Source organism: Arthrobacter sp. Hor0625, assembly GCF_052567525.1.
The window spans coordinates 1,361,348-1,416,040 of the sequence record NZ_CP199586.1 but is presented as its reverse complement, the minus strand read 5'-3'; the positions used below and the strand labels follow the sequence as shown (position 1 = coordinate 1,416,040).

The 54,693-nt window shown below is 70.2% G+C and carries 58 protein-coding genes (2 of these 58 only partly in view); 23 read left to right on the top strand and 35 right to left on the bottom strand.

What is annotated here, in order from left to right:
- The 4 genes from ACTWLI_RS06480 to ACTWLI_RS06465 all read right to left on the bottom strand — a co-directional run.
- Positions 1-752, bottom strand: the start of a protein-coding gene (locus ACTWLI_RS06480; RefSeq protein ID WP_445155829.1) for a dihydrolipoamide acetyltransferase family protein. 799 nt of this gene lie to the left of the window's left edge; the window shows 752 of its 1,551 coding nt (coding positions 1-752); it begins with the start codon at positions 750-752; the stop codon falls past the left edge of the window.
- 11 nt (positions 753-763) lie between these two features.
- Positions 764-1,744, bottom strand: a complete 981-nt coding sequence (locus ACTWLI_RS06475) for an alpha-ketoacid dehydrogenase subunit beta (protein WP_445155828.1) — start codon at positions 1,742-1,744, stop codon at positions 764-766.
- Complete coding sequence (gene pdhA / locus ACTWLI_RS06470; RefSeq protein WP_445155827.1) at positions 1,741-2,997, bottom strand: pyruvate dehydrogenase (acetyl-transferring) E1 component subunit alpha; 1,257 nt, start codon at positions 2,995-2,997, stop codon at positions 1,741-1,743. The genes ACTWLI_RS06475 and pdhA overlap by 4 nt, the downstream gene beginning before the upstream one ends.
- 145 nt (positions 2,998-3,142) lie before the next feature.
- Positions 3,143-4,261, bottom strand: coding sequence for a histidinol-phosphate transaminase (locus ACTWLI_RS06465; RefSeq protein ID WP_445155826.1), 1,119 nt, complete (start codon positions 4,259-4,261; stop codon positions 3,143-3,145).
- Between the two features lie 59 nt (positions 4,262-4,320).
- Here ACTWLI_RS06465 and ACTWLI_RS06460 point away from each other — a divergent pair, with 59 nt between their 5' ends.
- The gene (locus ACTWLI_RS06460; protein ID WP_445155825.1) at positions 4,321-4,749 is read left to right on the top strand and encodes a phage holin family protein; all 429 of its coding nucleotides are present in this window, start codon (positions 4,321-4,323) and stop codon (positions 4,747-4,749) included.
- Here ACTWLI_RS06460 and ACTWLI_RS06455 read toward each other — a convergent pair.
- Both ACTWLI_RS06455 and ACTWLI_RS06450 read right to left on the bottom strand, forming a co-directional pair.
- Positions 4,746-6,218 carry a hypothetical protein gene (locus tag ACTWLI_RS06455; RefSeq protein ID WP_445155824.1) on the bottom strand — a complete coding sequence of 491 codons (1,473 nt, stop codon included), beginning with the start codon at positions 6,216-6,218 and terminating at the stop codon, positions 4,746-4,748. The genes ACTWLI_RS06460 and ACTWLI_RS06455 overlap by 4 nt on opposite strands.
- The gene (locus ACTWLI_RS06450) at positions 6,218-6,514 is read right to left on the bottom strand and encodes a hypothetical protein (protein WP_445155823.1); all 297 of its coding nucleotides are present in this window, start codon (positions 6,512-6,514) and stop codon (positions 6,218-6,220) included. Before ACTWLI_RS06450 ends, ACTWLI_RS06455 begins: the two co-directional genes overlap by 1 nt.
- Before the next feature lie 160 nt (positions 6,515-6,674).
- On the opposite strand from ACTWLI_RS06450, the gene purB reads away from it, so the two are divergent.
- From purB to ACTWLI_RS06435, 3 genes are all read left to right on the top strand, one after another.
- Positions 6,675-8,117 carry an adenylosuccinate lyase gene (gene purB, locus ACTWLI_RS06445; protein WP_445155822.1) on the top strand — a complete coding sequence of 481 codons (1,443 nt, stop codon included), beginning with the start codon at positions 6,675-6,677 and terminating at the stop codon, positions 8,115-8,117.
- 199 nt (positions 8,118-8,316) lie between these two features.
- Positions 8,317-9,114 (top strand): endonuclease/exonuclease/phosphatase family protein, encoded by a 798-nt coding sequence (locus ACTWLI_RS06440; protein ID WP_445155821.1) that lies wholly within the window; start codon positions 8,317-8,319, stop codon positions 9,112-9,114.
- 51 nt (positions 9,115-9,165) lie between these two features.
- The gene (locus ACTWLI_RS06435; RefSeq protein WP_445155820.1) at positions 9,166-9,840 is read left to right on the top strand and encodes a histidine phosphatase family protein; all 675 of its coding nucleotides are present in this window, start codon (positions 9,166-9,168) and stop codon (positions 9,838-9,840) included.
- Between the two features lie 39 nt (positions 9,841-9,879).
- Here the strand turns inward: ACTWLI_RS06435 and ACTWLI_RS06430 are convergent, their stop codons facing one another.
- The 4 genes from ACTWLI_RS06430 to ACTWLI_RS06415 form a co-directional block, all read right to left on the bottom strand.
- Positions 9,880-10,272 carry a nuclear transport factor 2 family protein gene (locus tag ACTWLI_RS06430; protein WP_445155819.1) on the bottom strand — a complete coding sequence of 131 codons (393 nt, stop codon included), beginning with the start codon at positions 10,270-10,272 and terminating at the stop codon, positions 9,880-9,882.
- Positions 10,273-10,402: 130 nt separating this feature from the next.
- Positions 10,403-11,593 carry a 4-hydroxybenzoate 3-monooxygenase gene (locus ACTWLI_RS06425; RefSeq protein ID WP_445155818.1) on the bottom strand — a complete coding sequence of 397 codons (1,191 nt, stop codon included), beginning with the start codon at positions 11,591-11,593 and terminating at the stop codon, positions 10,403-10,405.
- Between the two features lie 103 nt (positions 11,594-11,696).
- Complete coding sequence (locus ACTWLI_RS06420) at positions 11,697-12,476, bottom strand: IclR family transcriptional regulator (protein WP_445155817.1); 780 nt, start codon at positions 12,474-12,476, stop codon at positions 11,697-11,699.
- A 66-nt stretch (positions 12,477-12,542) separates the two neighbouring features.
- Entirely contained in the window at positions 12,543-13,607 is a 1,065-nt protein-coding gene (locus tag ACTWLI_RS06415) for an FUSC family protein (RefSeq protein ID WP_445155816.1), read from the bottom strand.
- 184 nt (positions 13,608-13,791) lie between these two features.
- Between ACTWLI_RS06415 and mscL the strand changes: the two genes are divergently transcribed.
- On the top strand, positions 13,792-14,319 hold the full coding sequence (gene mscL / locus ACTWLI_RS06410) for a large conductance mechanosensitive channel protein MscL (protein ID WP_445155815.1): 528 nt from the start codon (positions 13,792-13,794) through the stop codon (positions 14,317-14,319).
- Between the two features lie 71 nt (positions 14,320-14,390).
- On the opposite strand, the gene ACTWLI_RS06405 is transcribed toward mscL, so the two are convergent.
- Entirely contained in the window at positions 14,391-15,344 is a 954-nt protein-coding gene (locus ACTWLI_RS06405; protein WP_445155814.1) for a diacylglycerol/lipid kinase family protein, read from the bottom strand.
- A gap of 208 nt (positions 15,345-15,552) precedes the next feature.
- On the opposite strand from ACTWLI_RS06405, the gene ACTWLI_RS06400 reads away from it, so the two are divergent.
- Both ACTWLI_RS06400 and ACTWLI_RS06395 read left to right on the top strand, forming a co-directional pair.
- Positions 15,553-15,786 carry a hypothetical protein gene (locus ACTWLI_RS06400; RefSeq protein ID WP_445155813.1) on the top strand — a complete coding sequence of 78 codons (234 nt, stop codon included), beginning with the start codon at positions 15,553-15,555 and terminating at the stop codon, positions 15,784-15,786.
- Positions 15,787-15,900: 114 nt separating this feature from the next.
- Positions 15,901-16,542: a hypothetical protein gene (locus tag ACTWLI_RS06395; RefSeq protein WP_445155812.1), complete on the top strand. Its 642-nt coding sequence runs from the start codon at positions 15,901-15,903 to the stop codon at positions 16,540-16,542.
- On the opposite strand, the gene ACTWLI_RS06390 is transcribed toward ACTWLI_RS06395, so the two are convergent.
- From ACTWLI_RS06390 to ACTWLI_RS06335, 12 genes are all read right to left on the bottom strand, one after another.
- Positions 16,511-17,329, bottom strand: a complete 819-nt coding sequence (locus tag ACTWLI_RS06390) for an IclR family transcriptional regulator domain-containing protein (RefSeq protein WP_445155811.1) — start codon at positions 17,327-17,329, stop codon at positions 16,511-16,513. The two genes, ACTWLI_RS06395 and ACTWLI_RS06390, sit on opposite strands and share 32 nt — an antisense overlap.
- 105 nt (positions 17,330-17,434) lie before the next feature.
- Positions 17,435-18,103, bottom strand: a complete 669-nt coding sequence (locus ACTWLI_RS06385) for a 3-oxoacid CoA-transferase subunit B (RefSeq protein ID WP_445155810.1) — start codon at positions 18,101-18,103, stop codon at positions 17,435-17,437.
- Positions 18,103-18,762, bottom strand: coding sequence for a 3-oxoacid CoA-transferase subunit A (locus tag ACTWLI_RS06380; protein WP_445155809.1), 660 nt, complete (start codon positions 18,760-18,762; stop codon positions 18,103-18,105). Before ACTWLI_RS06380 ends, ACTWLI_RS06385 begins: the two co-directional genes overlap by 1 nt.
- A 3-nt stretch (positions 18,763-18,765) precedes the next feature.
- The gene (locus ACTWLI_RS06375) at positions 18,766-19,989 is read right to left on the bottom strand and encodes a thiolase family protein (RefSeq protein WP_445155808.1); all 1,224 of its coding nucleotides are present in this window, start codon (positions 19,987-19,989) and stop codon (positions 18,766-18,768) included.
- 77 nt (positions 19,990-20,066) lie between these two features.
- Positions 20,067-20,552 carry a 4-carboxymuconolactone decarboxylase gene (gene pcaC / locus ACTWLI_RS06370; protein ID WP_445155807.1) on the bottom strand — a complete coding sequence of 162 codons (486 nt, stop codon included), beginning with the start codon at positions 20,550-20,552 and terminating at the stop codon, positions 20,067-20,069.
- The gene (locus ACTWLI_RS06365; protein ID WP_445155806.1) at positions 20,549-21,367 is read right to left on the bottom strand and encodes an alpha/beta fold hydrolase; all 819 of its coding nucleotides are present in this window, start codon (positions 21,365-21,367) and stop codon (positions 20,549-20,551) included. The genes pcaC and ACTWLI_RS06365 overlap by 4 nt, the downstream gene beginning before the upstream one ends.
- Positions 21,360-22,850, bottom strand: coding sequence for a lyase family protein (locus tag ACTWLI_RS06360; RefSeq protein ID WP_445155805.1), 1,491 nt, complete (start codon positions 22,848-22,850; stop codon positions 21,360-21,362). Before ACTWLI_RS06360 ends, ACTWLI_RS06365 begins: the two co-directional genes overlap by 8 nt.
- Entirely contained in the window at positions 22,847-23,413 is a 567-nt protein-coding gene (gene pcaG, locus ACTWLI_RS06355) for a protocatechuate 3,4-dioxygenase subunit alpha (protein ID WP_445155804.1), read from the bottom strand. The genes ACTWLI_RS06360 and pcaG overlap by 4 nt, the downstream gene beginning before the upstream one ends.
- Entirely contained in the window at positions 23,406-24,314 is a 909-nt protein-coding gene (pcaH, locus tag ACTWLI_RS06350) for a protocatechuate 3,4-dioxygenase subunit beta (protein ID WP_445155803.1), read from the bottom strand. Before pcaH ends, pcaG begins: the two co-directional genes overlap by 8 nt.
- Before the next feature lie 38 nt (positions 24,315-24,352).
- A complete protein-coding gene (locus ACTWLI_RS06345; RefSeq protein ID WP_445155802.1) occupies positions 24,353-26,287 on the bottom strand; it encodes a TIM barrel protein in 1,935 nt (644 codons plus the stop codon).
- Positions 26,287-27,168 (bottom strand): shikimate dehydrogenase, encoded by an 882-nt coding sequence (locus ACTWLI_RS06340; RefSeq protein ID WP_445155801.1) that lies wholly within the window; start codon positions 27,166-27,168, stop codon positions 26,287-26,289. Before ACTWLI_RS06340 ends, ACTWLI_RS06345 begins: the two co-directional genes overlap by 1 nt.
- A gap of 151 nt (positions 27,169-27,319) precedes the next feature.
- Positions 27,320-28,195: an IclR family transcriptional regulator gene (locus ACTWLI_RS06335; RefSeq protein ID WP_445155800.1), complete on the bottom strand. Its 876-nt coding sequence runs from the start codon at positions 28,193-28,195 to the stop codon at positions 27,320-27,322.
- A gap of 227 nt (positions 28,196-28,422) precedes the next feature.
- On the opposite strand from ACTWLI_RS06335, the gene ACTWLI_RS06330 reads away from it, so the two are divergent.
- Positions 28,423-29,742 (top strand): MFS transporter, encoded by a 1,320-nt coding sequence (locus ACTWLI_RS06330; protein ID WP_445155799.1) that lies wholly within the window; start codon positions 28,423-28,425, stop codon positions 29,740-29,742.
- Positions 29,743-29,921: 179 nt separating this feature from the next.
- Here ACTWLI_RS06330 and ACTWLI_RS06325 read toward each other — a convergent pair whose 3' ends face one another.
- On the bottom strand, positions 29,922-30,998 hold the full coding sequence (locus tag ACTWLI_RS06325; protein WP_445155798.1) for an ATP-dependent DNA ligase: 1,077 nt from the start codon (positions 30,996-30,998) through the stop codon (positions 29,922-29,924).
- A gap of 165 nt (positions 30,999-31,163) precedes the next feature.
- Here ACTWLI_RS06325 and ACTWLI_RS06320 point away from each other — a divergent pair, with 165 nt between their 5' ends.
- A complete protein-coding gene (locus ACTWLI_RS06320; RefSeq protein WP_445155797.1) occupies positions 31,164-31,397 on the top strand; it encodes a hypothetical protein in 234 nt (77 codons plus the stop codon).
- A gap of 19 nt (positions 31,398-31,416) precedes the next feature.
- Here ACTWLI_RS06320 and ACTWLI_RS06315 read toward each other — a convergent pair whose 3' ends face one another.
- Complete coding sequence (locus ACTWLI_RS06315) at positions 31,417-32,229, bottom strand: DUF1932 domain-containing protein (protein ID WP_445155796.1); 813 nt, start codon at positions 32,227-32,229, stop codon at positions 31,417-31,419.
- 56 nt (positions 32,230-32,285) lie between these two features.
- Between ACTWLI_RS06315 and ACTWLI_RS06310 the strand changes: the two genes are divergently transcribed.
- The gene (locus ACTWLI_RS06310; RefSeq protein WP_445155795.1) at positions 32,286-32,972 is read left to right on the top strand and encodes a GntR family transcriptional regulator; all 687 of its coding nucleotides are present in this window, start codon (positions 32,286-32,288) and stop codon (positions 32,970-32,972) included.
- 40 nt (positions 32,973-33,012) lie between these two features.
- On the opposite strand, the gene ligM (ACTWLI_RS06305) is transcribed toward ACTWLI_RS06310, so the two are convergent.
- Positions 33,013-34,428 (bottom strand): vanillate/3-O-methylgallate O-demethylase, encoded by a 1,416-nt coding sequence (ligM, locus tag ACTWLI_RS06305; RefSeq protein ID WP_445155794.1) that lies wholly within the window; start codon positions 34,426-34,428, stop codon positions 33,013-33,015.
- Between the two features lie 221 nt (positions 34,429-34,649).
- On the opposite strand from ligM (ACTWLI_RS06305), the gene ACTWLI_RS06300 reads away from it, so the two are divergent.
- The 9 genes from ACTWLI_RS06300 (at position 34,650) to ACTWLI_RS06260 (ending at position 43,921) form a co-directional block, all read left to right on the top strand.
- A complete protein-coding gene (locus tag ACTWLI_RS06300) occupies positions 34,650-35,381 on the top strand; it encodes a PIG-L deacetylase family protein (protein ID WP_445155793.1) in 732 nt (243 codons plus the stop codon).
- The gene (locus ACTWLI_RS06295) at positions 35,378-36,088 is read left to right on the top strand and encodes a 4-carboxy-4-hydroxy-2-oxoadipate aldolase/oxaloacetate decarboxylase (RefSeq protein WP_445155792.1); all 711 of its coding nucleotides are present in this window, start codon (positions 35,378-35,380) and stop codon (positions 36,086-36,088) included. The genes ACTWLI_RS06300 and ACTWLI_RS06295 overlap by 4 nt, the downstream gene beginning before the upstream one ends.
- A complete protein-coding gene (locus tag ACTWLI_RS06290) occupies positions 36,075-37,154 on the top strand; it encodes a 4-oxalomesaconate tautomerase (protein WP_445155791.1) in 1,080 nt (359 codons plus the stop codon). The genes ACTWLI_RS06295 and ACTWLI_RS06290 overlap by 14 nt, the downstream gene beginning before the upstream one ends.
- A gap of 26 nt (positions 37,155-37,180) precedes the next feature.
- Positions 37,181-38,170, top strand: coding sequence for a VOC family protein (locus ACTWLI_RS06285; protein WP_445155790.1), 990 nt, complete (start codon positions 37,181-37,183; stop codon positions 38,168-38,170).
- Positions 38,171-38,251: 81 nt separating this feature from the next.
- Positions 38,252-39,745 (top strand): aldehyde dehydrogenase family protein, encoded by a 1,494-nt coding sequence (locus ACTWLI_RS06280; RefSeq protein ID WP_445155789.1) that lies wholly within the window; start codon positions 38,252-38,254, stop codon positions 39,743-39,745.
- Between the two features lie 153 nt (positions 39,746-39,898).
- Positions 39,899-40,795: a methylenetetrahydrofolate reductase gene (locus ACTWLI_RS06275; protein WP_445155788.1), complete on the top strand. Its 897-nt coding sequence runs from the start codon at positions 39,899-39,901 to the stop codon at positions 40,793-40,795.
- A 7-nt stretch (positions 40,796-40,802) separates the two neighbouring features.
- Positions 40,803-41,675: a formyltetrahydrofolate deformylase gene (gene purU / locus ACTWLI_RS06270; RefSeq protein WP_445155787.1), complete on the top strand. Its 873-nt coding sequence runs from the start codon at positions 40,803-40,805 to the stop codon at positions 41,673-41,675.
- Between the two features lie 78 nt (positions 41,676-41,753).
- Entirely contained in the window at positions 41,754-43,166 is a 1,413-nt protein-coding gene (gene ligM / locus ACTWLI_RS06265; RefSeq protein WP_445155786.1) for a vanillate/3-O-methylgallate O-demethylase, read from the top strand.
- Positions 43,167-43,261: 95 nt separating this feature from the next.
- On the top strand, positions 43,262-43,921 hold the full coding sequence (locus ACTWLI_RS06260) for a helix-turn-helix transcriptional regulator (protein ID WP_445155785.1): 660 nt from the start codon (positions 43,262-43,264) through the stop codon (positions 43,919-43,921).
- 28 nt (positions 43,922-43,949) lie between these two features.
- On the opposite strand, the gene ACTWLI_RS06255 is transcribed toward ACTWLI_RS06260, so the two are convergent.
- The 9 genes from ACTWLI_RS06255 to ACTWLI_RS06215 form a co-directional block, all read right to left on the bottom strand.
- A complete protein-coding gene (locus ACTWLI_RS06255) occupies positions 43,950-45,206 on the bottom strand; it encodes an ABC transporter substrate-binding protein (RefSeq protein ID WP_445155784.1) in 1,257 nt (418 codons plus the stop codon).
- Positions 45,203-46,276, bottom strand: a complete 1,074-nt coding sequence (locus ACTWLI_RS06250) for a branched-chain amino acid ABC transporter permease (protein WP_445155783.1) — start codon at positions 46,274-46,276, stop codon at positions 45,203-45,205. Before ACTWLI_RS06250 ends, ACTWLI_RS06255 begins: the two co-directional genes overlap by 4 nt.
- Complete coding sequence (locus ACTWLI_RS06245) at positions 46,276-47,157, bottom strand: branched-chain amino acid ABC transporter permease (RefSeq protein WP_445155782.1); 882 nt, start codon at positions 47,155-47,157, stop codon at positions 46,276-46,278. Before ACTWLI_RS06245 ends, ACTWLI_RS06250 begins: the two co-directional genes overlap by 1 nt.
- Before the next feature lie 2 nt (positions 47,158-47,159).
- A complete protein-coding gene (locus ACTWLI_RS06240) occupies positions 47,160-47,870 on the bottom strand; it encodes an ABC transporter ATP-binding protein (protein WP_445155781.1) in 711 nt (236 codons plus the stop codon).
- Positions 47,857-48,639: an ABC transporter ATP-binding protein gene (locus ACTWLI_RS06235; protein WP_445155780.1), complete on the bottom strand. Its 783-nt coding sequence runs from the start codon at positions 48,637-48,639 to the stop codon at positions 47,857-47,859. The genes ACTWLI_RS06240 and ACTWLI_RS06235 overlap by 14 nt, the downstream gene beginning before the upstream one ends.
- Positions 48,640-48,760: 121 nt before the next feature.
- Entirely contained in the window at positions 48,761-50,113 is a 1,353-nt protein-coding gene (locus ACTWLI_RS06230; protein ID WP_445155779.1) for an aminomethyl transferase family protein, read from the bottom strand.
- A gap of 26 nt (positions 50,114-50,139) precedes the next feature.
- Complete coding sequence (locus ACTWLI_RS06225) at positions 50,140-50,427, bottom strand: MoaD/ThiS family protein (protein WP_445155778.1); 288 nt, start codon at positions 50,425-50,427, stop codon at positions 50,140-50,142.
- 9 nt (positions 50,428-50,436) lie between these two features.
- Positions 50,437-51,579, bottom strand: coding sequence for a WD40/YVTN/BNR-like repeat-containing protein (locus ACTWLI_RS06220; RefSeq protein WP_445155777.1), 1,143 nt, complete (start codon positions 51,577-51,579; stop codon positions 50,437-50,439).
- 51 nt (positions 51,580-51,630) lie between these two features.
- Positions 51,631-51,831 carry a hypothetical protein gene (locus ACTWLI_RS06215; RefSeq protein WP_445155776.1) on the bottom strand — a complete coding sequence of 67 codons (201 nt, stop codon included), beginning with the start codon at positions 51,829-51,831 and terminating at the stop codon, positions 51,631-51,633.
- 185 nt (positions 51,832-52,016) lie between these two features.
- Between ACTWLI_RS06215 and ACTWLI_RS06210 the strand changes: the two genes are divergently transcribed.
- The 4 genes from ACTWLI_RS06210 to ACTWLI_RS06195 form a co-directional block, all read left to right on the top strand.
- Positions 52,017-52,523: a universal stress protein gene (locus ACTWLI_RS06210; RefSeq protein ID WP_445155775.1), complete on the top strand. Its 507-nt coding sequence runs from the start codon at positions 52,017-52,019 to the stop codon at positions 52,521-52,523.
- 223 nt (positions 52,524-52,746) lie between these two features.
- Positions 52,747-53,085 (top strand): metal-sensitive transcriptional regulator, encoded by a 339-nt coding sequence (locus ACTWLI_RS06205; protein ID WP_445155774.1) that lies wholly within the window; start codon positions 52,747-52,749, stop codon positions 53,083-53,085.
- Between the two features lie 70 nt (positions 53,086-53,155).
- Positions 53,156-53,386 (top strand): heavy-metal-associated domain-containing protein, encoded by a 231-nt coding sequence (locus tag ACTWLI_RS06200; protein WP_445155773.1) that lies wholly within the window; start codon positions 53,156-53,158, stop codon positions 53,384-53,386.
- A 133-nt stretch (positions 53,387-53,519) separates the two neighbouring features.
- Positions 53,520-54,693 carry the 5' portion of a heavy metal translocating P-type ATPase gene (locus ACTWLI_RS06195; protein WP_445156133.1) on the top strand. It continues 1,034 nt past the right edge of the window, so 1,174 of the gene's 2,208 nt are visible here — the first part of the coding sequence; it begins with the start codon at positions 53,520-53,522; the stop codon falls past the right edge of the window.

Here is a 54,693-nt window from a genome sequence, read left to right as displayed (position 1 = left end):
CGGGTGACCTCGCCGCGGGCGCCGGTGGGGACGACGTCGGCCAGGTCGATGCCGAGATCCCGGGCGATTTTGCGGACCGGCGGCTTGGCCAACACCCGGTTGACGAGTCCGCTGATGGCGCCGCCCAGGGTGGGGCGCTGGTCCAGGGTCCCCTCGGGGGTCCCGGCCGGAGCCGGCGCAGGCCTCTCCGCGCGGGCGACCGCGTCCGGATCGATCCAGATGTCGTGGCTTTCGACCGGTTCGGCCGACGGCGCGACGCTGGCCGCCGCGGCCGGTGCAGCGGGGGCGGAGACCCGGCGCCGGCGCTTGACGGCGTCGGCCTTGGGTCCGGACCCGACCAGCGGGCCACCGGCCGGGGGCCCGCCAGCCTCAACAGGCTCGGCAGTGCCCGGCTCAAGCTTCCCGTACATGGGCGCCGGTTCCGGCGCGGCCGGTTCCCCTGCCTCCGGCTGCGCTGCTTGCGGCGCAGGGGTGGCTGCCGGCGCGGCGGCGGGAGCCGGGGCCCCGGGGCCCGCGTCGGAGACGCTGATGATCGGTGTCCCGACGTCGACCGTCACTCCCTCGGGCACCAGCAGTTCGGTGACGGTTCCGGCGTAGGGCGAGGGAAGCTCGACGAGGGATTTGGCCGTCTCGATTTCGCAGAGCACGTCGTTGACCGCCACGGTGTCGCCGGCCTTGACCTTCCAGGAGACGATTTCAGCCTCGGTAAGGCCTTCGCCCACGTCGGGAAGGTTGAACTTGTTCACGGTCATGGGGCTCCCCGTCAGTAAGCGAGGGCGCGTTCCAGCGCCTCAAGAATGCGGTCGATGTCCGGCAGGTAGTCTTCCTCCACCTTGGCCACCGGATAGGGCATGTGGAAGCCGCCGACGCGGATGACCGGGGACTCGAGCGAGTGGAAGGCCCGCTCGCTGACCCGCGCCGCGATCTCTCCGCCGATCCCGCCGAAGGTCGGGGCCTCGTGCGCCACGATGAGCCGCCCGGTCTTCTGCACCGAAGCGGTCACGGTGTCGAAGTCGATCGGCGAAATCGAGCGCAGGTCGATCACCTCGACGCTGTGGCCGTCCTCCGCCGCCGCGGCAGCAGCGGCCAGGGCGACCGGAACCAGCGGGCCGTAGGCCACAACGGTGGCGTCCGTTCCGGCCCGCAGCACGTGGGCCTTGAACGGGTCCGCGGAGGCGCCCGGCGATGCGGTGTCCACGTCGCCCTTGAGCCAGTAGCGGCGCTTCGGTTCGAAGACGATCACCGGGTCCAGGCACTCGACGGCCTGCTGGATCATCCAGTAGGCGTCGTGCGGGTTCGACGGCGTGATGATCCGGAGCCCGGCCGTGTGGGCGAACAGCGCCTCGGGCGACTCTGAGTGGTGTTCGATCGACCCGATGCCGCCGCCGTACGGGATGCGGATGACGACCGGGACGGTGAGGTTGCCGTTGCTGCGCGAATGCATCTTGGCCAGCTGCGTGGTGATCTGGTTGAAGCCCGGAAAGACGAAACCGTCGAACTGGATCTCGCAGACCGGCCGGTAGCCGCTGAGCGCAAGGCCGATCGCGGTGCCGATGATCCCGGACTCGGCCAGCGGGGTATCCACCACGCGGTCCGCCCCGAATTCGCCGATCAGTCCGTCGGTGACGCGGTAGACGCCGCCCAGCGGGCCGATGTCCTCACCCATCAGCAGGGTGCGGGAATCGTTGGTGAGCGTCGCCCGCAGGCCCTCGTTGATGGCCCTGGCAATGGTCATCGTGGTCATCGCCGCACTGCTCCGTCCGTGTCGTGCTGTCCCGCGTCGGCCCCCTGGCCGGCGTCCGGCTCGAAGCCTGCGCTGTACTCCTCGAACCACGCCAACTCCTCGGCCACCAGCGGGTGCGCCTCGGCGTAGGTGTTGGCGAAGGCTGTCCGGATATCCGGGGAGCCGAGGTCGTGGATGGTCCGGCGCACATAGGCTGCGAGGTCGTCGCCGTCGGCCTTGACCTGGTCGAAGAAGGCGTCGTCGGCGAGTCCCTCGGCGCGGAGGTATTTCTCCAGCCGCTCCAGGGGGTCTTTCGCCCGCCACTGCGCTTCCTCGTCCGAGCCGCGGTATTTCGTGGGATCGTCCGCGGTGGTGTGGGCCCCCACGCGGTAGGTGAAGGCCTCGATCAGGACGGGGCTCTTGCCCTCCCGGGCCCGCTCGAGGGCCCATTCCGTGACGGCATGCACGGCAATGACGTCATTGCCGTCGACCCGGATGCCCGGAAAGCCGTAGCCCTTGGCCCGGTTGGACAGCGGGATGCGGGTCTGGACCGCGGTGGGCACGGAGATTGCCCAGTGGTTGTTCTGGCAGAAGAACACCACGGGGGCGTTGAACGAGGACGCAAAGACCATCGACTCGTGGACGTCGCCCTCGGAGCTGGCCCCGTCGCCGAAGTACACCATGACGGCGGCCTTGGGCTGCCGTGCGGCGTCCGGCCCGGCCGCCGCGGCGCGCTTCTGGTCGCGCTGGATGCCCATGGCGTAGCCGACGGCGTGCGGCGTCTGGGCGGCCAGGACGAGGGTGTAGAGGTGGAAGTTGGTGTCCTTGGGGTTCCAGCCGCCATTGGACACGCCGCGGAACTGGCGCAGCAACTCGGCCAGGTCCACGTCGCGGGTCAGCGCGACTCCGTGTTCCCGGTAGGTGGGGAAGATGTAGTCCTGCGGCTGGCTGGCCCGGCCGGATCCGATCTGGGCCGCCTCCTGGCCGGTGAGCGGGACCCACAGGGCCAGCTGGCCCTGGCGCTGCAGCGCTGTTGCCTCGACGTCGAAGCGGCGGATCTTGGCCATGTCGGCGTAGAAGCCGCGCAGCTTGCCGGCGTCGAGGCGCTCCGCGTAGGCGGAGAACACCGGGTCCGTGCCCAGGGTGCCGTCGGGGCGCAGCAGTTGCACCATGGGCACGTCGGGATCCCCCAGCACGGCCTCGGCCTGCGCCTCGAGCTGGTCGTCCACGCCGGTTCCGTCGAACTCGGTAGCGGGCAGATGTGTAGCGCCCATACCGTCTCCTTGCCTGCGCATCCGAATGCGCCGCCATCGCTGGGATATATGCCGACTCCGGAATACATTCCGGTGCGGGCATATCTTTGGCTTACTCGTCCTTACTTTAGCCGCAGCGTCCGCCGGGCGGGCGTCGTGTTAAGCGCTAGGAACGCCGGGGCGGTTTTGTATACATCGCACACAACTCGAGGAAGCGCGTATTGGCCTCGGGTTCGCCGATGCTAACCCGCACTCCCTCGTCGCCGAAGGCGCGGACCGACAGCGCACGCTCGCCCGCCAGCGCAGCAAATTCCGCAGTGTCCGCGCCCAGGTTGAGCCAGACGAAGTTGCCCTGGGCGTCCGGGACGGCCCAGCCCAGCTCCCGCAGCCCGGAGGTCACGCGGTCCCGTTCGTCGACCAGGCTTTGTACCCTTTCTACAACCTGGTCGAAGTGCTCCAGCGAGGCCACCGCCGCCGCTTCGGCGATCTGGGAGACCGCGAACGGCGTCGCCGTGACGCGCAGGTGCTGGGTCAGATCGGGCTGGGACACGCTGTAACCCACGCGGAGGCCGGCGAGGCCGTGTGCTTTGGAGAACGTCCGGAGCACGACCACGTTCGGGTATTTGCGGTACATCGCGATGCCGTCGACGGCGTTGTCGGCACGGACGAACTCCTGGTAGGCCTCGTCGATCACCACCACGATGTCCGAGGGCACGGTCTCGAGGAATCGTTCCGTTTCCTCGGTGGTGAGGATCGGGCCGGTGGGATTGTTCGGTGTGCACAGCAGGATCACCTTGGTGCGGGCCGTCACCGCGGCGGCCATGGCGTCCAGGTCGTGCCGGCCGTCGGCGGTCAGCGGGATCTGCACGCTCTGGGCGCCGGCGAGGCCGACGCTGATGGGGTAGGCCTCGAAGGAGCGCCAGGCGTAGATCACTTCGTCGGCTTTGCCGTCGTCGTTCTGGCCGGCAAAGGTGGCCAGCAGCTGGTTGAGCGCTCCCAGGCTGCCGCCGCCGGTGACGATGTCCTCGGCCGGGACGTCAAGGAAGCCGGCGAGCGCGCCGCGCAGCTTGCTGCTCAGGGGGTCCGGGTACCGGTTGATGTCGGTCTGGGCGGCAATTGCCTGCTGCACTGCAGGAATCGGCGGCAGCGGATTCTCGTTGGAGGAGAGCTTGTAGCTCGTGAGCCCCTCGACGGGAGCCGGCGGCTTGCCGGCGGCATAGCGCGGAAGGAGATCTACGACCGGACGCGGGCGGATCCCCCCGGCCGGGATGTCTGATGAAGTCATGACTCTTAGCCTACTTCGCCCTCCTGCCGGCGGGCCGGGGGATGTGACAGCATGGGGCCATGCGCTCACTCTTCGTGCGGGTCATCGTCAACGCCCTTGCCTTGTGGATCGCCAGCTGGATCCTTCCCGGCCTGGACATCTCCACCTCGGCCACCACCGGGGCCGTCGCCGACAGCGGTGTCACGCAGGGCACCGACACGATCGGGATCATCCTGGCGTATCTGTTCATCGGCCTGATCTTCGGTCTGGTGAATGCGCTGGTCAAGCCGCTGGTCAGCCTGCTGTCGCTGCCGCTCACGATCCTGACGCTGGGGCTGTTCACCGTGGTCATCAACGCCGCCATGCTGTTCCTCACCTCCTGGTTGAGCTCCTACACCCCGGTGCACTTCACGATCGACTCGTTCTTCTGGACCGCGGTGTTCGCGGCCATCATCATCACCCTGGTCTCGCTGGTGGCCGGACGGCTGCCCGGCGGCCGGCGCCCCTAACCGGCCCCGCCGCCCCGGTCTCGGGACTCGCGGCCGGCTGCGTGCGGGGTTCGGTCCGGGGCGGTGTCCGGGGCGGTGTAACCGGGCAGGGGACCGGGCGCCGTGGGCACGCCCTGGGCCGGCACGGGGTCGCGCCGGAGCGAAAACCTGGTCACCGCCATGGTCCCGCCCGTCCCGACCACGGCCCCCAGCGCGGCGGTCGAGGCCCGCAGCGAGGGGTCGGCGCTGGCTGCGACCGCCTCTGCGCCCGCTGCGTAATTCTCGAGCCGGTGGCCGGGGCCCAGCCCCAGCTCCTGCGGCGGCGGCAGGACGAGTTCATTGGTCAGGGTCACCGTCACCCGGTCCCTGGTGTCGGGGTTGGGCCGCCCGTCAGCCCCCGGCACCCAGTCGTGTTCGTGCTCCAGGTGCAGGCTGGCGATCCCGGGGCCGGGGGTGATGCCGCCGACCGGGGAACCGGCGGTGAGGACGAACTTCAGGTCGAACTCGGCCAGAAACGCCTTGTCCCGGGCCAGGTTCATGGCGTGGATACCGCCCTGGCTGTACCCGACGGCGGCGAGTTGCTCGCCGGCCCGGGCGCCGGCCTCCCGCAGCGCCTGGCGCACCGCCGCGCACGTTTCGCGGGAGTCGTACCCGAGCCCCTCGGCGATCCCTGCCGCGTCGAACGGGTTGGTGCCCGACGGCAGGCCGCCCAGCTGGGTTCCGGGCAGAATGACCACCCAGGCCCGTTGCGCGCCGCTGTCGACGCGGATGACTTCGATGTCGCCGCTGTTCCGGCCGACTGCGCCGGCCCGCCGGAGCAGGCCGGCGGCTGTCAGGTCGACGTCCGCCGCGGCGGTGTCGCTGCCGGCGACCCGCACCGGACGGGGCGCGAGGTGGCCCATTCCGGGCACCGCGGTCAGGTCCCGGATGGTGCGCCGGACGTCCCCGGACCCGGCCAGCGCCGCCGCGGCGGCGCCCGCGGGCCGGGTCAGGCCCAGCAGCAGGGCCAGGCCGCCGGCGGCCGCGGCCGTGTGGCCCTCGGCCTGGTCACGGACCCCCGGCAGCTCGAAGAGCCGCAGCCCGGCGCCGAACTCCGGGCCGCTGATCCCGATCCGGAGCAGCAGGGCGTTCCGGGCCTCGGTGAATTCGTACTCCCGGTGGCTGGCCCGGACCTGGCCCGCGATGCGCTCCAGTTCGGCCCGCACCCGGCCCACGGCCCGCCCGGCCTCCCCCACCGCGATGATGGCGCCGCTGCCGCTGTTGTACGCGTCGGACTGGTAGTCGAAGAGCGCCCGCCGGACTGCGTCGGCCTCCGCTTCCAGCGCATACAGCCGGTGCACCGTCCCGTCCAGGGCGGCCGCACCGGCGAGCAGCTCCTCGAACTGGAAGCTCAGGCCGCCGAGGCCGCCGCGGATCCGCAGCATTCCGTCCGGTGCCGGCGGCGAGGGCCGCGGAACCTCACCGGAGCCGGACGGGGTGACCTCGGTCATCAGTACCCCGGCGTGCCGGAGGACAACGCCACCGAACCGGCGTGCCGGAGGACCGCCGCGGCAGCGTCCTGGAGCCCGTCCCGGCAGCGCCGCAGCGCTGCCGCCTGCAGCGCCAGGGTGATCCGGTACGCGCGGCCGGCCGGGGATTGCCACGCCTGGAGCTCCTGGCGTGCCAGCCCGGCGAGCACGGCGTCCGCCTCCCGTGCGCAGGCCTCGACCCTGGCCGCCAGCTGCTGCACCTCGTAGCTGCGCGAGGCGCAGGCAGCCGCCTCCGCCGCCGTCAACGTCCCGCCCATGGCCCGGGCTCCTTTCCTCTGCCGTGGTGTGCCGCCTTCGAGGGTAGGGACCCGGGACCGGCCCCCGGAACCGGCCGCGGCGGCTATGTGGAAAAGGGCGGCCCCGTCACAAGGACCTGCCCGCTTAAGGCCCGGTGGCTCTTCGTGAAAGAATCGGACCATGCCTGAAACTGCTGCCACAGCTGAGACCCGCACGCCGTCCGGACGCCTGGCCCTCGCCGCATCCGACCACCAGATCGCGCTCGGCCCGCTTGACGGCCGCTACCAGCCCGCGGTGGCGCCGCTGGTGGACTACCTGTCCGAGGCCGCCCTCAACCGCGACCGGGTCGCCGTCGAGGTTGAATGGCTGATCCACCTGACCAGCAACAGCGTGCTGCCCGGCGCGGGCCCGCTTAGCGCCGCGCAGCAGGAGCAGCTGCGCGCGATCGTCACCGAGTTCGACGCGGCCTCGGTCGCCGAACTGGCCGAGATCGAAGCCGTGACCGTCCATGACGTCAAGGCCGTGGAGTACTACATCGGCCGCCGCCTGCCGGGCATCGGGATCGAGAACCTCACCGCCATGGTGCACTTCGGCTGCACCTCCGAGGACATCAACAACCTTTCCTACGCCCTGGGCGTCAAGGGCGCCGTGGAAAACGTCTGGCTGCCCGCCGCCCGCGAGCTGGTCGCCCAGATCGGCGCCATGGCCGAAGCGAACCGCGCTGTGCCGATGCTCTCGCGCACCCACGGCCAGCCGGCCACGCCCACGACCCTGGGCAAGGAACTCGCCGTGAGCGCCCACCGCCTGACCCGGCAGCTGGACCGCATCGCCCGGACCGAGTACCTGGGCAAGATCAACGGGGCCACCGGCACGTACGCCGCGCATGCAGCCTCCGTGCCGGGCGCGGACTGGGAGCAGGTTGCCCGGAGCTTCGTCGAGGGTCTGGGCCTGGACTGGAACCCGCTGACCACCCAGATCGAGAGCCATGACTGGCAGGCGGAGCTGTACGCCGACGTCGCCCGCTTCAACCGCATCCTGCACAACGTGTGCACGGACATCTGGAGCTACATCTCGATCGGCTACTTCGCACAGATCCCGGTGGCCGGTGCCACCGGCTCCTCCACGATGCCGCACAAGGTCAACCCCATCCGCTTCGAAAACGCCGAGGCCAACCTGGAGATCTCCTCCGGGCTGCTGGACGTCCTCGGCTCCACCCTGGTCACCTCCCGCTGGCAGCGCGACCTGACCGACTCCTCCTCGCAGCGGAACATCGGCGTGGCGTTCGGCCACTCGCTGCTCGCCATCTCCAACGTGGCCAAGGGCCTGGACCGGCTGGCGGTTGCCGAGGACGTGCTCGCCAAGGACCTGGACACGAACTGGGAGGTCCTTGGCGAGGCGATCCAGATGGTCATGCGTGCCGAGGCCGTTGCCGGCGTCGAGGGGATGGAGAACCCCTACGAGCGGCTCAAGGACCTCACCCGGGGCCAGCGGGTCGACGCCGCGCGGATGCAGGAGTTCGTCAAGGGCCTGGGCCTGTCCGCGGACGCCGAGGCGCGGCTGCTGGCCCTGACGCCGGGCAAGTACACCGGCATCGCGGACAAGCTGGTCGACCACCTGCGGTAGCTGCCGCAGCCCGCGTGCCGCCGGCGGTCCGACCGCCAGCGGTCGACGTCGGCGGTCGACGCCGGCGGTCGACGCCGGCCGTCACGGCTACCGGCTTTGCCGTGAGTTAACCTTCCGGCGGGCACCCGTTTACGTGCCCGTCAGCGGTCCGCCAGCTTCAACGCCGAGGCTGGAGAAGTTACCGACACGAGGAGATCCCTTGCCGAGCGACAGTCCGTTGCGCGTCATGAGTTTCAACATCCGCTGCGACATCCCCGGGACCCTGCCCGGCCAGGCCGACTACTGGCCCGAACGCGCCCCCGCCCTGCGGGCGGTGCTGGCCGACGAACTGCCCGACGTCCTGGGCATCCAGGAAGGCCTGGCCCACCAGCTCGCGGTCATCGGGGAAGCGCTGCCCGGGCGCTACCGGATGATCGGGCACGGGCGCGACGGCGGCAGCCGGGGCGAGCATTCGTGCATCTACTTCGATTCCCACCGGCTTGCCCTGGAAGAGTGGGACCAGTTCTGGCTCTCGGATACGCCCGCCGTGCCGGGCTCGGCGACCTGGGGCAATGAGGTGACCCGCATCGCCACCTGGGGCAAGTTCCGGGACCTGCGCACCGGGCGGCAGCTGATGGTGGTCAACACGCACTTCGACCACGAATCCGAATACGCCCAGCTGCGCAGTGCCGGGGCGATCATCGGGCACACCGAACCGGGGCTGCCGACGGTGCTGATGGGTGATTTCAATGCCGTGGCCGGCGCCTCCGACACGTACAGCGCCCTGGTCGACAGCGGCGTCTTCCGTGACAGCTGGACCTCGGCGGAGCAGCAGCTGACCCCGGCGTTCGGGACCTTTTTGAACTACAAGGACCCGGTCATCGGGGAACGGCGTATCGACTGGATCGCCGTGACCCCGGGCATCACGGTGGCCGACGCGGCCATCAACACCTTCCGGCTGCACGACCGCTACCCGAGCGACCACGCCCCGATCCAGGCGTCTTTGCTGGTTGCGTAACGTTTCGCCCCGCCCCCGGACCCGCAGCCCGCGGCCGGTAAGATCACAGCCATGAGGCTCTTGCTGATCCGTCACGGCCAGACGCCGGGCAACGTCCTGGGGCAGCTGGACACGGCGCATCCGGGCCCGGGCCTGACCGGCCTTGGCGAACGGCAGGCCGCCGCGCTGGCGCGGTCGCTGGCCAACGAGGAGATCGGGCTGCTCTACGCCTCGACCCTGCTCCGCACCCAGCTCACCGCCGCGCCGCTGGCCGCCAGCCGCGGCCTGGCGGTCGAGGTGCTGGCCGGGTTGCGCGAAATCGAGGCCGGGGCGCTGGAGAAGCTCACCGACCGGGAGTCCCACCTGCGCTACCTGGGCACCGTGTTCGCCTGGACAGCCGGTGAACTGGACCGGCGGATGCCCGCCGGGCCGAGCGGGCACGACTTCTTCGAACGCTACGACGCCTCGATTGCGCAGATCGCCGGCGCCGCGGCCGCCCGCGCGGGCGACGACGCCGCCGTCGCCGTCGTCAGCCACGGCGCAGCCATCCGGGTGTGGACCGGGCTGCGGGCGCAGAACGTCGACGCGGAGTTCGCCGCGCGGCACGTGCTGGCCAACACCGGCATCGTGGCGCTGGAAGGCGAGCCCGACGCCGGCTGGCGGCTGATCCACTGGGATGACAGCCCGGTGGGCGGACTGGCGCTGGCGGACCCGACGGCGGACGACCCTACCGGCCGTCCTGCCTGAGCCCGCCGGGACCCGGGCCCGCGCCCGTCGCGTAAGCGGCTAGGTCCAGAAGTCGTCCGACTTTGCGGTGTCCTCGAAGTACTCCCGCCCCTCCGTGACCTTGCCGTCCCGGACGACAAAGGCGATGACCGAGCCCATGTCCAGGGTCTTGCCGTTGCCTTCCGCGACGGTTTGCTGGATCGCGACCGTGTGGCCCTCCCCGCCAACGATGTCCTGGACCTTGGCTTGGAAATTTCCCTGCGTGCGCGCTCCCAGTTCGCCGAAATACGCCAGGATGGCGTCGCGGCCCTGTTTCGTCCCCGATAGCACGCCGCTTCCTGCCACGTGCCAGACTGCGTCCTCCGCGAAAATTTCGCTCAGAGTCGCCATATCCCCTGCGTTGAAGGCCTCGTATCCACGCCGGACCAGTTCAACATTCTCTGCGCTTCCCATGATCGGACACCTCTCTGTCGTCCTTGTCGGGTCATGCTGGGACGGTTTAAGGCTAGTCCCGGCCCGGGGGGCTGTCGATGGAAATATGTCCGGCCGCGGGAGCCGGCGGAACGGCCGCTAGAGGCCGGTCCTAGCGGCCGGCGGGCCAGCCGGTGTAGGCCTCCGCAAGGTAGGCCCGGCCGTGGCGCGAGGACACCACGGAGTTGAGCTCGCCCAGCTGGCGGGCACGGGAGAAGTCGTCGGCGTCGGCCGGGGTGTGCAGCATCGAGGTCATCCAGTAGGAGAAGTGCTGGGCCTTCCAGACGCGGTCCAGGGCGCGGTCGCTGTACACATCAAGGAACCTGGTGGATCCGGTCTTGTAGAAGCTGTCCAGGCCCTCGAAGAGCACCCGCACGTCCTGGATCGCGAGGTTCAGGCCCTTGGCGCCGGTCGGCGGGACGGTGTGCGCCGCATCGCCGGCCAAAAACAGCTTCCCGTGCCGCATCGGGGTGTGGACGAAGCTGCGGAACTTCAGGACGGTCTTGTCGATGACCGGACCTTCCTTGAGTTCGAAGCCGTTGCCGTTGACCCGGCTGCGGAACGCCTCCCAGATCCGCTCGTCATCCCAGTTGTTGACGTCTTCACCGGGGTCGCACTGGAAATACATGCGCTGCACCGTCTCGGTCCGCTGGCTGATCAAGGCGAATCCGTTCGCGGAGTTGGCATAGATCAGCTCCTCGGAGCTGCGCGGCGCCTCGGCCAGGATGCCGAACCAGGCGAACGGGTATTCGTGGAAGTACCATTTGCGGTCCGCCTCCGGGATCTGGATGCGGCAGTGGCTGCGCGACCCGTCCGCGCCGGCGATGAAATCGGCCCGCAGCTCGTATTCGGTGCCGTCCGCATCCGTGAACCACACGGTCGGCGAGTCGTCGATGCCGTGGATGCTGGTGTCCGTGACGCTGTAGCGGACGTCGCCGCCGTCGGCCTCCCGGCGGGCGGCAAGATCCAGGAACACGTCCGTCTGGGGGTAGAGCCAGACGGATTCGCCCACGAGGTCTTGGAAGTCGATGCGGTGGCTTTCCCCGTTGAACCGCAGCTCGATGCCGTCGTGCCGGTCGCCGTCGCGGAGCACCCGGTCGGAGACGCCGCCGTCGACCAGGAGGTTGACGGTGCCGTGCTCGAGGATGCCGGCCCGGACGGTTTCGGAGATCTCCTTCCGGCTGCGCAGTTCAACGACTGTGGAATCGATGCCCTCCTTGGCCAGCAGGTGGGAGAGCATGAGCCCGGCGGGGCCGCCGCCGACGATCGCAACCTGGGTGGTGATGACTTTTCGGCCTGCCATGGGTTCCTCGCTTCGTTGCGGTGCCGGACCGGATGCCGGGGGCGCCCGGGGCCCGGGTCGGGCTGTTCTGGCTACCAGTGTGCAGCCGGCAGGGTGATCCGTGTTACATCTCTTCCGTTGAACGGAACGAGGCGGCGCCCCGGGTGTCGCCCAGCCGCCGGCCGATCCCGCGGGCTGCGGTCTGCAGCGCCGGAACGAGTGCCTGGAGCCGCACCTCCTGCAGCGGAACCACGACGCCGAGCGCCGCAACGGTCCGCTTCCGGCCATCACGGACCGGCACCGCGATCCCCCAGGTGTCCGGATCCACCACCCCGGCGAGCTCGGCGAAGCCCTGCCGGGAGGTGTCCGCCAGGAGCACCCTGACGTCCGCGGGCCGGAGGCGGCCGGCCGGATCCTCGAAGCCGCGCAGGTAGGCCGCCTGCACTGGAGCCGGCTGGTGCGCCATCAGCGCCAGCCCGGCCGAGGAAAGGTGCACGGGCATCCGGCCGGCAACCTTGGCGCGGTTGGCCACCGACCCCCGGCGGGACAGCCGCTCCACGAACAGGGCGTCCCAGCCGTCCAGCACGGCCAGGTTCACATTCTGGTTCAGCACCTGCTGGATGTCCTCCATGAAGGGCATCGCCGCCTGCCGCAGGGCCAGGGTGGGCGAGTTGCGGTTCACCAGCTCCCACAGCCGCAGCCCCAGCCGGACAGATCCGCCGTTGCCCAGCTCCAGCAACCCGTGCCCGGCCAGTTGCCGGGCCAGCCGGTGTGCGGTGGTCAACGGCAGGCCGGCCCGGTCGGCGAGCTCGGAGAGCTGCAGGGCCGCAGAGCCCTCGGGGAAAGCCGCGATCAGGCGCACCACGCGGTCCACGACGGAGTCCCCGCTGGCGGAGTTGGCCATGGCGTCACTTTCGTTGAATGGATTCTGGATCCACTGTACGCCGCCGGTGCGGGCCGGACAGGCCAGCTACAGGGCCGCGGGGCGGGAGCGCAGCCGGCGCCACACGGCCGGCGCCAGGACCACGGCGACGCCGACCGCGGCGCCGATGACGGTCTCCAGGAACCGGTCGCGCAGGAGGATGCCCGCGGGGGCCGGAGCCACCAGCAGGGTCGAGACCAGCGCCAGCGGTGTGACGAAGACCTGGGCCAGCATGTACTGCCGGGCGATGAACATTTCGGCTCCGAACTGGCAGGCGGCGATCACCAGCACCGTCTGCCAGGGGGCCGGCTCCAGCATCAGGATCAGGGCCAGCAGCACAAGCCCGAGCGCGGTGCCGATGATGCGCTGCAGGCCGCGGCTGATGCGGTGCCGGGTGGTGTGCCCTACGAGCGGGACGACGGCGGCCACCATGGCCCAGTAATTATGGCCGAAGCCCAGCCGCTCCCCGGCCAGCGTCGCCAGGCTGCCGGCCAGGCCGGCCGCAACGAGGTAACCGACCGCCTCAAGCCGTGCGGCGCGGCGCTCCGGGGAGGTCAGCCGTACCGGCCGCGGCCAGGACCACGGCTGGCGCCGGCCGCGGACCACGCGGGAGGACAGGCCGACCAGCAGGGCGAACGCGACCGTCACGACGGCCGTCAGCATGCCCTGCCAGAGCGGGGGCTGGTGCGGAATGGAGGCGATCGCGGCGAAGGCGAAGATGTGGAACAGCGACCCCGCCGGGCGGAGCCGCCACCAGGCGACCACCAGGGAGCAGCCGCCAGCCACCAGCGTGGTGGCGAGGACCTGAAGCCAGACCGTGCCGGCCGCGCTGAGCGAGAAGGCCGCACCGGCCCGTGCCGTCAGGGCACCGAGCAGGATCACGGCGAGCATGAGCGTTCCCGCGCGCAACTGCAGGATTAGCCGCCGGCCGTGGGGCTCGTTGCGGCCGTAGATGCCGGCGAACGCGCCGAAGGACGCAAATATAGCTAGGTCGAGGCGGCCCAGCAGCACGAGGGTGATGAGCGGGACGAAGACCCCGACGGCGCAGCGCAGCGCCGCCTGGTGATCCTTGTTGGCTGGAGCCATGGTGAGCATCTCGGCTAGCAGCTTCACAGACGGAACCGGCCTCCCTTTTGCAGTCGATTGAAAACGACGGCGGCTCTGGCATCCCCCTCAGACTACGCCCGGGACGCCCGGAACCGGGGGCTGGATTCCATTGGCCGGAATCAGCGGGCCGCCGTCGAAGTGGTAGCGTCGAGCGGTTGAACCAGCTAGTCGGCACCTCCGGAGGACCCCCATGCTCAAAGGATTCAAGGACTTCATCCTGCGCGGCAACGTGATCGAACTGTCCATCGCCGTCGTCGTCGGCACGGCGTTCACCGCCCTCGTCACGGCCTTTACGACGAACATCGTGAACCCGGTTATCGCGGCCGCCGGCGGTGTCCACACGGAGGGGCTCGGCTTCCACATCTGGCCCGGCAACGACAAGACCTTCGTCAACTTCGGGGCCGTGCTGACCGCCTTCGTGACGTTCCTGATCACCGCGGCCGTGGTGTATTTCATCTTCGTGGCGCCGATGAACCGAATCAACAGGATGGTCAAGCACCGACTGGCGACACCGGAACCGGAGGAGGAGCCCATCTCACCGGACACCGCGCTGCTGGCGGAGATCCGGGACCTGCTGGCCGGGCTGTCCGGCGCCGGCCAGCCGTCCGGGGACGGCGCAGCCGACGACGGCGGCCGGCACGCCGCCGTCGGGGCCCCCGACGGTGAAGTTCCAGCCGGTGAACTCGCCCGCAGCGGCGCGCCTTCTCCCCGAAGGTGAGGAAGCGTCACGCCTAACCCCGCCAAACGTGAGGAAGCGTCAGCCCGGGGGCAGGCTCCGGCCGTGGGCGGCTAGGACAGCTTGGGAGGCATTGTCATCCGGATGGTCAGCGCCTCGTGTTCCACGGCGACCTTAAGGTGTTTGGCCTTGCCGATGTGGTCGCCGTCAAGCTGGAATTCCAGCTCGTGCTCGAGGCTGATTTCCGCGCTCTTGCCAGCGAAATACTCGACCGACTTGTTCCTGCCGTTCGTCCGGCCGAACATTCCGGCCAGCACGCTGAACCAGCCCAGCTTGCCCTTCGGGGCCAGGAGCAGGACGTCGAGGATGTCGTCATCCAGCCTGGCATCCGGGAAAACCTCCACCCCGCCGGTGATCTTGCCGCAGTTGCCCACCATTACGCTGCGGACCCGGCGTCGGACCGGGTGCTGGCCGTCAATGCTGATATGTGCCTTGACCGGCTTGCCGGGCAGATGCCGGATGCCGGCTTCCACGTAAGCGAGCCAGCCCACGCGGTCCTTGAGTTCGTCCACGGTGTTGGCCATGATGGCAGCGTCGTAGCCAAGGCCCGCCATGACCAGGAAGAGCTGCTCGTCCTCGCTGTGGTCCAGGGTCGCCTTCACCACATCCACCTTGACGTCGGCGCCGTTGAGAATGTCGTAGCTGGCCGACACGGGGTCGGTGATGTCGACGTTCATATTGCGGGCCAGCAGGTTCCCGGTGCCCATCGGGACCAGGCCCATGGGTGTTCCGGTGCCGGCCAGGACCTCGGCGACGCACCGGACGGTGCCGTCGCCGCCGGCGGCGATCACGACGTCGACGCCCGCCTCAAGCGCCTCGCGCGCCTGGCCCAGGCCGGTGTCCTCGGCGGTGGTTTCCAGCCAGAGCGGCTCGCTCCAGCCCTGCGTTTCGCAGAGGCGGTAGAACGCGGCTTTGAAGTCCTCGCCGGAGGACTTCATGGGGTTAACGATCACGGCGGCGCGCTTGGGCTGGACGGTGGTGTCCTGCGCGGCATTGGTCTGTGGCATGGCGTCCTTCGGGCGGTTGGGCGGGATGGATCCCGCAGGGAAATCCTATAGGTGCAGGGAACGATTAACCGGTTCCGCCGGCGGTGGCCTTGGACTCCCTGCACCGGGCATCACTACACTGGCCGTGTCCGGGACCACAGTGTTCCGGCCGGCCGGCAGCCTCCGGCTCACTGGGGAAGCCGTGTCCACTACGCCGAAAGGGAGGCACATGAGTGAAGCAGGGGAACACTACTCCGCCGAAGCCGAAGCATCGAGCAGGGATCCGCACGACTGGGGCCGCGCCATGGCGCTGGCCCTCACCCGGCTGGCAGAGCAGCTGGCCGACGAGGACAGTGAAGACATCCACGCGGTCCTGGTGGACCGTCCCTTGAACCTGGAAATCCGGGACGAGGAGGACGGCGTCTGCATCACGGTGTCGACGCGGGGCGGTTCCGCGGGCTGAGCGGCCGCGGACACAAAGCGCGCCGTTCAGCGCGGTCCCGCCGCCCTGTGACAGACTAGGCGGGATTTACCGGTCTCCACGGGGGCCGGACCACTCATCTCATTTGGGGGAATGATGACGGAGCGCGCCGACTTTGACGCGGGAAAATACACCGGGTCCTTTGGCGGCTCCCCGGGCGGCGCGTACGGGGGTCCCGGGCAGCGCTGGCCGGACGGCGCGCCCTGGCCGGACTCGCCCGAGCCTCGCCACGCTCCGCCGCCGTTCCGGCCCATCCCCGGCCCCGAGACCCTGGAGCGGACGGTGCGGGGTACCGTGTTCGCTCTCGCGGCGGTCCCGGTTGCCGCCGCCCTGTGGCTGGTCCTCTGGCTTCTGGGGCTTCCGGCGCCGGTCATCGCCCTGCTGGCCGTGCCGGTGGCGGCGCGGCTCTACACGGCCGGCAGCACCGCGGGCCGCGGGGCCGCCCTGTCGGGGCGCGGCGCCCGGGTGGCGGCCGGCGTCACCGCCGTGGCGGTGCTCGCCTCGCTGGCGGGCCGGGTCGTGCTGGAGCAGGCCACGGACCTGGGTGTCTGGCCGCCGGGGTTGTTGTTCGAGCCCGCGGCCGGCGACCTGGCGGCGTGGCTGGCCCTGCACCCGGGGATGCTCGCCGATCTGGGCTCGGAGGCCGGGTGGGCGCTGCTCTTCGGCGCGCTGGGGTGCGGCGTGGCGCTGCGCCGGCAGCCGGCGGTCAGCGGCCGGCGGCGAGGTCCGCGGAGATAAGCCGGGCGGTGCTGATGGCGGCTTCCCGGACCGACTCAAGGTACGCCGCCGGGTCCGGCTGCGCGGCGACGGCCTGCGCCTGCAGGGAGACGTTGATGGCGGCCACCACGTTGTTCGGTCCGTCATAAATCGGCGCGGCCACGGACATCAGCCCGAGCTCGAGCTCCTGGTCCAGCAGGCACCAGCCCTGGGCGCGGACGGTATCCAGTTCCGCCAGCAGCTTGTCGCGGCTGCCGATGGCACGGGGCGTGAGCGGCTTGATCTCGGCTGCGGCCAGGTAGGCCTGGAGCTCCGCGGGCGGCAGGGCGGCCAGCAGGACCCGGCCCATGGAGGTGGCGTAGGCCGGGAACCTGGTGCCCACGGTAATCCCGACGGTCATGATCCGCCGCGCGGCCACGCGGGCGATGTAGGCGATGTCGGTGCCCTCCAGCACGGCGGCCGACGTCGACTCCCCCAGCTTCAGCGAGAGCTCCTCAAGGTAGGGCTGGGCGATCTGCGGCAGCGACAACCCGGACAGGTAGGCGTAGCCGAGCTGGAGCACCTTGGCGGTGAGGGCGAAGACCTTCCCGTCGGTTCGGACGTAGCCGAGCTCGACGAGCGTGTGCAGGAACCGCCGCGCCGTGGCACGGGTCAGGTCCGTCCGCGCGGCGACCTCGGTCAGCGTCATCCGCGGATGGTCGGCGTCGAAGGATCGGATCACCGCCAGGCCGCGGGCCAGCGACTGCACGTACTGGTCGCTCGCCGCCGGCACCCCGCCGGGCACGGTGCCCTGTACTGCCTCGGTCATGTCACGCCTCTCGATCACGCATCACTTTATACGCGCGAACGTACACTTCAGGCCCCGAAATGGTGCTCAGGTGGGGCCTCAAGTGTACGTTCGCGCTTTGGTGGGTCAGGTTGCGGGCTCGAGCGGCACCGGCACGAGGCCGCGCAGTTCCTCCAGGGTGCAGCCGAAAGTCTCGCGGACCCGGACGCCGTCGGGGCCGGTGAGGAACACGGCCTTGTCCGTGTAGACCCGGGTGACGCAGCCGATCCCGGTCAACGGGTAGGTGCACGCCTCCACGAGCTTGGACACGCCGTCGCGGGTCAGCAGCGTCATCATCACGAAGACGTCCTTGGCGCCCGTGGCCAGGTCCATGGCGCCGCCGACGGCGGGAATCGCGTCCGGCGCGCCGGTGTGCCAGTTGGCCAGGTCACCGGTCGCGGAGACCTGGAAGGCGCCCAGCACGCAGATGTCCAGGTGTCCGCCGCGCATGATCGCGAAGGAGTCCGCGTGGTGGAAGTAGGACGCTCCGGGCAGCTCGGTCACCGGGATCTTGCCCGCGTTGATGAGGTCGCCGTCGATCTGGTCACCCACGGCTACGGGCCCCATCCCGAGCATGCCGTTCTCGGTGTGGAGCGTGATGTTCTGCTCCGGCTCCAGGTAGTTGGAGACCAGCGTGGGCTGGCCGATGCCAAGGTTCACGAACGAGCCGGCTTTGATGTCCCGGGCCACCAGGCGGGCCAGGTCGTCACGGCCCAGCGGCGTCTCGGAGGTCTGGATGTTGGTCTGGGTGCTCATCAGGCCACCTTCACGATGCTGTTGACGTAGATTCCGGGGGTCACGACGGTTTCCGGGTCCAGGCCGCCGGTCGGCAGCAGCTCGGAGACCTGGGCGATCGTGTGCTTCGCGGCGGCGGCCATGATCGGGCCGAAGTTCCGCGCCGTCTTGCGGTAGACCAGGTTGCCCTTGCCGTCGGCCTTGAGCGCCTTGATCAGGGCGACGTCGGCGTGGATGGGGGTTTCGAACACCTGCCATTTGCCGTCCAGGAAGCGGGTTTCCTTGCCCTCGGCCAGCATGGTGCCGTAGCCGGTGGGGGTGAAGAACCCGCCGATGCCCGCGCCGGCGGCCCGGATCCGTTCGGCCAGGTTGCCCTGCGGGACCAGCTCCAGCTCGATCTCCCCGGCACGGAACTTGGCGTCGAAGTGCCAGGAGTCGGACTGCCGCGGGAAGGAGCAGATCATCTTCTTCACCCGCCCCTCCTTGATCAGCAGCGCCAGGCCCTGGTCGCCCTGGCCGGCGTTGTTGTTCACCACGGTCAGGTCGGTCGCGCCGCACTCCAGCAGCGCGTCGATCAGTTCGAACGGCTGCCCGGCGTTGCCGAAGCCGCCGATCATGACGGTGGAGCCGTCCCGGATCCCGGCGACGGCCTCGCCGACGGTGTCAATGAAATTCAGCATGGGTTAGACCTTCTCAGCGGGTGCGGCCGGGGTATCCCGGCGGGCGGTGACGTTTTCGAGGACGACGGCGAGGCCCTGGCCGACTCCGATGCAGATCGCGGCGACGCCCCAGCGTTCGCCGGAGGCCTGCAGGGACCGGGCCAGGGTGCCGAGGATCCGCCCGCCGGAGGCGCCCAGCGGGTGGCCCATGGCGATGGCGCCGCCGTGCCGGTTCACGATCGTCGGGTCGATGCCCCAGGCGTTGATGCAGGCCAGTGACTGCGCGGCAAACGCTTCGTTGAGTTCGACGGCGCCCACCTGGTCCCAGCCGATGCCGGCCTTCGCGAGGGCCTTGTTCGCGGCCTCAACCGGGGCGTAGCCGAAGAACTGCGGGTCGTTGGCGTGGGCGCCGCGGCCGGCGATCCGGGCCAGCGGGTCCAGGCCCAGAATGCCGGCGGCATCCTCGCTGCCCAGCCACGCCGCGGACGCGCCGTCCGAGAGCGGGGAGGCGTTGCCGGCGGTGACAGTGCCGTTGGCGGACCGGAAGACGGTCTTCAGTCCGGCGAGCTTCTCCGCCGAGGAGCCGGGCCGGATGCCTTCGTCGCGGACCAGGTCGGTGCCCGGGACCGGGGTGACGAGGGTGTCGTAGAACCCCTCGTCCCAGGCCGCGGCGGCCAGGTTGTGCGAGTTCGCGGCGAACTCGTCCTGCGCCGCGCGGTCCACCCCGTACTTCTCGGCCAGCCGTTCGGTCGCCTCGCCCAGGGACACGGTCCACTCCGGCCGCATGGCCTTGTTGACCAGCCTCCAGCCGAGCGTCGTGGAGACCAGGGACATGTCCCCGGCGGGGTACGGCTTCTCCGTCTTCGGCAGCACCCACGGCGCCCGGGACATCGATTCGACCCCGCCTACCAGCACGACGTCGGCGTCGCCGGTGTTGATCTGCCGCGAGGCGATGATCGCCGCGTCCAGGGAGGAGCCGCAGAGCCGGTTGACGGAGGTTCCGGGCACCGAGACCGGCAGCCCCGCCAGCAGGGTGCCCATCCGGGCCACGTTGCGGTTTTCCTCGCCGGCGCCATTGGCGTTGCCGAAGACCACCTCATCGATCCGGGCCGCGTCGAGCCCGGGGGCGCGCCGGACGGCTTCGCCGATCACATGCGCGGCAAGGTCGTCCGGGCGGACGGCGGCCAGGCCGCCGCCAAACTTGCCGAACGGGGTGCGTACGGCGTCGTACACGAAGGCGTGCTTCATGGTGTCCTCTAACTTCTGTGGGTCCGGCCGCCAGGCGGCCGCTGCCGCCGGGTGTCACGGGCGGCGGCCTCTGCGGGCTAGTGGGGTGGGGCGGGGGCGGTGCCGTCGGGTCCGGCGGTGTCCCGGTCGGCGGCGTCCAGGTCGGTGTTGTCCATGGAACGGAAGACCTGCTGGGCGGTTTTGAACGCGGTGTTGGCCGAGGGAACGCCGCAGTAGATGGCGGTCTGCAGCAGGATTTCCTTGATCTCGTCCCGGCTCAGCCCATTGGTGAGGGCGGCGCGCACGTGCATGGCGAGCTCCTCCCAGTGCCCGTGCGCCACCATCGCGGTGATGGTGACCGCCGAGCGCATCTGCCGGCTGATGCCGGGCCGGGTCCAGATCCCGCCCCAGGCGATCCGGGTGATCATGTCCTGGAAGTCCTCGGTGAAGGCGTCCTTGTTGGCGTTGGCGCGGTCCACGTGCGCGGCGCCGAGCACCTCGCGCCGGACCTTCATGCCGCCGTCGTAAATCTCCCGGCTGGTGGCGTCCGGCTGGACGACTCCGTGCCGTTCCGCGCCGGTCATTCGCCGGCTCCGCGGGATTCGGCCCAGCCGACCAGGCTGCGCAGCAGTCCGGCCACGTGCCCGGGGGCCTCGAAGGGTGCCAGGTGGGCCACGCCTTCCAGGGTCACGGCGTTGGCGGTGCCGCCGCCGGCGGTGATCCCGGCGACGATTTCCTCGGCGAGCGCCGGGGTGGCAACGGTGTCCAGCGCACCGGCCAGGGCCTGGGTGGGGACCCGGATGCTGCCGAGGTCGTTCCGCACGTCGAAGCCGGCGAGCGCCTCGCAGCAGAAGGCGTAGCTGAACCGGTCGGCGTCGCGCAGGGCGTGCAGCAGGCGGCTGCTGCGGTCGGGTTCTCGTTCCATGAATCCGGGCGGGAACCAGCGCTGCGCCGAGCCCTCGATCATTACCCCGGTGCCCTGGGCCCGCACGGTTTCGGCCCGGTCCAGCCAGCCGTCGGGCGTGCCGATCCTGGCGCCGCTGCACTGCACGGACAGGCTCTTGAGCCGGTCGCCGTGCTTGATGCCCAGCTGCAGCCCGGTGGCCCCGCCCAGGGAGACGCCGGCGTAGTGGAAGCGGGCGCCGGGGGCGATCGAATCGACGAGCTCCACGACGGCGTCCGCCAGTTCGGCGACGGTGAAGGGTTCCGCGGCGGCCGGCGAGATGCCGTGGCCGGGGAGGTCCCAGGCGACGACGTCGTACTCGTCGCCCAGCAGGGCGCCGGCCTGGCTCCACACCAGGGTGGAGGTGCCGAGCGACGGCCCGGCCACCAGGAGCGGCCGGTCGCCCAGCTCGCGCTGGGGTGAGAGCAGGACAGCCTTGAGGGTCGGTCTAGCCACGGGTGGCGCCTTTCTCTTCGGTCGGAATGGTGGGTTCGGCGGGTTCGGGGCGCGGCGGCGCGCCGCCGTGCGTGAACGCGGGCCACGCGGCCAGGATGCGGCGGCTGATCTCGGCGGCCTGGCCGAGGTAGTTCGCCGGATCGAGCAGCTCTTCGAGCCGCTCGTCGGAGAGCAGCGCAGCGGGCACGGCGGCCCGCAGCAGCTTCCGGTAGGTCGGCGCCTGCTCCACGGCGGGCGCCTGCAGGGTCCGGTCCACGACGTCCTGGAGCCGCTCGCGCCCCTCGGAACCCAACAGGGGCCCGACGGCGGCGCTCACCGCCTCGGAGAGCAGCAGCGGACCGGACAGGTCCAGGTTCCGCCGCATCGCGGCGGGGAAGACCTGCAGCCCGGCGGCCAGTTCCCGCAGCTGCCCGGCGGCGCCCAGGGCCAGGCCGAGCAGGGTGCGGAGTGCCGGCCACTCGGTGTGCCAGGCGCCGTCCGCGCGTTCGTCGTTGAAGGTGGCCGCCGCCAGGTGCAGCTGCGCGGCCAGGCCCGGGGCCTGCAGCGCGGCGCTGCGGACCAGCACGGACAGCACCGGATTCTGCTTTTGCGGCATGGCCGAGGAACCGCCGCGGCCCGCGGAGCGCGGCTCGGCGACCTCGGCGACCTCGGGACGGCTGAGGAAGAGGACGTCGGCGGCGATCTTGCCGGCGGCGTCGGCGACGGCCGCCAGTGCGTCGCCGAGCGCGGTGACCGCGAGCCGGTTGGTGTGCCACGGCGCCGGGACGGCGGCCAGGCCCAGCCGGGCGGCGAGCCGGTCGGCCAGGTCGAACGGTGACAGGGCCGTCCCGTCCGTCAGGACGGTGCCGGCCGCGAGGGTGCCGGCGGCTCCCCCGGTCTGCACCGGGAGCGCCAGTTCCTCGAGCCGCTGGCCGGCCGCGGCGAGCCCGGAGAACCACTGCGCCGCCTTAAGGCCGAAGCTGAACGGCAGGGAATGCTGGGTCAGGCTGCGGCCCACGCACAGGGTGTCCCGGTGCCGCTCCGCGAGGCCGGCCAGCGCCGCCGTCGTGGCCTTGAGCTCGGCGAGCAGCTCCCGGACCGCGCCGGCAGCCAGCAGCATCAGGGCCGAGTCGAGCACATCCTGGCTGGTCAGCGAGGTGTGCACGGCCTTGACGGCGCCGACGCCGGCGGTGTCGAGGTCCGTAACCTGGCGGCGGAGCTCGGTCAGCAGCGGGATGACCGGGTTGCCGCCGCCCTGGGCGCGCACCGCGATCGCGGCGGCGTCGTACCGGTCCGGGTCGGCCGCGGCGGCAACAATCGCCGCGGAGCCGGCCGGGGCCAGCCCCGCCTCCTCCAGGACCGCCGCCCAGCCTGCTTCGACCCGCAGGATCGCTGCGAGCACGGCACGGTCGCCGGTCAGCGCCGCGACGGACGGCGCGGCCGAAACCGGGCTCAGCAGGCCCACGTCGCCGTAGCCGGCGCCGGGGCCCTCCGGGGTGGTCATTGCGCGGCGCCCTCGAAGTCGAGGAAGACCGTCTCATCCTTGCCCTGCAGCCGGATGTCCCAGCTCAGGCCGCCGTCGGGGTCGCGGCGGGCCAGCAGGGTCCGGCGGCGCTCCGGGTCGAGCGCGGACAGCAGCGGGTCGGCGGCAAGGGCCTCCTCGTTTTCCGGCAGGTAGACGCGGGTGAAGAGCCGGTTCATCAGGCCGCGGGCGAAGACCACGACGGAGATGAAGGGCGCGGCGCCGGCCGCGGTGGGCCCGGGGTTGACGGTGGTGAAGGTGAAGACGCCGGTGTTGCCCACCGCGCAGCGGCCGAAACCGGTGAAGGCGTAGCCGTCGCGGACCAGCGAGCCGGTGCGCTGCGGCACCTGGCCCTCGGCGTCGGCCTGCCAGATCTCCACGATGGCGTCCGGCACGGGGTGGCCGGCGCCGTCGTAGACCGTGCCCTGCAGCCGGATGCTGCCGGGGGTGCCCGGCGGCAGCAGTTCGCGGTCCTTGGCGTAGGGCAGGGCGAAGCCGTAGAACGGCCCGACCGTCTGGCCGGGGGTGGGGGTCAATTTACTCATGGTCGTCACCTTCCGCGCCAAGTGCCTCGTTTTCGGTCCAGGTCCGTTTGGAGCCGGTCAGGACGATGTCCCAGTTGTAGGCCAGGGCCCACTCCGGCTTGGTCTGCTCGTGGTTGTACGTGGCCACCAGCCGGTCCCGGGCGTCCTGGTCCACGATCGACTGGTAGATCGGGTCGAGGGCGAAGAGCGGGTCGCCGGGGAAGTACATCTGCGTCACGATCCGCTGCGTGAACTCACGGCCGAACAGCGAGAAGTGGATGTGGGCCGGCCGCCAGGCGTTCAGGTGGTTCTTCCACGGGTAGGCGCCGGGCTTGATCGTGGTGAAGCTGTAGGAACCGTCCGCCCCCGTGATGCAGCGGCCGACGCCGGTGAAGTTCGGGTCGAGCGGGGCGGGGTGCTGGTCCCGCTTGTGGACGTACCGGCCGGAGGAGTTGGCCTGCCAGATCTCCACCAGCTGGCCGGCCACCGGGCGGCCGTCGCCGTCCAGGACACGGCCGGAGACCAGGATCCGCTCGCCCAGGGGTTCCCCGTTGTGCTGGATGGTGAGGTCCGATTCCAGGGCGTGCACGTCCATGTGCCCGAACGCCGGCGAGTACAGCTCGATGGTTTCCGGGTCCGCGTGGTGCAGGCTCTTGGTCGGGTGCCGCAGGATGCTGCTGCGGTACGGCGGGTAGTCCAGCCGGGGCTGGATCTCGGCCGGGGCGCCGTTCTGCAGGGCCTGCGCGTAAGCGTCGCCGAGCGCCTTCATCTCGTCGCTGAGGATCTGCTGTGATTCCGCGGCGGTGTCCAGGGCCGGGACGGCCTTGGTGGCGGCCTGCGGTGCTGCCTCGGGCGCTGCGTCGGACACGTCCTCGGTGAGCGGGTCCGCGTTGAATATTTCGAGGTTGATTTCTTCGGGCACAGCAGCCTCCTTTCGTGGTGGTGGTCCTGGCCGGGCGGTCAGGCGGTGAGTTTGAGCTGGTGCAGGTGGTCGTACTGGACGGCGTGCCGGACCGGGGCGTTGGGGGCCCCGTACCCGTCGTAGGCGCCGCGGCGTTCGACCATTTCGAAGAACACGCTGCCGACCGTGGCGGTGTAGAAGTGCAGGAACTCGCCGTCCGCGTCGCGGTCGTAAAGCAGGTCAAGTTCGCGGAGGGTGGCCAGGAACTCCGGGTCCAGTGCAAAGCGCGCCTCGAGGTCCTCGTAGTAGTTGGCCGGGATGGGGAGGAACTCCAGGCCGCGGCTGCGGGCGGCGCGGGCCGTGGCCACCAGGTCATCTACGGCGAAGGCGACGTGCTCCTGGTAGGTCGGCCGCGCGGCCGCGGTACCGGGTTTCCCGGTCCCGTGGGCGCCCTCCTGCTGCAGCAGCGGCGCCAGGTTCAGCACCAGCCGCACGCCCCGGTCGCCGGTGGTCATCACCTGGGAGCGGACCAGGCCGGTGGGGCTGGCAACCTCGGCGTACGGCTGCGGTTCCAACGCCAGGGCGCTGGTGTAGAAGAGGACGGCCTCGTCGAAGTGCTGCCACGGCTGGGCCAGGTTGACGTGGTCGATCACCGCGTGCCGGGCGCCGGACGGGCCGGCAGTGTCCTGGCCGGCAGCGTCCTGGCCGGAAGGGCCGAATTCGGTGACCCAGGCGGCGGTGCCGTCGACGCTGCCCTGGCACAGGAAGACCTCGGTGGAGTCGGGGGCCGCGAAGCCCTGGAAGACTTCCTCGTCCGCCTGGCTCTTGCGCGGCACCGCCGGGGCCCGGAGCTGCTGGGCCCGCGCGGCCGCGATGACGGGGGAATCGACGTCGAAGCCGACCGCGGCGATGGCGGTCTCCGCGGCGGCGGGGGCTTCCTCGTTGATGATCACGCGCGCGTGGCCCATAGTCCACAATTGCACATTCTTGGTCCGGTGGCGGCCGTTGAAGGCGAACCCGAGTCGGCCCAGCAGGGTCTCCAGCGCGGCGGTGTCGGCGGCCCGGACCTCGGCGAAGTTGAAACCGGCGGGCTCGGCCACCCGGGGCAGGGTGGACAGCTCCATCGGATACCGCCGCCGTCCGGCGCCCGGAGTGCCGGCCGGGGCCGGGTTCGCGTCCAGCCACTTGGCGCTTTGCTCCTCGAGCCAGATCAGCGAGCGCATGGCGTCCACTGCGGTGCGCTCGACGTCGGACTGCCGGAACACGTCGTTGAAGACCTCGAGCGAGACCGGTCCGGAGTAGCCGGCCCGGGCCACGTGGCCCATGAACTTGGCGAGTTCAAACTGTCCTTCGCCCGGGAAGACGCGGTGGTGCCGGCTCCAGGACAGCACGTCCATCGACAGCTTGGGGGCGTCCGCGACCTGGACGAAGAAGATTTTCTCCGGGTTGAACCGCTCGATCGGGGCGGTGTCCCAGTCCCGGGACAGGATGTGGAAGGAGTCCAGGCAGGTGCCGAGGTTCGGGTGGTCCACCAGTTCCACCAGGCGGTGGGCGTGTTCGTAGTCGTTGACGTACCGGCCCCAGGCCAGGGCCTCGTAGGCGACCCTGACGCCGTGTTCGCCCGCGAGGGCGGCAAGCCGGGAGAGCTGGTCCGCGCGCAGCCCGTCGTCGTCGATGCTGGCGGTGGCCACGTTGGAGCAGACCAGGATGGTGTCCATGCCCAGCCGGTTCATGAGCCGGAACTTGGCGTCGGCGCGGCGCAGGTTGGCCGCGAGCAGTTCCTCCGGGACGGAGTCGAAGTCGCGGAACGGCTGGTAGAGGTCAAGGCTCAGCCCGAGGTCGGCGGCGAGCGCGCGGATCTCCTCCGGGCTGAGCGAGGAGGTCACGAGGTCTTGTTCGAAGATCTCGATTCCGTCGAAGCCCGCGACGGCGCAGGCCTGCATCTTTTCCTTCAGCGTGCCGGAGAGGCAGACCGTGGCGATTCCGGTGCGCATCAGGCGGCCACCTCCTCGGCCGCGACGAGCTCCAGGAAGTGCGCGCGCATCCGGTCGGCGTCGGCCTCCAGGCCGGTGAAAATCCGGAAGGCGTCGGCGGCCTGGCCGACGGCCATCCGGCCGCCGTCGAGCACATCGCAGCCCCTGGCCCGCGCCTCGCGCACCAGCTCGGTCTCGATCGGGCGGTAGACGATGTCGGCAACCCAGTGCCGCGGTTCCAGGAGGGCGAGGTCCAGCGGAACTCCCGGGTGGGCGGCCATGCCCACGGGGGTGCAGTGCACGAGTCCGTCGGCGCGCGGCATCAGGTCCGGCAGGTCCGCCGTCGTCCGCGCCGCCACGACGGCGTCCGGGAAGAAGCCGGCCAGTTCGGCGGCCCGGGCGGCGGACCGCGCCGGATCGGTGTCCACGAGGTCGAGCCGGCGGACGCCCGCGGTGAGCAGCGCGTAGGCGACGGCGGACCCGGCGCCGCCGGCGCCGAGCTGCACGACGCGGTCCAGCCGGGCCCCCGGCAGGCCGGCGGCGAGTGCGGAGGCGAAACCGGAGAAGTCGGTGTTGTGCCCGATGAAGCGGCCGTCCCGGATGGTGACGGTGTTGACCGCTCCGAGCCGTCGGGCGTCCGGGGAGATTTCATCGAGGTGGTCGAGCACGAGCTGCTTGCACGGATGGGTGATGTTCAAACCGTTGAAGCCCAGCCGGTGGGCGCCGGTCAGGAGTTCACCGACCGCCTCACCCGGGAGTCCGAGCTCGGCGAGGTCGATGGGGCGGTAAAGGTACCGGAGGCCCTGCACATCGCCTTCGCGCTCGTGCATGGGCGGGGTGAGCGAGGGCGTCACGCCGTCACCCACGAGGCCTATGAGGAAGGACTCTGCCCGATTGCTCATCCGTCTTGCTCCTTTGACAACAGCACCTGGGCCACCGCGCAGCAGGCGGCGGACCGGGTGATATGGGTTACAGTACCGCACATGTTCACATGTTGCACTGATGTTCTTATTGCGAACATAAAATGACGGCGCCCGTCCGTCCGAGGCTGCATCACTGCTGGGGCAGCCGGGCGGACAGCTCGGCGGCGGCAGCCTGCAACAGCGGCACGAGGGCGACCAGGGCCTCCATGCTCATCCGGAAGACCGGGACGGCCGTGGCCAGGGAGGCGAAGGCGTGGCCCTGGGAGTTGAAGACCGGCACCGCGACGGCGCGCATCCCCAGCTCGTTTTCCTCGTCCATGGTCGCGTAGCCGCGCTGCCGCACCAGCTCGATCTCGGCCCGAAAGACATCGCGGTCCGTGATCGAGTGGCCCGTCAGCGGCTCCAGGTCCAGCTCCTCCACCAGCTGGTGCCGGGTGGCGTCGTCGGCGAAAGCGACCAGCGCCTTCCCGACGGACGTCGTGTGCAGGGCGCCGAGGTGCCCGGGGTCGGAGGTCACCCGGAAGGTCTGCGGCCCGTCCACCTTGTTGACCGTCAGGTGATGCACGCCGTCACGCACCGACAGGATGGTGGCCTCGCCGGTCTCCTCCGTGACGCGCCGCAGGATGGGCAGCGCCGTGCCGGCGAAGCCGTGGTGGTTGGAGACCCGCTGGCCCAGCTGGAACACCCGCAGGCCCAAGTGGTAGCGGCGGCCATCCGGCTCGTAGTCGACAAAGCCGTCCCGGGTCAGCGAGCCGAGCAGCCGGTAGGTGGTGCTGAACGGCAGCTCCGCGCGGCGGGAGAGTTCGGCGGCGCTGGCACCGCGCGGCTCGTCCCCCAGCAGGACCAGCAGGCCCAGCGCCTTGCCCACCATGTCGGTGCGGGCGTCCTCCTTGGGCCGGCGGGCAGCCTTCGCCGGGGCGGCAGGCGGTCCCGCAGCGGCGTTCCCGGCGGCGGCCTCGGGGCCGGCCGTCATGGCGCCAGGGGTTGTGTCTTGGTTCACACTCATGACTCGATGTTGCCACATTGTGAGAGCTATTGCTAGATGATGATTATTTTTATTGACAAGTGATGGCGCTCACAGCCATGCTTGCTACATCGCACAAGTAGCTCCCACAATGCGGCTACTAGTCCGGGTCTATTCTTCGGTTCACCGGCTGCCGCACCACTGAAGCCACCGGCCGGCTGGACCCTTCCGATCCATCAGCGACAACGTCGTCACATCAAAGGAACACCATGAGCCAGACACTCCCGTCTACGACCCCGGGCACTGCCACTCCGGCCGGGACCCCAAAGAAGGCGGCCGTTGCCAGCTTCCTCGGCAGCGCCGTCGAGTACTACGACTTCTTCATCTTCGGGTCGGCAGCAGCCCTGATCTTCCCGAAGGTCTTCTTCCCGGACGCCGACGCCAACGCCGCGATCATGTCCTTCGCCACCTTCGGCTTCGCCTACGTGGCGCGCCCGGTCGGCGCCGTCATCCTGGGCCACTTCGGTGACCGGGTGGGCCGCCGCAAGGTCCTGATGTTCACGTTGCTGCTGATGGGCGCCTCCACCTTCGTCATCGGCTGCCTGCCGGACTTCAACACCGTCGGCTGGTGGGCTCCGGCGCTGCTCGTGGTGGCCCGTCTCTGCCAGGGCCTCTCGGCTGCCGGCGAGCAGGCCGGGGCGTCCTCCATGACCCTCGAGCACGCCCCGGACAACCGCCGCTCCTTCTTCACCTCCTGGACCCTGACCGGCACCCAGGGCGGCCAGATCCTCGCCGCCCTGGTCTTCATCCCCGTCCTGGCCCTACCGGACGACCTGAAGTACGGCATCGGCTGGCGCATTCCGTTCTGGCTCAGCGCCGTCGTAGTGGTGGTGGCGTTCCTCATCCGCCGCACCCTGCACGAGCCGCCGGCCTTCGAGGAAGCGCAGAAAGCCGCCCAGATTTCCAAGCTCCCCGTCGCCGACCTGCTCAAGCACCACTGGCGCGACGTGCTGCGCGTGGTCGCCTGCGCTTTCATTGCCGCCGTCTCCACCGTGTTCGGCACCCTCGCGATCAGCTACGCCAAGAACGTCGCCAACGTGGACGGCACCGTCACCCTCTGGCTCGTCGTCGGCGCGAACCTCGTGGCCCTCGGCACCCAGCCGCTGTTCGGCAAGCTGGCCGACCGGATCGGGCGCAAGCCGGTCTTCATCTACGGTGCGCTGGCCAGCGCGGTGCTGACGCCGGTGTTCCTGCTCAGCCTCGAATCCGGCAGTGTCCCGCTGATGTTCCTGGCCGCGATCGGCTTCTTCTCCTTCGGGTACGCGGCGTCCAACGCCGTCTGGCCGTCCTTCTACGCGGAGATGTTCAGCACGAAGGTCCGCTTCTCCGGTCTGGCGATCGGCACCCAGCTCGGCTTCCTGATGGCCGGCTTCGCCCCGGCGATCGTGGCGGCCATGGGCGGCATCAAGCCCGGCGGCTGGGTCCAGATCACCATCTTCACCGGCATCATCTGCGCCATCGCCGCCATCTCGGCGCTGACGGCGAAGGAAACCTTCAAGGTGCCCACCAAGGAGCTCGGCCTGCGCTGACCCGCGGCCCGGCCGGGCGTTCCCGCCCAGTTACCTCCCGGAAAGCCCGGTGTGTTCACGGAACACGCCGGGCTTTCCGGCGTGTCGGGGGCCCGGCTGCGGCAGTAACCGGGCAGGAGCGTCCGGCCCGACGGCGCGGTGCCGGCAGCGTTGTGCCGAGCGCGGTGCCGGCAGCGGGCCTAGCGGCCGGCGGCGCCGAGCACGGCGGCCAGGTCGTAGCTGACCGGCTCCTCCAGCTGGGCGTAGGTGCAGGAGGCCGGGTCCCGGTCCGGCCGCCAGCGGACGAACTGGGTGGTGTGCCGGAACCGCTCGCCCTCCATGTGGTCGTACTTCACCTCCAGGACACGCTCCGGCCGCAGCGGCGTGAAACTCAGGTCCTTGCCGCCGCTCCAGCGGCTGCCCTCGGCGTTGCGCGGGGTCCGGGACCCTTCCTCCTGCCTGGCCCAGGCCCACGGGTGGTCCTCAAAGTCGGTCACGAGCGGCTGGAGTTCCTCGAACAGCTCCTTGCGCCGCTGCATCGGGAAGGCGCCGACAACCCCCACGCTGGCCAGGACCCCGTCGTCGTCGTAGAGCCCCAGCAGCAGCGATCCGATCCGGTCCGTCCCGGAGGTGTGCACGCGGTACCCGGCCAGCACACAGTCGGCGGTGCGTTCGTGCTTGACCTTGAACATGGTGCGCTTGTCCGGCTGGTAGAGCCCGTCCAGCGGCTTGGCCACGATCCCGTCCAGCCCCGCGCCCTCGAACTGCCGGAACCACAGGCCCGCGGTGTCCCGGTCCCGGGTCGCGGCGGTCAGGTGCACCGGCGCCGCACTGTCCGCCAGCGCGCGCTCCAGCGCCGCCCGGCGCTCCTGGAAGGGGCGGCCGGTGTAGTCCTCGTCGTCGAGGGCCAGCAGGTCGAAGGCGACAAAGCTCGCGGGGGTCTGTTCGGCGAGCAGCCGGACCCGGCTGGCGGCCGGGTGGATCCGCTGCTGCAGCGCATCGAAGTCCAGGCGGTCCCCCGGGGCCCGGACCAGGACGATCTCGCCGTCGACCACGCAGCGTTCGGGGAGGTTCGACTTCAGGGATTCCACGAGTTCCGGGAAGTACCGCGTCAGGGGTCTGCCGTTGCGGCTGCCGATCTCCACCTCGTCGCCGTCGCGGAAGATGATGGAGCGGAAGCCGTCCCATTTGGGCTCGAAACTCATCGCCCCCTCGGGCAGTCCGCTCACCGCTTTGGCGAGCATCGGCGCGACCGGGGGCATCACGGGCAATTGCATAGGCCCCATTCTGGCGCTCGTTCCCCTCCCCGTCGATCCCTTGAGCCCCGGCCCGGAAAGCTAACCCAGCGCTTACCGGCCCGAAACGCGGCGGCAACATCCGTTCCGGACACTGGAACTGCCGGCAAGAGCAGGCACCAGCCCCAGTCCAGGAGGCCCGCCGTGGTGAAGGAAAGCCAGGCCAGAACCACCCGTATCCGCGCGCTTGACCAGCTGCACCGCGGGGACGAAGTCGAAGCCCGGCTGCGCGTCGGCCCGGACTACGACGACGTCGTGGTCCGCCGCGGCAGGGTGCAGGACACGGCGCCGGGGACCGGCGTCGTGTGGATTCTGGACCGGCAGACGGGGACGCGCCGGGCCGTCACCACGGACGAATGCACCCTGTGGCGGGTGGCCTGAGCCTGGCACCCGGGCGCCGTCAGTAAGGACTGCCCGCGGCCAGCGCATGGAGCCACTGGATGGTCCCGTCCGTCATCGGATGGGACGCTCCGAGCGTTTCCAGGAACGCGCGCGCATCGGTCATCTCCGCCTCCCGCCGCACGGCATGCACCGGCGTGCCCTCCAGAATCCGCGCCACGAGCGCCGGGCCCGATTCGCCCAGCTCCGACGCGATCTGGGCAGTGATCCAGTCTTCGGCCCCTACCGCCCGGGCCGCCGTCACGGCCTCCAGGACGGTCGCGGCCAGGCCCTTCATGAAGACGCTGCGCAGCAGCTTCAGCCCGGCGGCCACCCCCGCTTCCGGGCCGGCGCTCTCCGCGGGCACCCCCCAGCCGGCGAGGATGGGCAACAGCCGCTCCGCGCCGGATCCGCTAGCCAGCACCGGGGTCGCCAGCCGGGCCCGGGGCACCGGGGCCAGGACGGCGACGTCGGCAAACGCGATGCCGTCCCGGCCGGCGCGTTCGGCCAGCCGGCGCTTGTCCTGCGGGCCGGCGGTGTTCAGGTCCGCGAAGATTGCGTCCCGCTCCATGGCCGGCAGGGCCTCGGCCAGGGCGGCCTCCGCGGCCCGGCCGCCGACCAGGCTCAGCACCACCCCGGCCCCGCCGACCGCCGCGGCGATGCCGGCTGCCCGGAGCACGCCGGGCGGCGCCGCCGGGACCGCCGGATCCGTGCCGGTCACCTCGACGCCGCGGCCGGCAAGGTCCGCCGCGTAGATGCTCCCGGCCTCCCCCAGGCCCAGCACCGCCACCCGCATGCGCGTTCCGCCCTCGATTGCTCCTAAGATTGTAGACAATATGGTGTCCCGCACCGGGGCCCCTTCCTTTTCGGCGTTCTGGGAGATGAGTGCACATGGCGTCAGCAGCTGGCGGACCTTCACTGGCCGGGGTGGCCGCCGCCGACCCGAGCGTCACCGACGTCATCCGCGACGCGATCATCCGCGGCGACTACGCCCCCAACCAGCGGCTGGTCGAGGCGGACCTCAGCGCCGCCTTCGGAGCGAGCCGGGCGACCGTCCGTACCGCCCTGCTGGAGCTCGCCGGGGAAGGCCTGGTCGAACGCCTCCCCAACCGCGGGTCCCGGGTCCGGGCGATCTCCGTGGCCGAGGCCATCGAAATCCTGGAGGTACGGATCGGGGTCGAGGGACTGTGCGCGGCGAAAACCGCCGCCAGCCTCTCCGACGACGACGCCGCGGACCTGGTGCGGCTGCGGGAGCGGATGATCGAGTCCGTCGCCGAGGGCGACCTGGTCGAGTACTCCAGGCTGCACCTGTCGCTGGACAACCGGCTCCGTGAACTCAGCCACCACGCCACCGCCTCCGACGTCGTGGCCCGCCTGCACGCCCAGAGTGTCCGGCATCAGTTCAAACTCTCCTCCCGGCCGCAGCGGGCGAAGGTCTCGGTGCTGGAGCACGCCGCAATCATCGACGCCGTCGTCGCGCGCGACCCGGCCGCCGCCGAGGAGGCGGTGCGCAGCCACCTGCTCAGCGTGATCGCGGCCCTGCGCGAGGTCTCCGCGGCCGAGGCGGCGGGCAGCTAGGGCCCGCCGCCCGGCCGCGAATTGCCGGACGGATCCCACGTCACTGTCCGGCCGCGGCCCCCGCCGTGCGCCAGCCGCCGTGGTATTCGGTCCGGGCGGTGACGGCGTAGGGCACCGGACTGACGACGGCGCGCACGCTGAACTGTTTGTGCGGCTCCACCGTGGTCTTGCGCGACCCGCCGTCGGGTTCGCCCCAGACCACCCTCACCTCGGTGCCGATCTCCACATTCGGGTCCACGGTCGCCAGCGACAGCCCGCGCCGCTCGTTCGCCGTCACGCCGGTGAACAGCGACAGGCCCACCGGGGTGCCGTCGGCGTCCACCACCGCGTCGTAGTTGGAGGACCCGTAGTTCGCGTTGGGGACGTCGAAGAACTGGTAGCCCGGGGTGTCGCGGTCCAGGAACGAGGCCCAGATCTTCGCCAGGTCCTCGTCGTTCCAGGCCAGGGTGACCTTCTTGCGCTGGGCGGCCGGATCGATTCGTTCAAGGGCCTCCCGGCCGATGAAGTCGTGGTCGAACTTCACGAAGGATCCGTAGCCGAGCTCCCACGGCGTGAGGTAGTAGTCCTCGATGTCCGCCGACACGAAGGACCCGGCGAGCGCATTGACCGCCTCGTAGCTTGTTGCGGGCAGCCACTGCCGGTAGGCGCGTTCCGCCTCGCTGCTGTAGATGGCCGGCAGCGGCGACGGGATCCAGCCCGACTCCAGCGTGTTGGAGGAGTAGGCCCGGGAACCGCAGGGCTCGATCCCGAACTCGGCACCGGCCTCCAGGACGGCGTCCCGGATCTTCCCGTGCTGGGCGTACGGCCCCCAGATTTCCAGGCCCGGGGCCCCCGCCATGCCGTGACGCAGGGTGCGGACCTGTTCCCCGGCAATCCCCAGCTCGCCCATGTGGAAGAACTTCACCTGCTCCAGCGTCCCGCCGTTGAGCTTCTCGATGATCTGCCACGCATTCGGGCCCTGGATCTGGAAGCGGTAATAGTCCCGCTGGACCGGCTGCCCGTACGGGCGGGAGGGCGACCGGTCGTCATAGCGGCACTCGACGTCGTAGCCGCCGGTTTCGGCGTGGAACTGGAGCCAGTTTGCCGCCGGGGCGCGGCCCACGTAGACGAAGTCGTGCTCCGCCTGGTGGAACAGGATGCCGTCGCCGATCACCCCGCCGTTGGAGGCCGTGGGCACAAACTGCTTGGCCGTGTTCACCGGGAAATTCGCGAAGCTGTTGATGCCGGTATCGGAGAGCAGCTTCAGGGCGTCCGGGCCCTTGATGAAGAAGTTCACCATGTGGTGGGACTGGTCGTAGAGCACCGCCGTTTCGCGCCAGGCGCGCTGTTCGCGCCGCCAGTTGGTGAATTCAGCCGGGACCACCGGGTAGATGTAGGTGCCAAGCTGCGAGTTGCGCAGGTGTTCCACGGTGTTGCCGGCCGCATCGAGCACGTCCTGCAGGGAGTTGAGGGCCATAGCTATCTCTCCTAGGGGGTTGATCGAGCACGTCCGGGCCGTTCGGCCCGCACGGCACGCGCCCCCGCCGGACAGCCCCGTCCCGATTGCTAACAAAATTGTATTCGATGTCTTGACCAATGTGCCAGAGGGTGGTTGTCTGGCACTGTCCGCGGACACGGCGGCCGTGCCGGGACGCACGGCCGGAGACGGCGCACGCGGAGCGATCCGGGAGGACAACCATGGCCAGTGAAGGCACCCTGCTCGTCGTCAGCGCGCACGCCGGCGACTTCGTCTGGCGCGCGGGGGGCGCCATCGCCGCCGCGACCGCGCGGGGCAGCCGCGCCGTCGTGGTCTGCCTCTCCTATGGCGAGCGGGGCGAATCCGCCAGCCAGTGGCTGGCCGGCAAGACGCTGGAGGAGATCAAGGCCCTGCGGCGCGGCGAGGCCGAGGCGGCCGCCGCGGCGCTCGGGGCGGAGGTCGAGTTCCTCGACGCCGGGGACTACCCGCTGCTGCCGAGCCGGGAGCTGCTGGACTCGCTCGTGCGGATCTACCGCCGGGTCCAGCCCGCCGTCGTGCTGACCCACCCGCTGCAGGACCCCTACAACGGCGACCATCCTGCCGCCGCGAGGCTGGCCATTGAGGCCCGGATCCTCGCCCAGGCGATCGGCTATGACGCCCCCGGCGAGGTGCTCGGCGCCCCGCCGGTGTTCTTCTTCGAACCGCACCAGCCGGAGCAGTGCGACTTCAAACCCGATGTCCTGCTGGACATCACCTCCGCTTTCCCCGCCAAGGAGCGGGCGATGAAGTGCCTGCCCGCGCAGCAGCACATGTGGGACTACTACACCTCCCTGGCGGTCCGCCGGGGCGTGCAGGTCAAACGCAACGCCGGCCCCAACCTGGGCCTGCCGGTGGATACCAAGGGCGAGGCGTACATGCGCTACTACCCGCAGGTCACCGAGGTCCTCGAGTGAAGACCGTGGTTGTCACCGGCGTCGCCCGCGCGGCCGGGCCGGTCATTGATGCGCTCGGCGCCCACGGCGTGGCAACGGTGCACGAGGCGATGGGCCGCAGCGGCCTGGCCGGCGCCGGCCTCCGGCCCCGCCAGGACAGGACCAGGATCGCCGGCTCGGCCGTCACGGTGCTGTGCTGGCCCGGGGACAACCTGATGATCCATGCCGCCGTCGAGCAGTGCCGGGAAGGCGATGTGCTGGTGGTGACCACCACCTCTCCGTCGCTGGACGGTTCCTTCGGCGAACTCTTCGCGACGGCGCTCCGGTACCGCGGCGTGCGGGGGCTGGTGACCACCGGCGGGGTCCGCGATCTCGCGGAGCTCCGGGAGATGGGCTTCCCGGTGTGGTCCGCCGCGGTCAACGCCCAGGGCACGGTCAAGGCGACGGCGGGTGCGGTGAACGTTCCCATCACCGTCGGCGGCGCCCTGGTCCGGCCCGGCGACGTGATCGTGGCCGACGACGACGGGGTGCTGTGCGTGCCGCGCGGCGACGCGCAGGCCGTTCTGGCCGCCGCCGACGCCAGGGTCGCCAAGGAGGCCGAATCCCGGGAGGCCTACCGCGCCGGGGAGCTCAGCCTGGACCGGAACCGGCTCCGCGGCGTGCTCGACCGGCTGGGCGTCCGCTACGTCAGCGCGGCCGAGTACGAGGCCGGCCATGAGCCCGGCTGACGGAATCCCGTGCATGCTCATGCGCGGCGGCACCTCCAAGGGCGCCTATTTCCTCGCCTCCGACCTCCCGGCCGATCCGGAGGAACGCGACCGGCTGCTGCTGCGGCTGATGGGCAGCCCTGACCCGCGGCAGATCGACGGGCTTGGCGGGGCGCACCCGCTGACCAGCAAGGTCGCCGTCGTGGGTCCCTCCGCCGGCGGCGGCACGGATGTGGACTACCTGTTCCTGCAGCTGGGCGTGGACACCGCCTCGGTCGGCACCCGGCAGACCTGCGGGAACCTCCTGGCCGGCGTGGGGCCGTTCGCCGTCGAACGCGGCCTGGTCCCCGCTGCCGGCGACCACACCGAGGTGCGGATCCGGATGGTCAACACGGACGCCGTCGCGACCGCCGGATTCGCCACCCCCGGCGGGGTGGTGGATTACGACGGCGGGCTGGCGATCGACGGGGTGCCGGGCACCGCGGGGGCCGTCACGCTGGACTTTGAAGGCACGGCCGGTTCCTCAACCGGGGCGCTGTTTCCCACCGGCAGGGTGCTGGACCGGGTCCTGGGCGTCGACGTGACCTGCGTGGACAACGGGATGCCGAGCGTGCTGCTGCGCGCCGCCGACCTGGGCCTGACCGGCGGCGAAGCCCCGCAGGACCTGGAGGCGGACACGGCGCTGGCCGGGCGCCTCGCCGAGCTCCGCCTGGCCGCGGCCGGGCTGATGGGTATGGGCGATGTCAGCGCCGCGACGGTGCCGAAGATCGTGCTGCTCTCGGAACCCCGGGCCGGCGGCGCCATCGCCACCCGCAGCTTCCTGCCCGTGCGCGTGCACACCTCAATCGGTGTCCTCGGGGCGCTCACGGTGGCGGCGGGCGTGCTGGCGGAGGGTTCGGCCGGACACGGCCTGGCCGACCTGCCGGCCCCCGGCGCGCCCTTCCGCGTCGAGCATCCCACCGGTCATTTCGACGTCGACGTCGGCCTTGAACCCGCGCCGGACGGGTTCGCCGTCACCCGCTCGGCGGCCCTGCGCACGGCGCGCAAACTCTTCGAGGGCCGCGCCTTCCCGCGGCCCCGGCTGTGACCCGATCCCTGCAGAGAGGACCTCCCATGACCGACTACACCTCGTTCGATGTCGCCCATCTGGGGAACGTGGAGCTGCTGACGCCCACCTTCGAGAAAAGCCTGTGGTTCTTCCGCGACCTGCTGGCGATGCGCCTCGTCGCCGAAACCGGGGCCCCTGCGGGTGCCGGCGCGGACGGGAGGGGCAGGTCCGTCTACCTGCGCACCTGGGACGAATACCAGCTCTACACCATCAAGCTCACCGAGTCGGCCGACGCCGGCGTGGGGCGGACCTCTTTCCGGGCCACCAGCCAGGCCGCGCTGGAACGCCGGGTGGCCGCGATCGAGGCCACCGGCCTCGGCCTGGGCTGGGTGGACGGCGAGGTGGGCACCGGTCCCAGCTACGCGTTCCGGGATCCCGACGGGCACGACATGGCCATCTACTACGAAACCGAGCGGTACGTGGCCACGGACGACAAACCCGCGCTGAAGAACCAGGCCTCGGCCTTTCCCGGGCGCGGCATCAACGCCCGGCGCCTGGACCACATCAACTACCTGGCCAAGGACGTGGTGGCCAACGGCGAATTCGTGGCGCAGGCCCTCGGCGGGCGCGAGAGCGAACGCATCGCCCTCGACGAGGGCGGCTATGCCGCCTGGTGGTTCCACTTCAACAACAAGTCCTACGACATCGTGTACTCCGACGACTGGCTCAAGCACGGCAACCGGCTGCACCACGTCGCCTTCGCCCCGGACACCCGCGAGGACATCCTCAAGGCCGCCGACATCTTCCTGGAGAACGGCATCCACATCGAGTCCGGCCCGCACAAGCACGCCATCAACCAGACCTTCTTCCTTTACGTCTGGGAACCCGGCGGCAACCGGATCGAATTCGCCAACGCCGGCGCCCGGCTGCTGTTGGATCCCGACTCCCCGGTGGTGGAATGGACGCAGGAGGAGCGCAAGAAGGGACAGGCCTGGGGCATGAAGACGATCGAAACGTTCCACACCCACGGCACGCCCAACGTCTCCGCCGGCTAGGCGGGCACCGCATACCGGGACTACGCCACACCCACCAGCACCAAACCATCCGCACAGCATCATCCACACAGAGGGGCAGCCATGAGCAACACCACGGACACGTCGACGCCGGTGACCACCGGCCTGTTCATCGGAGGCAGCGGACGGGAGACCGCCGCCACCCTGGAGATCGCTGACCCGGGAAAACCCGGGGTGGTCGTCGGCCGGGCCGCCGCAGCCAGCCCCGCCGACGTCGACGACGCCATCGCGGCGGCGAAGGCCGCCTACCCGGGCTGGGCGGCGCTGGCCCCGCAGGAACGGGCAGCGCAGATGCGCGCCGCCCTCGAGGGCATTGCCGAGTCCCGCGACGAGGACGCCGCCATCCTGTCCCAGGAAAACGGGAAGATCCGCCTGGAGGCGTGGGTCGACTCGCTGGTCTTCGAGATCCGCTGGAACCTCGCGCTCGAACTCGCCGGCGAAGTGGACGCGGCCAAGGTCCTCGCCCCGGCGCCGGGCATCCCCGTCAGCACCAGCGTCGGCTTCCAGCCGCTCGGGGTGGTGACGGTGATCGTGCCGTTCAACTGGCCGATCGCCATCCTCGCCGCCTCGTTGCCGCACGCCCTCCTGGCGGGGAACACCGCCATCGTGAAGCCGCCGCCCACGGCGCCGCTGGCGACCACCCGGGTGGTCCAGCGGATCGCCGAGAAGCTGCCGCCGGGGGTGCTCAACGTCGTGACCGGCAAGGATGCAGACATGGCCGCCCTGATCACCAGCCCGGACATCGCCAAGGCCTGCTTCACCGGCAGTGTGGGCGGCGGCAAGCGCATCATGGAAATGGCCGCACAATCGCTGACCCGCGTGACGCTGGAACTGGGCGGCAACGACGCCGCCGTGATCCTCGCCGACGCCGTCCTGGACGACACGCACCTGGACCGCCTGTACGCCGCGGTCTTCGACACCACGGGCCAGATCTGCATGAACGCCAAACGCATCTACGTCCACCGGTCACGGCTGGACGAGCTGGTCGCCGGGCTCTCCGGCCGGCTCGAGCGGGCGGTCATCGGCTACGGCCTCGACGAGGGGACCACCATGGGGCCGCTGCACTCCCCCGCGCAGAAGGAGTTCGTCGCCGGCCTGATCGAGGAGGCCCGGTCCTCCGGCGCCGAGGTCCGGGAGTTCGGCACGCTGCCGGACGCCCCGGAACTGCAGGGCGGCAACTTCCTGCGCCCGGCGCTGGTGATCGACCCCGATCCCGCGCTGCGGGTTGTCACCGAGGAGCAGTTCGGCCCGGTCATCCCGATCCTGCCCTTCGACACCGAAGACGAGGCGGTCGAGGCCGCGAACGCCAGCTGGGCGGGCCTGTGCGGCTCCGTCTGGACCGCCGACGCCGATACAGCCAACCGGGTGGGCGGCCGGCTGGTCTGCGGCTACGTCTGGGTCAACGACCACGGTGCGACGCGGCTGGACCTCCGGGCGCCGTTTGGCGGGATGAAACAGTCCGGCATGGGCCGGGAGCAGGGGATCGAGGGCGTCCGGGCCTTCCAGGACACCCGCGCGATCGCCCACCTCGAACCGGAAGCCCCGGCGGCGGGCTGACCTGCGGCCGGCCGGGGCACGCCGCAGCCCCGGCCGGCGCGGGCCGGGGCACGCGGCCGGCACCCTGTTTTTCAAAATACCTATGGACAGTCCCTATCGACATAGCTAAAGTCGAAGGCGGGTGCACCGTCGCACCCGCCGAAAGGACTCCCGATGGCGACTCGAATCACGCCCGCGAAGAACCGGGCAGCATCGCTGGAACTCATCCAGGATTTTTCCCTCGAAATGACGGGCAAGGACGTCCCCGCCCTGATCGAGGCCAAGGACCACATCCCTCCGGGCACCCGGATCAACGTCACCTTCCTCGGCAACGAGGACCTGGAAATGCGGGTGGCCGCCGCCAAGGCGGTCCGTGAGCTGGGGTTCGTCCCGGTCCCCCACATCTCCGCCCGCCGGCTGAAATCCAGCGGACAGCTCGAGGAATTCCTCGGGCGGCTCCAGGAAGTCGACGCCTCGGAGCACATCTTCGCCGTCGGCGGTGACCCGGCCACGCCCGAGGGGCCGTACGAGGACTCGCTCTCGGTCATCCAAAGTGGGATCCTGCAGCGGTACGGGGTGCGCGACGTCGGCATCGGCGGCTACCCCGAGGGCCACCCGGACATTTCGAAGGAAGTCCTCTGGGCAGCGCTGCAGGACAAGACGGCGGCCCTGGCCGAGCAGGACCTCGGCGCCGTCATCCTGACCCAGTTCGCGTTCGACACCGACCCGGTCGCCGACTGGATCGACGCGGTGCGGGCCAGCGGCATCAACGCCCCGATCCGCGTCGGAACGCCCGGCCCGGCCGGCATCAAGCGGCTGCTGGGCTTCGCGCGCCGCTTCGGCGTCGGCGCCAACGCCATGATCGTGAAGAAGTACGGCTTCTCGCTGACCAACCTGATGGGCGACGCCGGGCCGGACCGGTTCGTCGACGACCTGGCCGCCGTCCTCGCCGAACACACCCCCGGGGCCCAGCCGCACATCGGCGGCCGTGTCGGGCTGCACTTCTACACCTTCGGCGGCCTCCTGGCGACGGCGGACTGGGTCCGCCGGTTCGTCGCCGAAGAGGGCTGAGGCGGCCGTGGCACTGCACAGCGGACTCCTGCGGGACCAGGCCTGCCTGATTGTCCACGGCCCGGACCAGCCCGGGATTGTCGCCGCCGTGGCCGCCCTGGTCACCCGCAACCAGGGGAACATCGTTTCGCTGGACCAGTACTCCTCCGACCCGGTGTCGGGCGACTTCTTCCAGCGGGTGGTGTTCAACCGTCCCGATCTGGCGGCCGCGATGCCGGCGATCGAGGCGGACCTGGAGAAGACCCTGGCCCCGCTCGGCCTCGCCTGGACGCTCACGGACCGCTCCATTCCCAAGCGGATGGCGGTCCTCGTCTCGACCTCCGACCACTGCCTGCTCGAACTGCTCTGGCGGCACCGCCGCGGCGAGCTGCCCGTGACCATCCCGATGGTCATCTCGAACCACACGAACACCGCCGAGGACGTCCGCTCCTTCGGGGTCCCGTTCTTCCACGTCCCCTCCTCCGGACCGGACAAGTCCGGCGCCGAGGCCGAGATCCTGAAGCTGCTGGACGGCAACGTCGACTTCGTGGTCCTGGCCCGGTACATGCAGATCCTCTCCCCGGAGTTCCTGGACCGGGTCGGCGTGCCGTTGATCAACATCCACCACTCCTTCCTCCCCGCCTTCATCGGCCCGGCCCCCTACCGCAAGGCCAGGGAGCGCGGCGTCAAGCTCATCGGGGCGACCTCGCACTATGTGACCAAGGACCTCGACGAGGGCCCGATCATCGAGCAGGACGTGGCCCGCGTGACGCATGCGCACTCCGCGGCCGACCTCCAGGCCCGCGGCGCCTACGTCGAGCGTGCAGTCCTCTCCCGTGCCGTGCAGTGGCACGCCGAGGACCGCGTCATCCGGCACGGCAACCACACCATCGTTTTCTAAGCCCCGGGCGCCGGGCACCGCCCCGGCACCCGGCCCACCTGTCCGACAGCACCACCGAAACAGAACAAGAGGTTCACCGTGGCACCTAAGAATCTGCAGGAAGTCCTCGACGCGTCCCGCGGCGCCGTCGACCTGCTCCGCAACTCCCAGATCGGCTCGTACATCTATCCGGTCGTGCCGGCCGACTTCCAGAACTGGATCAAGGAACAGACCGCCTGGCGCCAGACCGCGGTGCTCTACGACCAGTCCCACCACATGGACAACCTGTTCCTCAAGGGCTCCGACGCGATCAAGCTGATCACCGCCACGGCAATCAACTCGACGGCGGTCTTCCCGGTCAACAAGGCCAAGCAGTACGTGCCCACCACCGAATCCGGCCATGTGATCGGCGACGGGATCCTCTTCCGCGAGGCCGAGGACGAGTACGTCTACGTCGGCCGCGCCCCGGCCGCGAACTGGCTGCTCTACCACGGCGAGACCGGCGGCTACGGCAACCTGGACATCACCGTGGACCGGCGGTCGCCGTCGCGGCCCTACGGCAACCAGGTGACCCGGCAGTACTACCGCTTCCAGATCCAGGGCCCGAACGCCTGGCAGGTCATCGAGAAGCTCAACGGCGGCCCGCTGGAGCAATTGAAGTTCTTCAACATGTCCACGATGACGATCGACGGCACCACCGTGCGCACCCTGCGGCACGGCATGGCCGGCGCACCCGGGCTCGAGATCTGGGGTCCCTACGCCGACCACGGCCGCATCCGCGACGCGATCGTCGAGGCCGGTGCCGAATTCGGCCTCGTGCCCGTCGGCTCGCGGGCCTACCCGTCGAACACGCTGGAATCCGGCTGGATCCCGTCCCCGCTGCCGGCCATCTACACCGGCGAAGCGGAGCGCGGCTACCGCGAGTGGCTGCCGGCGGACAGCTACGAGGCGACCGGCACCCTGGCCGGTTCCTTCGTCTCGGACCGGATCGAGGACTACTACCTCACGCCCTGGGAGCTCGGCTACGGTTCGTTCGTGAAGTTCGACCACGACTTCATCGGCCGGGACGCCCTCGAGCGGGTCGACCCTGCCGCGCAGCGCAAGAAGGTCACCCTGGCCTGGGATGCGGAGGACATGACCAAGATTTACGCCTCGCTCTTCAACGTCGAAGGACCCAGCTACAAGTTCTTCGACCTGCCGCTGGCCAACTACGGGTCCGCGAACTACGACTCGGTCGTGGACGCCGACGGCACCGTCGTCGGGTACTCGATGTTCACCGGCTACAGCGCCAACGAGCGGCGGGCCCTGTCGCTGGCCACGATCGACCCGAACGTTCCCGAGGGAACGGAACTCAAGGTCGTCTGGGGCGAGCCGAACGGCGGAACCGCGAAGGCCGCCGTCGAACCGCACGAGCAGACCGAGGTGCGCGCCGTCGTCAGCCCCGTCCCGTACTCCACGGTCGCCCGCGCGAGCTACCAGGGCGGCTGGCGGACCAACTACCAGTCAGCCTAGGCTGGGATATCCGGCGGGAGGGGGCGGCAACGCCCCCTCCCGCCTTCCTTCCGCCTGGTCTTCCGCCAGTTCTTCCGCCCCATAAGGAGTACCGCATGAGCCTTCGATACGCGCTGCTTGCCCTGCTGCGCGTGGGCCCGCTCTCCGGCTACGAGCTGCAGAAGCAGTTTTCCGCCTCGGTGGGGCACGTCTGGCACGCGCCGGACTCCCAGATCTACCCCGAGCTGCGCAAGATGGAGGCGGAGCAGCTCATCGAGGGCGAGGAACAGCCCCGGGGCCAGCGGGCCACCCGGCGCGTCTACCACGTCACGGACGCCGGAAACCGGGCCTTCCTCGCCTGGATGCAGACGCCCCTGGACTACGCCCGGGTCCGCGACCCCGCCCACCTGCGGGCCGCGTATCTCGAAGCCGCTTCCCCCGCGGCGGCGCGGGACTTCTTCCGCGGCCACATCGCCCAGTGGGAGGCCGAACTGGCCCAGTGGGAAGGCGAACTTAGGCGGATCGCCGACGTCGACAACCCGATGCTGGTGCGCCGGCTCGCGGCCACCGACCCCGAGGACCACGAACGCACCATCGCCTTCAAACGCTTTACCTACGAGGGCCTGGTCGACCGGGCCCGGGTCGAAATTGAGTGGGCCCGCCGCGGGCTGAAGCTGGTCGACGGGCTGGAGGCCTCCGGCGGAAGCTGGTCCGCGTCCGCCCCGGAAACCCCGGCAACGGGGACCCCGGCGGCGGAGACCCCGGCGACCGCCTGAACGGCGGCCGCCGGGGCACCGGCACCAACTAGCCGAAGTTCTCGGCCGTCGCGTACCCCTTGCCGTTGTACTTCTGGACCACCACCGAGGACACGGCCGGCTGGCCGTCCACCGTGGTGTCCACGGCCGTTCCGGTGAGCATCAGCGGGGCCTTGAGGTCCTTGATGTTGCGCAGGGCCGTCATGAAGCTGTCCCGGGTCGGTTCGGTCATGGACTTGAACGCCTGCTCCAGCGTGGCGCCCACCATGTAGCTCCACATGCAGTGCGGGAAGGCCGGCATGTCCGGGTAGTTCCCGTACTGCTTGAGTTCGGAGAGGAACTTCGTGACGTCCGGGTCCTTGGCGAACGCCGGGCTTTGCGGGGCCTTGGCGAAGGACACCGAGTAGATGCCCGGGTAGGCCGCCGCCCCGCCCGGCTCCAGGATCGCCGTCGGGCTCGAGGTATTCGAGGGCAGGAACCAGCTGGGCTTCCAGCCGATCTGCTGCGCCTTCTGCAGCGCCGAGATGGTCAGCGGGGTGACGGACATGGCGTTGAAGAACACGTCCGCACCGGAGGACGCCAGCTGGGTCAGCTGGGCGTCCACCGAGGTGTCGGTCGCCTCGTAGGTCTGCTCGCCGACCACGGAGATGTTCGAGGCATCCTTGATGGCCTCCTTGAAGCCGGCCACGTAGCCCTTGCCGTAGTCGTCGTTCTGCGACAGGATCGCCACCTTGTGCTGGCCCTTGGAGGCTGACAGCAGCTTGCCGAACGCGGCACCCTCGTTCTGGTAGATCGGCACGAAGCCCAGCTGCCAGGGGCTCTGCTTCCGGTCGCTGAACAGCGGGTCGCCGGTCATCACGAGCACCTGCGGGACCTTCTGGCTGATCGCCGCTTCCCGGAAGGCCCGGTTGGTCGGCGTACCGAGCCCGGCCGTGGCGGCGAAGACGTTGTCCGAGACCATCTGCTGGAAGTTGGCCAGCGACTTCTGCGGGTCATACGCGTCGTCATAGGACTTGATCGTGACCGTGCGGGTCTTGCCGTCGCCGAACTTCACCCCGCCCGCCGCGTTGACCGCCCCGAAGTAGGCCGACACCCCGGCGACCGTGCACTTACCCGGCCCGGCGGTGGCGCCGCTGAGCGGGGTGGTGATGCCGAGGGTGATCGCCGAATCGGTGATGCCCGGGGAAGAACCCGAGCCGCCGCCCTGGCCGGCGCCGTCGCGGGTGCAGCCGGAGAGGGACAACGCGACGATCGATGTCATCGCGACGATGCCTAGGACACCGCCTGGCCTTTTGCTGATCTTCATGGTCGGTCTTGCCTCTCTTTGTTATCGGGTCCCTCCAGCGCGGCCTCCGGAACGGGAGAAGGCGCAGGAGCGGTCTTCGGGGGATTCCCGGACATGGGGCGGCCGCTCCGGCGCCGGCCGAGCCGGCGGAGCGCCCGCGGCAGGCTGACGAGCCCGCCGGGCAGCAGGAACAGCACCGCCAGCAGGATCGCGCCCTGGCTGAGCGTGGTGAGGTTCGGGTCGATCGCGTTCGTCAGCTGTGGAACGAAGATGTAGTAGGCGCCGCCGAGCAGTGAGCCCGCGATGCTGCCGGCACCGCCGATCACCATCGCGGCGAGCAGGCTGATCGAGTGCCCGAAGCTGAGGGTCTCCGGCGAGGTGTACTGCACGGCCGCGAGGTACAGGAAGCCGCTCGCCCCGCCGAAGATCGAGGCGATCGTGAAGGCGAGCACCTTGGTGCGGTACGGCGAGATCCCCATCGAGGCGGCCACGGCCTCGTTTTCCTTGACGACGGCGAACGCGCGCCCGTATTTGCCGCGCACCAGGCTCCTGGCCAGCAGGAACGCGGCGGCCGTGACCACCAGGACAATGTAGAACTGCCACTGGTCGTTGTAGAGCCCGGACCATTCCGGGGCATCGGAGAAACGGGCCGAGATGCCCTGCGAGCCGCCGGTGAATTCATCGAGGCGTTTGGCCAGGGGCACCCCGACGATCGGCAGGGCGATGGTCACCATCGCGATGGCGAGCCCGCCAAGCCGGGCCGCGGCCAGGGCCACGAGCAGGCCCACGATGCCGGCACTGACGCAGGCGGCAATGAACACCACGACGATGTTCCAGCCCTGGTTGACCCCGTAGGCCGTGACATAGGCGCCGAGGCCGACGAAGAAGATCTGCCCGAGATTGACCTGGCCGGTGTAGCCCATGACGATGTTCAGCCCCAGGACGGCGACCGCGTAGACGCCGATGCGCACCAGGGTCTGGTTCGCGAACGCCGGGAGCAGCAGCGGGGCGGCCAGCAGCACCACGGCTGCCAGGACGGCCAGCGTGATCCGGACGGAGCGGCGGCCCAGCGCGGAGGACACGGTTCCCATCAGACCCTCACCACGACCTTTCTGCCGAAGAGGCCCTGCGGGCGCAGGATGAGGATGACGAAGATCAGGACGAAGGGCACCGCAATCTTCAGGTCATGGCCGATGAGCGGCACGTACACGGCGACCAGATTCTCCAGCACCCCGATCGCCGAGGCAGCGACGACGCAGCCGATCGGGCTGCTCAGCCCGCCGAGGATGACGGCGGCGAGGGCATAAACCAGCGCCGTGTCGAGCATGCCCGGCGTCAGGGTCAACTGCGGGGCCACCAGCACACCGGCGATCGCGCCGAGGGTGGCGGCCAGGCCCCAGCCGACCATCAGCAGCCGGCCCACCGGCAGCCCGGAGAACGCGGCCGACCCCGGGTTGTCCGCCACGGCGCGGAGCGCCAGGCCGAGCTTGGTGCGCAGGAACAGCAACTGCAGGACCACCATGATCAGGATGATCGTCACCGTGGTGGCCAGCGACCGGACGCTCACCACCGCGCCGAGGATCTCCACGCTGGTCAGCGGGAAGAGCGACGGGAACCCGAGGTTGTTGTACCCCCACAGCAGGGCCGAAATGCCGGTGACGAGGGTCAGCAGGCCGATCGTGACCACGACGGCGGTGTCCGGATCGCCGCGTTCGAACTTGCGGACCAGGAACCGTTCCGCCAGCGCGCCGAGGAGGAAGGAGGCGACCACCGCGACCAGGATGGCCAGCGGCAGCGGCAGGCCCAGCCCAAGGAAGGCGTAGGCGATGTAGGCGGAGAGCACCGCCATGCCGCCCTGCGCGAAGTTGATCAGCCCGGTGGCCTGGTTCACGAGCACGATGGCGAGGGCCAGGGCGGCGTAGATGGAGCCGGTCGAGAGCCCGTCGACAACGAGCTGGATAAAAGTGCCCATGGTCAACCTCCCAGGTAGGCGCGGCGGATCTCGTCCATGCCCTTGAGTTCGGCCGACGTTCCGGTCAGCACGTTCCGCCCCGTCTCCAGCACGGTGGCCGTGTCCACCAGCGAAAAGGCGAGGTTGGCGTTCTGCTCCACGACCAGCATGGCGATGCCGGATTCGCGCCGCAGCCGGCGGATCGCCTCATAGACCGTCTTGGCGGTGCTCGGCGCGAGGCCCAGGGACGCTTCGTCCAGCAGCAGCAGTTTCGGCTTGGCCATGAAGGCCCGGCCGACGGCGAGCATCTGCTGTTCCCCGCCGGACAGCGCCGCGGCCCTGGAACCGACCCGGTCCCGCAGCTGCGGGAACAACTCGAGGCAGTAGTCGACGTCGGCGGCGATCGCCTGCCGGCCCTTGCGCAGGTACGCGCCCACCATGAGGTTTTCCCGCACGCTGAGCTGGCCGAGGGTCCCGCGCCCCTCCGGGACGTGGGCGATGCCGAGGGCGGCCACCTGGTCCGGGCGCAGGCCGCGGATGTCGCGGCCTTCGAAAGTGATCCGGCCGCCGGTGCGCACCGTGCCGCTGATAGCCCGCAGCGTGGTGGTCTTCCCCGCCCCGTTCGCGCCAAGGATGCCGACCGAGCCGCCCTCGGGCACGCTGAGCGAGACGCCGTCGATGACCTGGACGGGACCGTAGGACGCGGTCACGTCGACGAGTTCAAGCAGCGTCATCCGCGGCGTCCTTCCCGATGTAGGCCTCGATCACGCGCGGGTCGGCCTGCGCCTCGGCCGCGGTGCCCGCCATCAGCTTGCGGCCATGGTCGAGGACGACCACCTGGTCGGTCAGCGCCGAGATCAGCCCCATGTGGTGCTCGACGATGATGATCGTGATGTCCTGCTCGGCACGGATCCGCCTGACGGTGGCGATCAGCTGCTCGACCTCGCCGTGGGACAGCCCGGCCGCGGGCTCGTCGAGCAGCAGCAACGACGGTTTGGACAGCAGCGCCCGCCACAGCTCCACGCCCTTGTGCAGTCCGTGCGAGAGTTCGTCGGCTGGCAGGTCCGCCGCCCAGCCGAGGCCTGCCCGCTCCAGCAGTTCCAGCGCTTCGGCCCGGACCGCGCGCTCGGCCTTGGCCGTGAACGGCAACCGCAGCGCCCAGGACACCGGGCCGCCGGGCAGGCGGATGTGGCCGCCCAGGAGCACGTTCTGCAGCACGGTGGCGTTCAGCTGCAGGGCGGGGTGCTGTAAGGTGCGGGCCAGTCCGAGGCGGGCGAGCCGGGAGGGCGCGCTGCCCAGTACCTCCGTGCCGTTGATGGTGATGGACCCGGAGATGGGCTTGTAGTGTCCGCTGATGCAGTTGAAGAGCGAGGTTTTGCCGGCGCCGTTGGGGCCGACCAGACCGAAAATTGCCCCCGGTTCGACGTCGAAGCTCACGTCCTGCAGCACCTTGACCCCGCCGAAGTGCAGGTTGACGTCCTTCAGGCTGAGGCTCGCGGCCACCGGAGTACCTTCCTGTCGCACCATTGCTAGGAATCCGTGCGGCCGTGCTGGCCGCCCGAGACCGACGGTACGGATCGCTGACGAAATTGTCAACGATTTTGGGGGCGGGCGGGTCCGTGCCTCAGGAGGCGCGGTAGCCGCCCCGGGCATACTCGGTGAACGGCGCCGGAGCCACGGTCGCCCGGATCTCCACCTGGCGGTGCCGCTCCACCTGGCCCTTTCGCGAGTTGGGCTCTTCGCCCCAGAGCACCACGACCTCGGTTCCGGTGTCGGCGCAGTCAAGGTCGATGGTTGCCAGCGAGAGGAACGCCTGCTCGTTGGCGAGGTATCCGACGTCGAACGAGACGCCGACGGTGCGGCCGTCCACAAGGACGCGGTCGGTCTGGAACAGGGCGTAGCGGGATTTCGGCAGCTCAATGTATTTGGCGGGAAGCCCGCCGCCCAGAATGGAGCCAAGCACCCGGGTCACGTCCTCGTTGTTCCACACCAGGGTGACCTTGGCGCGGCGCTGGTTTTCGGCATGGCGCTGCAGCGCTTCTTTGCCGAGAAACTCGTGGTCGAAGGCAACCGAGCGGCCGAGCCCGAGATCGTAGGGCGTGACGTAATAGTCGGCGATGTCCGCCGAGTAGAAGCTGCCGCCAAAGGATCCGGCCTTCGACAGGTCCAGCCATTCGCGGTAGGCCTTCAGTTCGGGCTGAAAGATGGCCGGCGGAGGAGACGGCACCCAGCCGGAGCCGAGGTTTGCGGACGAATAGCCTTTCGCACCGACCTGGGTGATGCCGAATTCCGCACCGCCCGCCAGCAGTTTCGCGTGCACCGCCGCTGCGTCGGCCCAGGGGCCCCAGAGTTCGAAGCCTGGCTGGCCAGCCATGCCGTGACGCAGCACGCCCACGGTGCGGCCCTCGATCTCCACCTCTCCCATGTGGAAGAACTTCAGCTCCGGCGCCGGTGCGCCGGTCACCTTTTCGATGATGGCCAGAGCATTGGGGCCCTGGAGTTCATACCGGAAGAGCCTGGGATCGCCGGTGCGGATCAGCGAGTGGTCGTCGCGGTCAAGGCTGACATCCCACCCGCCGGAGGCGATGTTGTATTCGACCCAGTCGCTGAGCATGGGCAGCGCGACGAGGTCGAAGGAGTTCTCGCCGAGGTGGAACAGGATGCCGTCGCCAATGACGTAACCGTCATGGTTGACCGCGACCAGCTGCTTGGCCCGGCCCACCCGGTAGGCGGCGGCGGAGTTCGTGCCAATCCACGTGAAGAACCTGGTCGCGTCGGGACCGCTGACAAAGAGGTCCGCCATATGGTGCGACTGGTCCAGCAGGGCGCAGGAGTCGCGCCAGGCGGCCTGCTCGCTCCGCCAGTTGGTGAACTCGGGAGTCACCGGAAAGGTGAACGGCCGGGACTTCGCGTTGCGCAGCACTTCGACGGCACTGCCCAGCTCGTCGATGGCGGATTGAAGACTCTGCCCGGTCATGGTTCCCCCTTGATGCTGCGGTGCGGTCAGCCGCCCGCGACGGACTGGATAATCAGGATTTCCTGGCCCGGTGCGACCTCCGTCGCCAGGCCGTGCAGCCGCCGGATTTCCTGGCCGTCGACGTAGATGTTCACGAACCGCCGCACGGTGCCGGTTTCGTCCCGCAGCCGCCGTGACAGGGCCGGATAGTCACCCGCCACGAAGTCCAGAAGCCACTGGACGGTCACAGCCGCGTCCGCAGGGGCGGTCAGCAGTGACTTCCCGTCCGCCAGCGGCACCAGGACACTGGGCAGCACCACGCTGATCTCCGGCACGGCGGAGGCCTAGGCGGGGACCGCGGCGCCGGCGGCCCGCTGTTCCCCGGCGGCGGGGGCGCCGGTGACCACCGCGGCCCGGACGCACAGCACGTCCGGCAGGTGGGAGGCCACCTCGCTGAAGTGGTCGCCCTCGTCGGCGCTGGCGTAGACGCTGCCGCCGCGGGTTCCGAAGTAGACACCGGCCGGGTCGGCCGTATCGACGCACGCCGCATCGCGCAGCACCGAATTGAATTCTGCGGCCGGGAGTCCCTCGTCCAGCCGCGTCCAGCTCGCCCCGGCGTCTTCGGTCCGGTGCACGGCGAGCTTTCCGCCCGGCGGGATCCGCTCGCCGTCGGCCTTCAGCGGGATGACCCAGGCCGTGCCGGCGCGGCGGGGGTGGGTGAGCATGACGAAGCCAAAGTCCGCCGGCAGACCCTCGGCGATCGATTCCCAGCTCTCGGCATTGTCGTCGCTGCGGTACACGCCGTGGTGGTTCTGCGCGTAGAGGCGGCCGTCGACGGCGGCGTCCGCCGCGATCTTGTGCACGCACTGGCCGAATTCGGGATAAGGGTCGGGGTTGAAGTAGGCGGAAATCCCCTTGTTCCGCGGCTCCCAGCTCGTCCCGCCGTCGAGCGAGCGGTAGACGCCGCCGGTGCTCATGGCGACGTGCACGTTGGCCCCGTCCGGGTTGACGACGATCGAGTGCGCAGCGGCCCCGCCGTACCCGGCACCCCATTCGCCGCGGTGGGGATGGTCCCACAGGCCGCGATTGAGCTCGAAGTGCTCGCCGCCGTCGGTGGATTTCCAGACCGAGATGGGCTCGCAGCCGGCCCAGACCACGCCGGGGCGGGAGGCGGCGTCGGGGTAGATCTGCCAGACCCGCTCCAGCGCCGCGTCCGTGTCCGCCGGAAACCGGATTGCCCCGTTTTCCGGCTCATTCCACGTCTCCCCGAGGTCGTCGGAGTGGAAGACGGTGGGTCCCCAGTGTTCCGAGCGGACGCCGACGAGGATCCGGGTGCGGCCGTCGCGGGTGTCGATTCCGATGCTGGGGATTTCGCTCATCAGGAAATGCGGGCCGGAGAGGGACCAGTTCCTGCGGTCCGGACTGGTAGCCAGCCAGAGTCCTTTTTTGGTGCCGATCGCCAGAAGATAACTGTCTGCGGTTGCCATGCCCTACATGCAACCACCGCGGCCCTGCGGCTGCAATGCTTTTTTTGCCGGTTAGTCGACGAATTCGGACTGCGTCTGGATAAAATCCCAGTCCGCGGCGCTGAGCACCCCGGTGGTCCGGTCCGGGTGGGGGCCGCCGGCTTCCGCGATGCCCTGCAGCACCGGCAGCGGCAGTTCGTCGGCGCGCAGGTTCTCCCGCAGCCACTCCTTGCTGGCCAGATCCAGGTCCAGCCACCACATATAGATGTCCATCGGCCCGCCTCCCCTGCCGTACTGCCCCCGGCGTTGCGATCACCGTCCTGCCCGGCGCCCCGCGCCGCCCCCGGGGTGCTTCAACCGTAGGCCCGCCGGCCGGGGATGATCAAGGCCCGCCGTCGAGGCGCCACCCGGGGATGAAGACCCTAGCCGGGACCGGCGCTCCGGGCCGATGATGGGGCATGCCTGCCGCCCCGTCCGGTCCCGCGCCGCTGGTTGCGGGCCTTATGCCCGGCCAGCCTCCGACGCTGCTCGAAACAGCGGCTGCCCTGGCCGGAAGGCTCGGCGTGCCGCTGGTTTGTGCCTATGTGGACGAAGCCAGCTTCCTTGTCGAGTGGGATCCGGCGCGGTCCGCCCACCGGCTGTCCCTCCACCCCGAAGCCGACAGCGCCAAGATCCGGGCCGTCAGCGAGGAACTCCGCTCCGCCGTCGCCACCGTATGTGACAGCCTCGGGGTCGAGTGGAGCCTGCGGACGCTGGCCGGGGATCCCGCCCGGGCGCTGGGCCGGTTGGCGGCCGAGGCCGGCGCGGCCATGATCGTCGTCGGCACGCCCGAACCGGGGTTCGGTCACCGGGTCTCGGCGGCACTCAACGGCTCGGTGGCCGCCTGGCTCAGCCGCCATCAGGACCGCCCGGTGCTGATCGTCCCGGCCCGGGGTGCGCACGGCGCGGACGGCCCGGGAAAATAAAGCGAAAGTAGTTATTCGCGGTGCTGGCGCACCCCGCCGGCGCCCCGTATGGTTGAATCCGTAGGCGGGAAACCCCCTATCCCAAAGCTGCTCCGGAGTGCGTATCCCCCAATAACGCACTCCGGAGCTCTTTTGTTTTCCGGCCTGTCCCGCTGCCGGTCACCGGTGGCCATACCCCCGGAGGGTACTTGCGCCATACCCCTAGGGGGTATATGTTGGCTGCATGAACGAGCCCGACGCATCTTCAGCGGCTGAAGCGCCGCACCCGCCGCACGGCTACACCGCGAACAAGGACGCCTACCTCAAGCGGCTCAAACGGATCGAAGGCCAGGTCCGGGGCATCGCCCGCATGGTCGACGAGGACAAGTACTGCATCGACATCCTGACCCAGGTCGCCGCCGTCACCAAGGCCCTGCACGCGGTCAGCCTGGGGCTGGTCGAAGAGCACATCGGCCACTGCGTCGTCGGGGCGGCCGCCGAACCGGACCCGGAACTGCGGGCCGGTGTCATCGACTTCAAAGTGAAGGAGGCTACCGATGCCATCGGGCGCCTGCTGCGGTAGCGGCAACACCACCACCCACCACACGATCGGGCTGATGGACCACCCCCAGTCCCCCACCAAGGAGCAAGCCATGAGCAGCGTTTCCACCACCATCGAAGTTTCCGGCATGACCTGCGGACACTGCGTGTCCTCCGTCTCCGAGGAACTGGAGGCACTGGCCGGCGTCGAAAGCGTTGACGTCGACCTCAACGCCGGCGGCGTCTCCACCGTCACCATCACCTCGGCCAAGGAGCTCTCCCCCGCCGAAATCGGCGAAGCCGTCGCCGAGGCGGGCTACCTGGTGGTGGCGAACGAGGCCTGAGTACCGCCGCGGGATATCGGGACAACAGGGGCCGGCAGCGCTCCACCGAGCAGGACGAGAGGAACATACCGTGAGCAACACGAAACTGCTGGACCAGCCCGGCAGCCGGGTGATTGAGCTCGACATCGAGGGCATGACGTGCGCCTCCTGTGTCGGCCGGGTCGAACGCAAGCTCGGAAAGCTCGACGGCGTGCAGGCTTCGGTCAACCTCCCACTGGAGTCCGCCCGGGTCACCGTTCCGGCCAACATCACGGACGAACAAATCGCCGCCGCGGTGAACGCAGCCGGCTACAAGGCCAGCGTCAGGACCCCGCACGCGCCGACTGCCGCGGCCGAGGACCCGGCGCTGGGCACGGCGGCGAAGCTGCGTCCCAGGCTGGTCGTCGCCGCCGCCCTGACCGTCCCGGTCTTTGTACTCTCGATGCTCCCGGCCGCCCAGTTCCCGCACTGGGGCTGGGTGGCCGCCGCCCTGGCCCTGCCGGTGGTCACCTGGGCTGCGTGGCCGTTCCACCGCGCCGCGGTGGTCAACGCCCGGCATCTGTCCTCCACGATGGACACGCTGGTGTCGATCGGCGTGACGGCTGCCTACGTTTTCTCCGCCTGGCAGCTTCTGGCCGATCCCAGCCTCACCGAACATCCGGGCATGGAGGGCATGGAGTCCGGCGGCCTGTACTTCGAGGTCGCCGCCGTCGTCACGACCTTCCTGCTGCTCGGCCGCTACCTGGAGGCCAACGCCAAGCGCAAGGCCGGCAACGCGCTGAAGGCCCTGCTGGAGCTGGGCGCCAAGGAAGCGACGGTGCTGCGCGACGGGGATGAGTACCAGGTACCCGCGGAGGGGCTCGAGGGCGGGGACGTCATCGTCGTCCGCCCGGGCGAAAAGATCGCCACCGACGGCGCGGTCATCGAAGGCTCCTCGGCGGTCGACGCCTCCCTGGTGACCGGCGAGTCGGTTCCTGTGGAGGTCGGCCCGGGCAGCCAGGTCACCGGTGCCACGATCAACACGTCGGGACGGATCCTGGTCCGAGCCACCCGGGTCGGGGCCGACACCACCCTGGCCCAGATGGGCCGGCTGGTCTCCCAGGCGCAATCCGGAAAGGCCGCGATCGCCCGGCTGGCCGACCGCATCAGCGCCGTTTTCGTCCCGGTGGTCCTCGGCATCGCCGCGCTTACCTTCGGCGGCTGGCTACTCGCCGCCGGCCCCGAGATCAGCGACGCCGAACTGCGCGCCGCGTTCACCGCCGCCGTCGCGGTGCTGGTCATCGCCTGCCCGTGCGCCCTGGGCCTGGCGACCCCGGTCGGCCTGCTCA

Coding starts and splice junctions, on each gene's coding strand:
- ACTWLI_RS06245 (WP_445155782.1), bottom strand. CDS start 47,157: ATGGGCACTTTTATCCAGCTCGTTGTCGACGGGCTCTCGACCGGCTCC.
- ACTWLI_RS06360 (WP_445155805.1), bottom strand. CDS start 22,850: ATGACCACCCCGGAGGGCCCCGGCGCCGGCTACGGCGACGTGGGCCTG.
- ligM (WP_445155794.1), bottom strand. CDS start 34,428: ATGGCCCTCAACTCCCTGCAGGACGTGCTCGATGCGGCCGGCAACACC.
- ACTWLI_RS06475 (WP_445155828.1), bottom strand. CDS start 1,744: ATGACCACGATGACCATTGCCAGGGCCATCAACGAGGGCCTGCGGGCG.
- mscL (WP_445155815.1), top strand. CDS start 13,792: ATGCTCAAAGGATTCAAGGACTTCATCCTGCGCGGCAACGTGATCGAA.
- ACTWLI_RS06335 (WP_445155800.1), bottom strand. CDS start 28,195: ATGAGTGTGAACCAAGACACAACCCCTGGCGCCATGACGGCCGGCCCC.
- ACTWLI_RS06340 (WP_445155801.1), bottom strand. CDS start 27,168: ATGAGCAATCGGGCAGAGTCCTTCCTCATAGGCCTCGTGGGTGACGGC.
- ACTWLI_RS06450 (WP_445155823.1), bottom strand. CDS start 6,514: ATGGGCGGGACGTTGACGGCGGCGGAGGCGGCTGCCTGCGCCTCGCGC.
- purB (WP_445155822.1), top strand. CDS start 6,675: ATGCCTGAAACTGCTGCCACAGCTGAGACCCGCACGCCGTCCGGACGC.
- ACTWLI_RS06285 (WP_445155790.1), top strand. CDS start 37,181: ATGACCGACTACACCTCGTTCGATGTCGCCCATCTGGGGAACGTGGAG.
- ACTWLI_RS06455 (WP_445155824.1), bottom strand. CDS start 6,218: ATGACCGAGGTCACCCCGTCCGGCTCCGGTGAGGTTCCGCGGCCCTCG.
- ACTWLI_RS06275 (WP_445155788.1), top strand. CDS start 39,899: ATGGCGACTCGAATCACGCCCGCGAAGAACCGGGCAGCATCGCTGGAA.
- ACTWLI_RS06220 (WP_445155777.1), bottom strand. CDS start 51,579: ATGGCAACCGCAGACAGTTATCTTCTGGCGATCGGCACCAAAAAAGGA.
- ACTWLI_RS06435 (WP_445155820.1), top strand. CDS start 9,166: ATGAGGCTCTTGCTGATCCGTCACGGCCAGACGCCGGGCAACGTCCTG.
- ACTWLI_RS06390 (WP_445155811.1), bottom strand. CDS start 17,329: ATGACCGAGGCAGTACAGGGCACCGTGCCCGGCGGGGTGCCGGCGGCG.
- ACTWLI_RS06205 (WP_445155774.1), top strand. CDS start 52,747: ATGAACGAGCCCGACGCATCTTCAGCGGCTGAAGCGCCGCACCCGCCG.
- ACTWLI_RS06280 (WP_445155789.1), top strand. CDS start 38,252: ATGAGCAACACCACGGACACGTCGACGCCGGTGACCACCGGCCTGTTC.
- ACTWLI_RS06460 (WP_445155825.1), top strand. CDS start 4,321: ATGCGCTCACTCTTCGTGCGGGTCATCGTCAACGCCCTTGCCTTGTGG.
- pcaC (WP_445155807.1), bottom strand. CDS start 20,552: ATGACCGGCGCGGAACGGCACGGAGTCGTCCAGCCGGACGCCACCAGC.
- ACTWLI_RS06400 (WP_445155813.1), top strand. CDS start 15,553: ATGAGTGAAGCAGGGGAACACTACTCCGCCGAAGCCGAAGCATCGAGC.
- ACTWLI_RS06330 (WP_445155799.1), top strand. CDS start 28,423: ATGAGCCAGACACTCCCGTCTACGACCCCGGGCACTGCCACTCCGGCC.
- pdhA (WP_445155827.1), bottom strand. CDS start 2,997: ATGGGCGCTACACATCTGCCCGCTACCGAGTTCGACGGAACCGGCGTG.
- ACTWLI_RS06290 (WP_445155791.1), top strand. CDS start 36,075: ATGAGCCCGGCTGACGGAATCCCGTGCATGCTCATGCGCGGCGGCACC.
- ACTWLI_RS06420 (WP_445155817.1), bottom strand. CDS start 12,476: ATGGCCAACTCCGCCAGCGGGGACTCCGTCGTGGACCGCGTGGTGCGC.
- ACTWLI_RS06405 (WP_445155814.1), bottom strand. CDS start 15,344: ATGCCACAGACCAATGCCGCGCAGGACACCACCGTCCAGCCCAAGCGC.
- ACTWLI_RS06430 (WP_445155819.1), bottom strand. CDS start 10,272: ATGGGAAGCGCAGAGAATGTTGAACTGGTCCGGCGTGGATACGAGGCC.
- ACTWLI_RS06395 (WP_445155812.1), top strand. CDS start 15,901: ATGACGGAGCGCGCCGACTTTGACGCGGGAAAATACACCGGGTCCTTT.
- ACTWLI_RS06375 (WP_445155808.1), bottom strand. CDS start 19,989: ATGAAGCACGCCTTCGTGTACGACGCCGTACGCACCCCGTTCGGCAAG.
- pcaG (WP_445155804.1), bottom strand. CDS start 23,413: ATGAGTAAATTGACCCCCACCCCCGGCCAGACGGTCGGGCCGTTCTAC.
- ACTWLI_RS06210 (WP_445155775.1), top strand. CDS start 52,017: ATGCCTGCCGCCCCGTCCGGTCCCGCGCCGCTGGTTGCGGGCCTTATG.
- ACTWLI_RS06200 (WP_445155773.1), top strand. CDS start 53,156: ATGAGCAGCGTTTCCACCACCATCGAAGTTTCCGGCATGACCTGCGGA.
- ACTWLI_RS06230 (WP_445155779.1), bottom strand. CDS start 50,113: ATGACCGGGCAGAGTCTTCAATCCGCCATCGACGAGCTGGGCAGTGCC.
- ACTWLI_RS06465 (WP_445155826.1), bottom strand. CDS start 4,261: ATGACTTCATCAGACATCCCGGCCGGGGGGATCCGCCCGCGTCCGGTC.
- ACTWLI_RS06250 (WP_445155783.1), bottom strand. CDS start 46,276: ATGGGAACCGTGTCCTCCGCGCTGGGCCGCCGCTCCGTCCGGATCACG.
- ACTWLI_RS06240 (WP_445155781.1), bottom strand. CDS start 47,870: ATGACGCTGCTTGAACTCGTCGACGTGACCGCGTCCTACGGTCCCGTC.
- ACTWLI_RS06385 (WP_445155810.1), bottom strand. CDS start 18,103: ATGAGCACCCAGACCAACATCCAGACCTCCGAGACGCCGCTGGGCCGT.
- ACTWLI_RS06425 (WP_445155818.1), bottom strand. CDS start 11,593: ATGGCAGGCCGAAAAGTCATCACCACCCAGGTTGCGATCGTCGGCGGC.
- ACTWLI_RS06255 (WP_445155784.1), bottom strand. CDS start 45,206: ATGAAGATCAGCAAAAGGCCAGGCGGTGTCCTAGGCATCGTCGCGATG.
- ACTWLI_RS06310 (WP_445155795.1), top strand. CDS start 32,286: ATGGCGTCAGCAGCTGGCGGACCTTCACTGGCCGGGGTGGCCGCCGCC.
- ACTWLI_RS06300 (WP_445155793.1), top strand. CDS start 34,650: ATGGCCAGTGAAGGCACCCTGCTCGTCGTCAGCGCGCACGCCGGCGAC.
- ACTWLI_RS06260 (WP_445155785.1), top strand. CDS start 43,262: ATGAGCCTTCGATACGCGCTGCTTGCCCTGCTGCGCGTGGGCCCGCTC.
- ACTWLI_RS06345 (WP_445155802.1), bottom strand. CDS start 26,287: ATGCGCACCGGAATCGCCACGGTCTGCCTCTCCGGCACGCTGAAGGAA.
- ACTWLI_RS06325 (WP_445155798.1), bottom strand. CDS start 30,998: ATGCAATTGCCCGTGATGCCCCCGGTCGCGCCGATGCTCGCCAAAGCG.
- ACTWLI_RS06380 (WP_445155809.1), bottom strand. CDS start 18,762: ATGCTGAATTTCATTGACACCGTCGGCGAGGCCGTCGCCGGGATCCGG.
- ACTWLI_RS06215 (WP_445155776.1), bottom strand. CDS start 51,831: ATGGACATCTATATGTGGTGGCTGGACCTGGATCTGGCCAGCAAGGAG.